This window comes from Actinoplanes solisilvae, assembly GCF_003999975.1.
In the GTDB taxonomy this organism is placed as follows: domain Bacteria; phylum Actinomycetota; class Actinomycetes; order Mycobacteriales; family Micromonosporaceae; genus Actinoplanes; species Actinoplanes solisilvae.
Window position 1 is genome coordinate 1 of the sequence record NZ_RJAC01000031.1, and the last position, 56,377, is coordinate 56,377.

Genomic DNA, 56,377 nt, shown 5'->3' on the forward strand with positions numbered 1-56,377 from the left:
CGCCAAGCCCATGCCTTCTTCCAGCACCGCACCGACAGCCAGAACCTGACCACCGCCGCGCCCTGGACCTCACCCTGGCTGCCGCCGGGTTACGGACAAAACTTCTGGCCAGGCGCTTAGAACCCGCCTCAGTAGCGCGGGCCTCTTTGCGCGACACCCGGCGCCAGGTCGACGAGCTGGTGGCCGCCCTGGGCGCGGAACCCGTGCTGGCCGAGCGGTTGTGGCTGTTGATCGACGGCCTGTACGGCGGCACGAGCGCCGGCCCGGTGGTCGCGGTCGACTGGGGCGCGGGAGCTGGTCGGCGGCGCCACCCCTATGTAGGGTGCGTACATGGGTGAGCCGCGGATCACGGCGTCGGTGCTGAAAGTCCTCGCGGGGCTGCTCGCCGAGCCGGGCGCGCAACGCTACGGGCTCGAGCTGATGCAGCAGACCGGCCTGCCCAGCGGCACGCTCTATCCGATCCTGGCCCGCTTCGAGCGGGCCGGCTGGGTCGAGTCGTCGTGGGAACAGATCGACCCGGCCGCCGAGGGCCGTCCGAGCCGGCGCTATTACGTGCTCACCGCCGAGGGCGCCGCCGTCGCCCAGCGAGAGGTCGCCCTCATGCGACGGCAGATGGCCCCGGGCCCGGCCGGCCGCGTGCGGGAGGCGTGATGAGACCGCACGACCGGCTCGCCCGGGCGGCCGTCTCGGTGGCCGCCCGGCGCTGGCCGGCCGACCTCGGGCCGCTTCTGCGCGACGAATGGCTGGCCGAGCTCGCCGCCATCACCGGGCCACGGTCGGCCTACCGGAAGCTGACCTTCGCGGGCTCGCTCATGGTCTCCCCCGCGGTCGACGAGCCCTCGTGGCCCGAGCGGGCGCAAACCCTCGGCCGAGCGGCAGCGGCCGCGGCCGGCGTCACCCTGCTGGCCGCGGTGTCGACCAACATCGCGCGCGGCTCGACTCCCGCCCTGCTCCTGGCCGGCGTCGCCGGGCTGGCCGCGCTCGGCCGCCGGGTGCGCGGGTCGGTCGTGCTGCTCGGGGTCGCGCTGTTCGCGTTCCTGCTGGCCGGCAACCCCGTGCCGGTGATGCCGTTCATGGGCGCGGCCGACCTCGCCCCGGCCGTTCTGACCTGGGTGGCCGGGCTCGCCCTGGTGCTGAGGCTGGCCCGTCGGCGTTGGGCCGTTGTCGCAGGGGGCCTGGCCACGCTGGAACTCGCGACGATCGCGGGCTCGGCGCACGCGGCCGCCGCGCTCGGCGTCCCTGCCTGGACAGCGCCCGCCTGGTTCCCGCTCTCGCTGCTGCCCGGCGGCACGGTGTCCTTCGGCCCGCACTTCCCCGATGGTGCCGCGGTCTTCGGTGGCTTGAGCGCGTCGGGCCCGGCCTTTCACGCCTCCGAGATCCTGCTGGCCAACGCCGCGGTCATGACCGGCCCGCTGCTGCTCTGCACGGCGTTCGTGCTGGCCCGGGCCCTCGGCAGTCCGAGCCGGGCGCGCCCGATGACCGAGTGGAGCCGTACGGTCGTCGGCCTGGCGGCAGCCCTCGCCGCCCTCGCCGTCACCCCGCTGCTTCCGGTCGCGAGCACGGACGCCGATGCCGTACTGCACCGCCTGATCGACAACACGACAGCGTTCGGATTCGGCTTCGCCGAGCATCCGGTCGGGCTCGGCGCGGTCGCGCTCCTGGCCGCCGTGCTGGCCATGCGGGCCGTCGCCGCCCCCGAATAACGAAGTCGCCACAGCCCTTCCTGACAGCTCACACCCTATGTAGTGTTCCGAGCATGGGTAACCGACGGATCTGGGGACTCGCCGCTGCGGCGGCCACGGCCACAGCGCTGGCGGCCTTCTGGAAACCGCCCGGCGCCCGCCTGACCGACCTCTCCGTCTATCTGGGCGCGGTCTCCGGCCTGGCCGACGGCGCCGGCCTCTACGACTTCACCCGAGGCGCCGCGCCTTTCACCTACCCACCTTTCGCCGCGCTGCTCTTCACCCCGCTGACCTGGCTCCCCGTCGGCCTGGTCCAGATCGGCTGGACCCTCGCCACCCTGAGCACCGTCGCCGCCCTGGCGATCCTGGTGACCCGGCACCGCCCGGATATCCCAGCCGCCGTCGCCGCCGTGGCCCTGGTCCTCTCCGCGCCCGTCTCCTCCGACGTCAAGTACGGCCAGGTCAGCATCTTCCTGGCCGCCCTGGTCCTGGCCGACTTCCTGGCCCTGCGCCGCACCCCTTGGCACGGCGTCCTGATCGGCCTGGCCGCCGCCGTCAAACTGACCCCGCTGATCTTCATCCCGCTGCTCTGGTGCACCGCCCGCAAACCCGCCGCCGCCCGTGCCCTCGCGACCTTCGCCGGCTGCGCCCTGATCGCCGTCCTGGCCCTGCCCGGCGATTCCTGGACGTTCTGGACCGACAAGGTCTTCGAGGTCACCCGCCTCGGCCACATCACCGGCGCGGGCAACCAGTCCTTGAACGGCGCTCTCCTGCGCCTCGAAGTCAACGCCCACGCCCGTACGGTCCTGGTCCTGGCCGTCGGCGGCACGATCGCCGTCGCCGCCCTTCGCAGAGCCGCCCGCCACCCCGACCCCCTGACCGCCGTCATCGTCCTGGGCGCCGCGAGCGTGGTGCTCAGCCCCGTCTCCTGGACCCACCACCAGATCTGGCTGGTCCTGGCCGCCCTGCTCCCCGTCGACGGCCGCCCCTGGGCCCGCACAGCCTGGCCCGCAACGGTTCTGGCCGTCATGCTCCTGCCGGCAACCGCCCTGTTCAGCGAGTCCCGCCTGCTCCTGGCCATCGCCGCGGCCGCGCTGCTCCCCCTCGCGACCGCCGGCACGGTCCGCCTCGAAAGGACACTCAGGCCGTCTGCGATGATCACCCGCCCGAGACAGGACGAGTGTTGAGGACCCTGCTTCTGCTGTGGCTGGCCCTGACGACAGCCGCGTTCACCGCCGCCGCCGGCGCCCGCCTCGGATGGACGTACGCGCCCGATCTGCCCACCGAGTCCCAAGTCCGCTCGATCATGACCGCCGCATTCCCCGGCGCGTCCTTCACCGAGGACATCCGCACCGATTTCCTGGCCGGCTCCGAGCACCCCGCTCCCGGCGCGGTCCTCCTCGGCGACGACGAATACGGCCCCGGCTCCATCGAAATCGAGATCCACACCCCCGTCGCCGACCTCGTCCCGGTCGCCCGGCGACTGGAATCGGTCGGGTGGCGCACGGGCGCGACCGACGGCGACCGGCTCACGGCCGCCCACGACGACTGGCGGCTGACCGTCCACCCCACGTACGAAATCAACTCGCCCCTCGTCGTGGTGGAACGCGCCGAGCCCTGGCCGGCGCAGGTCCTGTCCGTCGCCTTCTGGCTCGCCGGGGGTCTGCTCGCCTGGGCAGTCGCGCGCCGATTCGCGAGGAAACCCGGTGTCCTCGGCCTGGTCCTGCTGACCCCGCACACCGTGATCGTCACGATCCTGCTCGTCGCCGACATCGCGGAGATCAGCGGCACCGGCATGTTCACGATGCTGTGGGAACCGCTGATGACCCCCTACATCCGCGTGCCGGCGTTGATCGGCCTCGCGGTACTCGCCGTCAGGTGGAAGCCGGACGCTGCGCCGGGATCCGCACCCCGGACACCTCGGCCGGTGGCCGGATCGCGGTGACCGTCGCGAAGCCCTCGGCCAGCAGCGCCATGTCGGTTCCCGGGACCAGTTCGTCGCCGCTGCGCTCGATGCTCGTGCGCACGAAGCCCTCCCCCGCCTCGGCCACCGCGAGCTGCGCCTGCCCGAACCAGGCCAGCGTCGCCTCCCGCAGCGGCGCCACCTCGCCACGGTCGGGCACGTTGAGGTTGAGCACCGTGCGGTCGGGCGCCGCGATCAGCGCGCCGAGCAGCATCACGGCCGCCGAAGCCGCGGTCTCCCAGTGCAGGTCCTCGTCGGCCGGCACCACGATCGCGTTGCCACCCGTAGCGGGCGACCCGGCCGACGTGGGGTTGAGCACATCCAGCGACACCGCCAGCCCGCGGATCCCGTTGTTGGCCGCGGTCAGCGCCGCCCCGACCGTCCCCGAGTGCAGCACCGCCCGTCCGGCGTTGGCGCCCCGGTTGATGCCCGAGACCACGAGGTCCGGCGGCGGCCCGAAGACCCCGAGAGAGGCCAAGACCACGATGTACGCCGGTGAGGCCGCCACCGCGTACGCCGTCAGGCCCGCCAGGTCGTACGGGGAAACCACGATCTGCCCGTCGTCGGCCACCGCCGTCAGCGCCGCGCTCATCCCGCTCTGTTCCTCACGGGGTGCGGCCACCACCACCTCGTGATCGCGCGCCACCGCGAGGGCCAGCGCCCGGATCCCCGGCGCCGCCACCCCGTCGTCGTTCGTGATCAGGATGCGAGGCCTCATATCTTGGTCAGGCGCAGGTAGCGCCGTCCGACCGCATGTCGGGCACCGCGTGGCTCGACGCGCAGCCGCACCGTCGCTCCCGGTCCAAGGTGGACGGGCAGGGGGTCGCTGCCGGTCCAGTCGAGGCGGGCGCGCACGGTGTGCGGGCCGGGCGGCAGGGCCAGCGACAGTTCCCGCCCGCAGCGCACGACGCCTTTCACCGCGCCGTCGACGACGATCTGGTACGCCCGGGCCCGGTCGATCCAGTGCCCCGACGGCCTTTCGACGGTGAGCGTGGCGATGACGGTCATACCCGTGATGCTCCCACCGCGCCGCCCGCCCCGCAGCGGCAATCAGTCGTCGAGCAGCTCACGAACGGCCTTCTCGCCCGGCTTGCCGACCACTTTCCCTGCCTCGTACGCCGCAGTCGCACCGGTCACCTCCCTCGCCGCGATCAGGACCTCGTCGGGCTGGACGGCGAGCAGAGCCGGGTGAACTCCGGGTTCCGGGCTGTCCCCGCGTTCGCTGCGGGTGCCGTGCCAGATCGCCCGGTGCCACGGCCGGGCGGGCGGCCCCCAGCGGGCGGGCGACATCGGCCCGAACAAGACCACTGAGGGCGTACGGAATGAGGTGGCGAGGTGGGCGACGCCGGTGTCCCCGCTGACGACGAGCCGGGCGTGCGCCACGAGCCCGGCGAGTTCGCCCAACCCGGTGTCCGGCGTCGCGTCGCCGCTCAGACCGGCGCGCTCGGCCACCCGTACGGTCAGATCTCTCTCGGCGGCGGAACCGGTGATCAGCACGTGATGGCCCGCCGCGCGCAACGCCCGGGCGACGGCCGCATAGCGATCGACGGGCCAGCGACGCGATGGTGACTTGGCGCCCGGGTGGATGATCGTCGCGCCGGGCGCGGCGGAGTTCGGCGCCGTCAGCGACAGATCGGACTCGTCGGCCGCGACGCCGTAGTGACGGACGAGCCGGCACCAGCGCTGCACCTCGTGCTCCTCCTCGATCCAGGGCGGACCGTCCTGATGCCCCGCGTCCGCGCAGGTAAACGCCCACATCTCAGCCGGACGGGTGCCTGCCAGCCGCCGGTGCGACTCGGGCCCGCCGCCGTGGAGGTTGACGGCGAGCCGGGCTCGGGGCAGCGGCCCGACCCGCTCGACGCCGCCGATGAGCTCGATCAGCGGGGTCAGCCAGTCCGGCGCGGCCAGGGCCAGGGTCTCTCCCGGGAAGGCGGCGCGGAGCCCGCGCAGGGCGGGCACCGCGGTCGCCAGGTCGCCCACCCCGAGGTCGCGGAGGACGAGGATCACGGGTACGAGGTCTCGGTCTCGGCGGCTATGACGAGCTCGCGGATCGCGCAGCCGCGCGGCTGGCCGAGCGCGAACATGATGGCGCCGGCGACGTTGGCCGGGTCGTTGAGGATCGCGTCCGGCCCCGGCTTGTACTGCTCGTCGCGCTCGTCGAAGAACTTCGTTCGCATCCCGCCCGGAATGACCAGGGTGACGTTGACCTGTCCGGCCAGCTCGGCCGAGAGCGCCCGGGTGAAACCGACCACCCCGAACTTGGCCGCGCAGTAGGCGGTGGCGTCGCTGACCGCCTTGACCCCGAGTGTGGAGGCGACGGTGACGATGCCGCCGTGCGACTGCTTCAGCGCCGGGATCGCGGCCCGGATGACCGCGGCGGTGGCGAGCAGGTCGATGGTGACGATCCGGTCCCAGGTCTCGCCGGGGAGGTCGGCCAGGGCGCCGGGAACGTCCATGCCGGCCGCGGTGACGACGCCGTCGATGCTGCCTCCGGCCTGCTCGATCGCGCGGCGCGTGGCGGCCTCGGCCGCGCGGGTGTCGGCCAGGTCGCACTCGATCCAGGCGACGCCGTCGGCGGGGGCCTGACGGTCGATGACGAACGGGCGGCCGCCGGCCTTGACCACGGCATCGGCGACGGCGGCGCCGAGCCCGCTCGAACCGCCGGTGATGATGACTGCGTCCATGCTTGGTGCCTCTCAGATGGTGGCGGCGCGGGCCGCGGCGATGGTGCCGGTGGTGGAGCGGCCGTCGAGGTAGGGCACGAAGACGGTCCGTCCGCCCCAGCGCTCGACCAGCTCGGATTCGGGGACGGAGTCGTAGTCGCCGCCCTTGACCCAGACGTCGGGCCGCAGCCAGGTGAGGACGGCCTCGGGGCTGGATTCGCCGAAGACGACGACGGCGTCGACGCAGTCGAGCGCGGCGAGCAGCCGGGCCCGGTCGGTCTCGGGGTTCAGCGGGCGTTCAAGGCCCTTGAGCCCGCGTACGGAGTCGTCGCTGTTGAGGCAGACGATCAGGCAGTCGCCGAGCTTACGGGCCGCGCGCAGGGTCGCGAGATGACCGACGTGCAACAGGTCGAAGCAGCCGCCGGTGGCCACCACCGTCCCGCCCCGCGCGCGCACCTCGGCCGCGAGCCGCCCGGCCTGGCCGGCGCCGATGCGTTCCGGCGCCACCGGTTCGGGCTCGCGGTGCGCCTTCAGCGCCACGGTCACGCCGCCGTTTCCCACGTACGCCGACGCGGCCGCGACCGCCCGCTGCACGGCCTCGGAGACGAGATCGCCCCGGGCGAGCGCGAGCGCGGCGGTCGCCGCGAACCGGTCCCCGGCGCCGCAGGTGTCCCCGGCGGCGATAGCGGGGGCCGGCACGACCAACGGGGCCGTGCCCGAGTGGCAGAGCACCGCGCCGTCGGCGCCGCAGGTGACGACGACCGCACCGGCCCGCCACCGCTGCCGCAGCGCCTGTCCGCCGCGCTGGGCCACCGCGAGGGTCGAGCCGTTGCCCGCGTCGCCCGACAGTTTGCGCACCTCGGCGAGGTTCGGGGTGACCAGGCGGGCGTTGGGCACCGGCGGTGGCCCGTTCGGGTGCGGGTCCCAGACGACGGCCGCGCGGCTCTCGCCGATCGCGCGGCGCAGCTCGGGATGCCGGGCGACGCCGCGGCCGTAGTCGCTGACCAGGATCGCCCCGGCGTCGCGCAGCAACTCCAGCACGGCCGGGGGTGCGTCGCCGGGCCGTTCCGGGTCGCCGCCGCGGTCGAGGCGCAGCAGCACCTGGCCGTGCGCGCGCAGCCGCACCTTCTCGGGGGTCGCGCCGGGCAGCGGCAGGGCGAAGACCGCCACCCCGGCCTCGGTGAGCAGTTCGCTGAGCCGGGCGCCACCCGCGTCGTCGGCGAGGGCGGTGACCAGCGCGACCTCCTGGCCCGACTGCGCGGCCAGCAGGGCGGCCAGGCCCGCGCCGCCCGGCCGTTCCCCGACGTGCTCCTCGTCGAGCACCGGTGCGGGGGCGTCCGGGGCGATGCGGCGTACGGTGCCGTCGACGTCCTTGTCGAGCAGGGTGTCCCCGACGATGACCAGCCTCATACGCCGACCTCCATCTCGAGCTCGACGAAAGGGACGGTCAACGCCCGGTCGAGGTATTCGCACATCAGGTGGACCGAGATCAGGTGCAGCTCCTGGACGACCTGGCTGTCCGGCGACGGGCACCGCAGCGCCTCGTCGCTGGCGTCGGCGAGCGGGCCGGACTGCCCGGTCATCGCCCACGTCCGCATCCCGCACTCCTTGGCGGCCCGCACCGCGGCGAGCAGGTTGGGGCTACTGCCGCTGGTGGACAGGGTCAGCAGCACGTCGCCGGGACGGCCGTGGGCGCGCACCTGCCGGGCGAAGATCTCCTCGAAGCCGTAGTCGTTGCCGATCGCGGTGACCGCCGACGAGTCCGGGGTGAGCGCGATCGCCGACAGCGGACGGCGCTCGTCGCGCAGCCGGCCGACCAGTTCCGCCGCGAGATGCTGGGCCTCGGCCGCGCTGCCGCCGTTGCCCGCCACCAGCAGGCGTCCACCCTGGCCCAGGTGCCAGGCGAGGTCGGCGCCCCAGCGGGCAAGACGGCCGGAACACGCGCGAAAGGGGATGAGCGCCACGGCCAGCGCGGTCAGGTGCGCGTCGGTGGGGGTCAGGTCGGGGGTTTCCATCAGGCGACTGCCTCCCGGGAGGATTCGACGGTGACCCCGGCGATGCTCGCGTAGACGTCGGCGAGCCGGTCGGCGATGCGGGGCCAGGAATAGGAGTGCACGGCGCGGTCGACGGCCGCGGCCGAGTAGGAGAGGCGGCGTACGTCGTCGGCGGCCAGTCGGCGCAGCGCCACCGCGAGGCGGGCCGGGTCGCGGGCGGGCACCAGGTCGCCGGTCACGCCCTCGACCACGGTGTCGGCGAGGCCGCCGACCGCGGACGCGACGACCGGGACGCCGCAGGCCATCGCCTCGATGACGGTCAGGCCGAAGGGCTCGTACCAGGGGGTCGCCGCGACGATGTCGGCCGAGCGGTACCAGAGCGGCATCTCGTGCGACGGGACCGCCCCGGCCAGCTCGACCCGGTCGGCCACCCCGCACCGGACGGCAACCCGGCGCAGCTTGGACGCGAGGTCGCCGTCGAGCGGGCCGCCGACCACCACCAGCTCGGCGTTCGGCACGGCGGGCAGGGCGCGTACGAGATCCTCGACGCCCTTGCGCTCGACCAGCCGCGCCACGGTGAGGATGCGGGTCAGCCTCCCGTCGCGGGGCACGGCCGGACCGTCGGGGCGGAACCGCTCGACGTTCACGCCGGAGGGGACCAGCCGCATGCTCGAACGGGGCACGCCGAGGCGCAGCAGCTCGCGCACCTCGTCGCGGCACTGCACGATCACCCGGTCGACGGCCCGGCCCAGCTCGCGCTCGTAGGCGACCCGGCGCGGCGGGCTGGTGTCGGCCAGACCCTGATGGCGGCGCTTGACCGAGCCGAGAGCGTGATAGGTCTGCAGCACCGGCACGTCGCAGCGGCGCCCGGCGGTGACCGCGGCCAGCCCGCTCATCCAGAAATGGGCGTGGGCCACGTCGGGACGCCACTCGGTGCGCCAGTCGTCGGCCAGCCACTCGGCGAAGGCACCCATGAACGGCAGCAGCTCGTCCTTGGGCAGCACGGTCGCCGGCCCGGCCGGCACGTGCACGACATCGAGACGCTCCCCCATCGGCGTCACCGTGGGCAGGTCGTCGCTGTCGCGGCGGGTGTAGACGCGCACCTGGTGGCCGGCCGCCGCCAGCGCCCCGGCCAGTTCGGCGACGTGGGCGTTCTGGCCGCCCGCGTCGACGCCGCCGAGAGCCGCGAGCGGGCTGGCGTGTTCCGAGATCATCGCGACGCGCATGTTTCCTCCTCGAGCAGGCGGTCCCAGTCCGCGAGGAACCGGTCCAGGCCGTAACGGGCGAGGGCGACCTGGCGGGCCCGGGCGCCGAGCTGAGCGGCCGCGGCGTCGTCCTCCATCAGCCAGTGCGCGGCCTCGACGAGCGTGGCGACGCGGGTGTCGAGCACCCCGGCGTCCGGTGGCACGGCGACGACCGCCTCGGTGGTGGCCAGCCCGATGACGGGCATGCCCATCTGCATGGCCTCGATCAGGCTGAGCCCGAGCGAGGTCCAGCGGCACAGGTGCAGGTACGCCCGGCGGCGCGCGACCTGGGCGTGCATCTCGTGCTGCGGCGGGTCGTCGAACGGGGTGATCCGCCGGCCGCGCAAACCCTCGACGCCCATGCCGAAGACGTCCAGCGGCGCGACCTCGGCGAATCTCGGGAACAGGTCGGTGCCGGTGACACGCCGGCGGCGTACGGGCTCATTGGTCACCACGGCGAGGTGGTCCAGCTCGCCGGTCCAGCGTGCCCTGGGCTCGACGATGCCGTGCTCCACGACGGTCGTGCGGGTGCCGCCGGTGTCCCAGAACAGGTCGTTGAAGTGGGTCACGTGCGCGACGACCAGGTCGTCCCGGTCGGCCATCGGGTGCCGGCCGCCGTCCTTGGGGGTGTTGTGCTCCACATAGACGACCGGCACACCCGGCGGTACGAGATCGAGCTCCTCGGGGCGCTGCACGATCGCGACGTCGGCGTCGGCGATCCGGTCCAGCGGGAGCTCCTCGACCGAAGCGGGCCAATCGAAGGTGCGGGCCCGGCCTCGGCCCCACGCGTCGCGGGCGTCGTTGACGGGGATCAGGTAGCGGTGCTTGCCCTGGACGAAAGAGGTGGTCCAGGAGCCGTGCACGTGCCACAGGAGGATGTTCACGCGGCGGCCTCGGCAATCTCGGCGGGTATGGCAAGCCGTGCCACGGCGGCGACCACCTCCGCCGGTTCGATGGTGGACAGGCAGGGGTGGCCGTCGACCGGGCAGGTCGTGGCGCGGGTGTCACGGCAGGGCGCGGCCGGGTCGCCGAGACGTACGGCGGGCACGCGGTAGGGGCCCCACTGTCCGTAGGGGACGGTGGGAGCGAAAAGGCTGATCACGGGGGTGCCGACGGCGGCGGCCAGGTGGGCCGGGCCGGTGTTGCCGACGACTACGCAGGCAGCGCCGGAGAGGATGGTGGCGAGCTCGGCCATGCTGGTGCGGCCGACGGTCCCTTTAGCGGCGTGGGCGTCGTCGCCGCTGACGTAGGCGGCCAGCAGCCGCTCCCCCGGTCCCGCGGTGACGAGGACGCGGTGCCCGGCGGCCTTGAGCGCGGCGACGACCCGGTGCAGCGTCTCGGGCGGGCAGGATCGGGCCTCGCAACTGGCACCGGGATGCACCACGATGTAACCGTCTTTCGCCGTGGCGGCCGTGGCGGCGGTGGCGGCCGTGGCGACGACCCGGAGCGCGCCGTCGTCCGCCCGGGGCAGCCCGAAGCCGGCCGCGGCCGCGACGCTGCGCGCCCGCTCGGGTTCGGGCAGGCCGTCGGGGACACCGCGGTGCCGCACGTCGAGCAGCGAACCGGGATAGTCCTCGCTGATCGCGGTGATCCGGCCGATCCCGGCCGTGCGCAGCAGCAGGGCCAGGGGCAGCGCCGACTGGTGGTACGAGGTGAAGACGACGGCCTCGCTCGCGCCGGTGGCCCGCAGCCGTTCGGTGAGGGCGGCCAGGTCGTCCGGATCGACCGGGCCGGGCCGTGGGTCGATCCAGGGCAGCCGCCACTCGACGATCTCGTCGACGCCGGGCAGCAGCTCGGCCGCGTGCCGTCCCCGCGGGCCGCAGAGCAGCACGACCCGCTCGGCGCCCGCGGCGACCGCCCGGATCGCAGGCCCGGTGACCAGCACGTCCCCGGCGGAATCGGACCGCACGACCAGGACGGTTCGCGCTCTCGCGGGACGCGGCGCCGGGGTCACCAGTTCTTCGCGCCGCAGGATCAGCTCGACGGCCGCGGTCAGATCGGCGGCGACGGCCGGGGCGGCAGCGATCTCACCCGGCAGCGTGATCGGAGCCGGCACGAGGATCCCGGCGGCGCCGGCGGCCAGCGCGGCCTGCATGTCGCGGCCGATGTCGCCGACCACCACGCAGCGGCCCGGGGTCGTGCCGAGGGCCTCGGCGGCTGCCGTGACCAGGCCCGGGGCGGGCTTGCGGCAGCGGCAACGGGCGTCGTCGTCGTGGGGGCAGATCTGCCAGTCGTCGAACGGGCCGAGCAACTCCTCGACACGGAGGTTGACGGCCTTGAGCTCAGCGTCGGTGAACCGGCCACGGGCGAGGCCCGACTGGTTGGTGACCACGCCCAGCCGCATTCCGGCCGCGCGCAGCCGGTCGAGCGCCGCCCGAGCACCGGGCATCGCCTCCACCAGCGAGGGATCGCCGTTGTAGGGAACGTCCACGACCAACGTGCCGTCCCGGTCGAACAGGACAGCGTCGAACAGCTCGCTCATGGGCGGGCCACCGCCTCCGAGCCCGGCGAGTACGCATCCACGCGCCGGCCCGCGTTCAAGGCCGGCCGGACCGCCCGCCACCTCCACCAGCCGCGCAGCCAGTGCAGGGTCGCCGCGGCCGGGATGCAAGCGCTGGTCGCCAGCATCGTCGCGACCTCGCGCGGGTCGCGCGGGCCGGGCGCGACGCGGGCGACCGCGAACTCGGCGGTCCCGGCCGTCCAGATCATCGCGGCCGCCGCGGCGAGCCGGGGCCGGCGGGCGGCGGTGGCCGCGAACGCGGTCAGCCCGGCGACCGTGATCGCTGCATGTCGGTGACGGCGACCGGGCGGAATGTCGAGCGACTCGCGCCAGCCCGGCCCGTAGAGGCGGCGCAACAGCGCATCGTCGGCGTTGCCTCGCTGGGTGCGCAGGCTGACCCACCGGCTCTCGACCCGCACCGGATGCGTGACCCGGCGCTGCCCGCGCCGCAGCGTCCAGCCGTCGCGACGAACGCGGTAGGCAAGCTCGGCGTCCTCCCGGAACGCCCGCGGCAGACGCTCGTCGAAGCCGCCGCAGCGCTCCAGCGCCTCCCGGCGGTACGCCATGTCGGCGGTGATCCAGGCGCCGTCGGCGAGCCCCGCGGTCACCCGCTCCCAGTCGGTGGGCCGCCGCCCGGACGGCGGCGGCACGCGCAGCACACCCTGCACCCCTCCGACGTTTTCGCCCACTCGCGCCAAATCCCCGGCGAGGCGTTCGGCCCAGTCCGGGTCAGGCAGCACGTCATCGTCGAGAAACGCGACCCACTCGCCCCGCGCCACCCGCCACCCGGCATTACGCGCGGCCGCCGGCCCCTTGGCCGGTCCACGCACGACGGTCGCGGCCACCCGCAACGGTGGCTCCGGCACCGGCCGGTCATCCACCACCAGCAGCTCGAACCCGTGCTCAGCCAGCCCCGGAGCCACCGCCACGACCAGCTCACCCAGGCTCTCCCGGCCGAGCGTAGGAACCACGACAGTCACCGCGACGCCCCGATCGCCGTCGGTCGCGTCAGCCGCCGTCACACCCCGGACCTTTCCGCCCGAGGCACCACGACCCGGGCCGGCAGCCGCTGTCATGCTCCGAACGCCTTTGCCCGGTGGACGGCGAACGGGCCGATCGCCAGCAGGTCGACCGGGGCCGAGCCGAACAACTCCATGGCTTCGCGGGGCGTGTCGACCATCGGGCGGCCGGCCGTGTTCAGCGACGTGTTGACGACGACCGGCAGGCCGGTGAGGTGCTCGAACTCGGCGAGCATCTCGGCCACCAGCGGCTCGGTCTCGGTGTGGACGGTCTGCACGCGGGCCGTGCCGTCGACGTGCGTGACCGCCGGGATGCGGTCCCTCCACCCGGGCTTCACGCGATGCACGAAAAGCATGAACGGGCTGGGAAAGACGCCCTCGAAGATGTCGTCGAACATCTCCGCGCGGACCATCGGCGCGATCGGACGGAACTGCTCGCGGCCCTTCACGTCGTTCATCCGGGTCTGGGTGTCGGGGTCCCCCGGATGCGCCAGCAGCGACCGGTGCCCGAGCGCGCGGGGCCCGAATTCGCTGCGCCCCTGATACCAGGCGACGATCCCGTTGCCCGCCAGCACGCGGGCCGCCTCGGCCGCGATCGACGAAGGCCGGCTGTAGGGCAGCGCCGCCCTGACCAGCTCGGCCTCCAGCTCATCGTCGGTCCACCCCCGCCCCAGCGCCGCCGATCCGAACGGCACGTTGCGCCCGGCGACGGCCAGCGCCGCGCCCAGAGCCGTACCCGAATCCCCGGCCGCCGGCTGCACCCACACCCGCTCGAACGGCCCCTCGGCCGCGATCCGCGCGTTCGCCACGCAGTTCAGCGCGGTCCCGCCGGCCATCGTCAGCGTCGTGAGCCCACCCGACGCGTCATGCGTCCAGCGCGCCAGGTCAAGGAGCACCTCCTCCAGCCGCGTCTGCACGCTCGATGCCAAATCAGCATGGATCTCGGTCATTTCACCGTCGGCCGTGCGGGCTTTGGCCAACGCGTCCCAGTCGATGCGCTCCACCACGAACCCGCCGTCGCCGGTCGCCCGCACGAGCTCGCGCAGCAGACCGAGGAACTTCGGCTTCCCGTACGACGCCAGCGCCATCACCTTGTACTCGTCGCTGGAGTGCAGGAAGCCCAGGTGCCGGGTCAGGTCCTCGTAGAGCAACCCCAGCGAGTGAGGCAACTGCTGGCTCTTCGCGATCTCGAGCTGCCCGCCGCGATAGGCGCCGGCCAGGTGGCTGGCGACCTCCCCGCGCCCGTCGAGCACGAGCACCGCGCTGTCCTCGGCCACCGACAACCCGGCCGACGCGGCGTGCGCGACGTGGTGCGGCACGAATCGGACCTGCTCGGGGTCGAGCCCCGGCAGCGCGGCGGCCAGGAACTGCGGTGCCCGCCGGGCGTAGTCGACCCGCAGGTGGTCCCACGGGTCGTCGAGGCCGAGGCTCCCCGCGTCGCGACTGAGTCCCGGGTCGAAGGAGTAGGCGACCACGTCGAGGTCGCCGGGGCGCAGCCCGCCCTGCTCCAGGCACCAGGCGGCGGCCATCTCGGGCAGCTCCCAGGCCGCGAACGGAACCGGCCGCTTGCCGTGCTTGCGGCGGCTGAACCGCTCCTCTTCCGCGGCGGCCACAATCTGTCCGTCGACGACCAGCGCGGCGGACGGATCATGGAAGATCGCATTGATTCCCAGCACTCGCATGGCGGCCCGGATACCCGTGGTTCGCACTCCTATTCACAAGATCCTCGACTTCTCCTAAACAATCTTGAACCCCTCCCCACCTGCACTGATAGGCACAGCGAAGCGAGTTTGAATTCTTTGCGCCAGGGCAAACGCCCGAGCATGTTCAAGGTGGAGCAATACGTGGCAGGCGTCTGGGGACCGGGCAATTCGGGCCGTACGGCAACCGTTTTTGATCCGGCGGACGACACTCCGGTGACGACGATTCCGGTCTCCGGCGACCAGGACGTCGCGGCGGCCGTGCGAGCGGCCCGGTCGGCTGCCCCGGGCCGGGCCGCGACCGCACCGTCAGCTCGTGCGACGGCCCTGCACGCGGCCGCCACCGCGGTGGAGGCGGCCGCGGACGAGCTGGCCGCGATGATGACCGCCGAGATGGGCAAACCGGTCGACGGCGCCCGGGAGTCGATCCTGGCCGGTGTCGGCACCCTGCGGCAGTACGCCGAACTCGGCCCCACCCACCGCGGGCGCGCGCTGGCCGGCAACGACGACGCGATCGACCTCATGGCCTACGGCCCGCGCGGGGTGGTCGCCGTCATCACGCCCTGGAACGATCCGGTCGCGGTGTCGTGCGGGCTGCTCGGCGCGGCCCTGGTCACCGGCAACACGGTCGTCTACAAGCCGAGCGAGCGTACGCCGGCGACCGGCTGGCACCTCACCCGATTGCTCGCGCCGCATTTCCCGCACGGCGTCCTCAATCTGCTCAACGGCGACGGTCCCGTCGGAGCGGCCCTCGCGGCCTCCGCCGTCGACGTGGTCGCCCAGGTGGGTTCGACCGCCACCGGCCGCTCGATCGCCGCCGCGTGCGCCCGCACCGGTGCGAAGGCCCTGCTCGAGAACGGCGGCAGCGATCCCCTGATCGTCGACTCCGGGGTCGACCCGTCGTGGGCGGCGTCGCAGGCCGCGCTGGGCGCCTTCGTCAACTCGGGCCAGATCTGCGTGGCGGTCGAACGCGTCTACGTCCACCGTGCTGTCGCCGCCGAGTTCCTCGACCACCTGGCCCGGGCGGCCGACGAGTGGGCGCCGAAGATCGGCCCGCTGGTCGACCGCCGCCTGCGCGACGCCGTGGACGAGCAGGTGCAGCAGGCGATCAAGGCGGGTGCCCGGGCCGTACGCGGAGGGGCAGCCCCCACCGGCCCCGGCGCCTACTACCCGCCGACGGTCCTGGCCGACTGCACCGACGACATGCCGGTCGTCCGCGAGGAGACGTTCGGCCCGGTCGCGCCCGTCATCACGGTCGGCTCGTTCGACGAGGCCCTGACGCGAGCGGCCGACTCGCCGTACGGCCTGGCCGCGACCGTGCTGACCCCGTCGATGAGCAACGCCCAGCGTGCCTGGCGGCAGCTTCCGGCGGGCACCGTCAAAATCAACGCCGTCTTCGGTGGCGCCCCCGGCGGAGCGGCGCACCCCCGCGGCGGCAGCGGCCAAGGCTTCGGTTACGGCCCCGAACTCCTCGACGAGATGACCGCGGTCCGAGCCGTCCACCTGGAGGCCCCTCCCGGCGGCTGGTGACCGGCTCGCCCGGCGGGCCCGCTGCGGTCATTCGAGACGCCGCAGGTCTGCTTCCACCTGACGCGGCAACGGTCGCCGGTTCCGCAGGGCCCACGCGGATTGGCTCAGCGCGTCGAACGCGCCGCGCGGATTCTCCCGCAGAGCGCCGGCGAGCAGGCCGGCGACCACTCCCGGCGGCCGGCGCAGCATGGCCGTCAGCACCCTGTTGCGGACCTCGGTGCGCACGCGGGCTTCGTTGTCCCGGCCCGAAGGCAGCGGCAGATGCCGCACGACCAGATCCTCCACGTACGACAGTTCGTGCCCCGACGCGGCCAGGTCCATCGCCAGCAGCGCCTCTTCGCCGTAGACGAACAACCGCGGCTGGAACCCGCCGACCGCCAGAAAGGCGTCCCGCCGCACGACGATCGCGCACGCGAGGAAACCCAGCACGGACGGGCCCGCCGCCCCGGGCGGCGTGCCCAGCGGCGAGGCGGCCATCGCCGTCGACACCGGGTCCTCCCGCCCCTCGGCCCCCACGACGACCCGGGCCGTCAGCAAGGCCGCCGCCGGGTGCTGGTCGAGCAGGGCAGCGGCGCGAGCCAGCGATCCGGGTTCCCAGTAGGAATCGTCGTCCGCGAGGGCCACGTACGGCGTAAGCGCCTTTCGCACCCCGACGTTGCGCGCGGCGGCACCCCGGTTCTCCGGCAGACGCACCACATCGACCCCGTCGAACGTCGGCGGCGCCTCGTCCGACGCGTTGTCGACCAGGATCACCAGCGCCCGATGGTGCGGCACCGTCTCCCGCAGGCGGTCACTCCGATTGCGGGTGGCGATCACGACCGTCACGCGGTCGGTCTCGAGGCGGGCTCCGTGGACCTCGGGCGTCAAGGTCACGGTGTCTGGCAATACCCGGCCCGTCCGGCCGCAAGCCCCCTCAACGGGTGAGTCGGCCCTTGAGCTCCTTTTCGAAGAAATCGAAGAACCCGTCAGGATCCGGTCCGGCGTTCATGAGGGCGATATGGTCGTAACCCGCCTTCTGGTACTCGGCGACCTTTTTCACGTACGGCTCGGGATCGGGCCCGGCGACGAATTGCTCGGCGACGTCCTCGGGCCGTACGGTCGCCGACGCGGCCTCGAAGTTCACCGGATTGGGCAGCTCGGCCATCACCTTCCAGCCGGTCACCGCCCACCGCGAGGTCTCGTGCGCGGCCTTGATCGCCGCGTCCTTCGACGGTGCCCACGCCACCGACGCCTCGGCGTACTTCGGCCCCTGACCGCCCGCGTTCGTGAACGTCTCGACCAGGTCGGCACGCGGCTCCGTCGCGAAGAGGCCCGTGCCGTGCGTCGCCGCCAGCTCGGCGGCCTTTTTGCCGCCGGCCGCCACCGCGACCACCGGCAGTTTCTCGGGCAGATCGAAGACCTGCGCGTCCTCGAGCCGCAGGTGCTTTCCCTCGTACGACCGGTAGCCGCCCCGCCAGAGCAGATTGATGATGTCGAGCGCCTCGGCCAGCCGCTCGTGCCGGCCCCGCACGCTGGGGAAGCCCTGGCCGACGACGTGCTCGTTGAGCCGCTCCCCCGCGCCGATGCCGAGCGTGAACCGGTCGTCCGAGATGATCGCGAGGGTCGCCGCGGCCTGCGCGACGATCGCCGGGTGGTAGCGGACGCTCGGGCAGGTGACGCCGGTGGCGATGCCGATCCGGTCGGTCTTGACGGCGATCGCGCTGAGCACGTTCCACGCGAACGGCGAGTGGCCCTGCACGTCGAGCCACGGATGGTAGTGGTCGCTGATCTCCACGAAGTCGAATCCGGCCTGCTCGGCGCGGATCGCCTGGCGGATCAGCTCCTTGGGTCCGAAGGCCTCGGCGGCCAGTTTGTATCCGAGTCTCATACGGGGTGAGCTTCCCCGCCCCGAGCGGCGCAAACCCCGCGAGCCGGCCCCCGAACGGGGACCGGCTCGATCTTCGGGTAGGGTCGCCAGGCTCCCCTGGGTGGGCGGGGGAGGCGGCGGCTCACCGCTACGAAGCGGCTTGTTTTGCCTGTTCACGCACGTCCTGCGCGTCGGAGCGGGCGGTGTCCTTGGTCGTCTGCACGGCCTCTTGCGCGGTCTGCTTGACCTGACCGACGGCCTCCTGCGCGCTGCCGGCGAGGTCGTCCTTCATCTCCCCGGCCATGTCCTTCACCTTGTCGGTGAGGTCGCCGCTGTGGTCTTTGAGCTGCTGCCCGGCCCGCCGCTCAGCGTCGGTCACGGGGATCAGCGTCGAGGCGAGCAGGCCCACGCCGAACGCGATGATGCCGGCGGCCAGGGGGTTGCCCTGGGTTTGCGAGGCGACCGCCTGCGGCGCGCTGCGGACGGCGTCCGCCGCTTGGTGGGCTTTCTCGGTCGCCACGTCACCGACCTGCGAGGCCTTGTCGCTGACGGCACCGCCGACCTGAGAGGCCTTGTCACCGACCGCGCTGCCGACCTGGGAGGCCTTGTCACCGACCTGCGAGGCCCGGTCACCGGCCGCGTGCTTGGCATGGTCGCTGCTGCCCATGACCTTCTCCTTCACCGACGTCCACCGTCGCTGCGCGGCCTTCGCCGGACTTGTCTTCTCGGCCAGCATGTCGACGTCGCGTGTCAGCGACGCCCGCGTACTCTCGATCTGCTGCTTCAGCCGGTCGGGTTCCTGAGCCATTGGGCGTCCTCCTTGAGGGTGTCGACGGTGCGGTGGGGTACGGGGTCGACGGTCTTGAGCTGCTTGCGGCCGTTCATGTAGAGCACGGCACCGACCGCGGCCCACAGAACCGCGACGATCAGGGCCGCCCAGCCGGGCGGGATGACCTCGGAGAGCGCGAAGACCACGGCGAAGCTGAGCAGGACGACGGCGAGGTAGCCGGCGAACGCGGCGCCGCCGAGCATGCCGCCCGCCTTACCGGCCTTGGCCGCTTCCTGCTTGAGCTCGACCTTGGCCAGCTCGACCTCCTGCCGGAAGAGCGTGGAGAGGTCGTTGCTGATGTTGCCGATCAGATCGCCGATGGAGGTCTCGGAGACCTCGTCGGCGTCGTGCCGCTGCGGCGCGGTCATCGCTGACGCTCCGGGTTCTCGACCACGAACTCCTCACGGACGGCCGGCGTACCGGTGCCGGTGGAGGAGTATTCGGTGGCCGTGGCGGGGTATTCGGCGCCGGCGGGATAGGCGGTGCCGGCGGGGTACTCGGTGCCGTTGGCGAGGGCGGGGGTCGCATAGCCGGGCGCGGTCGCATAGGGATCCGCGACGGCGGGTGTCTGCGGCCGCGAGACGTACGAGTCGCTTTCCGGCTTCTCGGTTCCCGCGTCGGGGTCGGCCTTGGCCACGCTCTTGCCGAGCCGGCCGACGACGAAGCCGGCGGCGAGCGCCGTGGCCAGGAAAGCGCCGGGACGGCGACGGGCGAAGTCCTGCACCTCGCGCAGGACACCCTCGGGACCGTTGCGGTCGAGGTAGTCCGCGATCTGCCGGCCGCCCTCGGCCACCCGGGTGACCACGGCCGCCGCGGGGGAGTCGCCGCGGTCGCCGCGCATCTCGTCGAGCTGGTCGGCGGTGTCCCTGATCTGGCTCACCAGCCGGTCGTTCTGGGTGCGCGCCTGGTCGCTGACCCGTCCGCGCACGTCCGATACGAGGTTACCGGCCTGCGACTTGGCCTCCTGGCCGACGCGAACCGCCTGCTCCTTGGCCGTGTCCTTGACGTCGACGGCCGCGTCGCGGGAAGCCTGCCCGGTCTGGGCCGCGACCTCCTTGGCCTTCTGCTTGGCGCCACTGTCCGAACCGGACTCCGACGGGGTGCCGTAGGTCTCGGCCGGGTACGTCTGCGTGGGATAGTTCGGCTGCGCCGGCTCGTCGACGGCATATGCGTCGGTCGGCCCGCGACCGCCTGATGGCACGCTGCTCATGAATTTCCTCCGAGGGGGATTCGTCGTTGCGCCCTCGATCGAATTCATTACCCTCGCCACCATCCCCCATACATAGTTTCCGCAGTGCAAATAAAAGCCGAAGCGCCGCATGATCCGTTTTTGTTCGGGTACCCGCCTCGCCCGCTCAATATGCTCGACACCGCCGCACACCCGTCCCGAGCTGGCCTGTTACCCTGCCCAACCGTGACTGAGCTCAGCCGTACGCGGATCATCGCGGGCCGCCCGTTCGATTTCTCGCGTCGCGTCGCGGTGATGGCGATCGTCAACCGCACCCCTGATTCCTTCCATGACCGGGGCAGCACCTTCGCGCTGGAAAATGCCCTGGAAGCGGTAAGTGCGGCGGCCGACGCGGGCGCCGACTGGATCGACGTCGGCGGGGTCCCGTTCGCGCCCGGTCCCGAGGTCAGCGCGGCCGAGGAACTCGACCGGGTGCTCCCCGTGGTCGAGTTCGCCAAAGCCCGTACGGCCGTCTCGGTCGACACGTTCCGCCCCGAGGTCGCCGCCGAGGTGATCAAGGCAGGTGCCGGGGTCGTCAACGACACGTCGGGTCTGCGTGACCCGGCGATGGCCGAGGTGGTCGCCGGCACCGACGCCCAGCTCGTGATCACGCACAGCCTGGCCGCGCCGCGCACGCTGTGGCCGAGCCCGCACTACGACGACGTGACCGCCGAGGTGGCCGAATTCCTGCGCGCCCGGGTCGAGGTCGCGCTCGACCGGGGCGTACGGCCCGACCAGATCATCATCGATCCGGGCCACGACCTGAACAAGAGCACGCTGCACTCGCTGGAGCTGACCCGCCGCCTGGACGAGATCGCCGCGATCGGCTACCCGATGCTGGCCGCCGTGAGCAACAAGGACTTCATCGGCGAGACCCTGGACGCGAAGCAGCCAGAACGGCTGGCCGGCACCCTCGCCGCCGTGGTCTTCAGCATCCTGCACGGCGCGCGCATCGTCCGCGTCCACGACGTCCGGGCGACAGTCGACGCCGTACGCATGACCGAGGCGATGCTGGGCTGGCGGGAGCCCGCCTACACCCGGCACAACATCTGACTACTTCTCGAGGCCCTCGAAGGTGCCGAGCAGGTCGGCCGCCCACGGTTGCGCGGGCACGGCGGCGGGGCCGATCACGCGCATCGCGCCCAGGCAGGTCAGCAGCATGCCGATGGCGAAGAAGTCGCGCGCCTCCTCGTTCGTGGCGCCGGTCAGTTCCCGTACGACGTCGTAGAGCTTGCCGAAGCAGGCGCGGACCGGGTCGCCGATCGCCGGGTCACCGCTGGCCGCGAAGCCGTGCAGCAACATGGTGATCAGTTCGGGCCGGCCGAGCAGTCCCCCGTACGCGTCGCCGAGGCTCTCCAGGGTGGGGTCGCGCTCGGCCGCGGCGCGCCAGGTCGCCTCGATCGCGTCGCCGGCGCGCTCGACGGCGGCGATGAAGAGCTCCTGCTTCGTGCGGAACAGCCTGATCACGTACGGCTGGGAGACGCCGGCCAGACGGGCGATCTGGTCGGTCGTGGTGCCGGCGTAGCCGCTCTCGCTGAACGCGGTGACCGCCGCCTGGACGAGTTGTTCCTGGCGTTCTTCGGCGGTCAGACGGGTTCGGCTCACGGTTGACATGTTATCAGTCGATAACTAACGTGGCGAAGTAAGTTATCAGTGAATAACAACTTAGGGGGAACCTGATGACTGCCGTTCTCGAGGCGCCCGGCGCGGCGCCGCGGCGCGTCAACCGCCCGCTGGCCGCCGTGCTCGCCGCCGTCGGCATCCCGACGTTCATGGTCACGCTCGACAACCTGGTGGTGAGCACGGCGCTGCCGGTGATCCGCACCGATCTGGGCGCGTCGCTGGCCGACCTCCAGTGGTTCGTGAACGCCTACACGCTGCCGTTCGCCGCCTTCCTGCTCACCGCGGCCGCGCTCGGCGACCGCATCGGCCGCCGCCGCATGTTCATCGCCGGCCTCGTCGTCTTCACGCTCGCCTCGGCCGCCGCCGCGCTGGCCGCCGAGTCGTGGCAACTCACCGCGGCCCGGGCCGTCCAGGGCCTCGGCGGCGCCGCGGTCGCACCCCTGGCTCTGACTCTGCTGGCCGAGGCCGTTCCCGACCGATTGCGTACGGCGGCCGTCGGCATCTGGGGCGGCATCAGCGGCCTGGGTGTGGCCGTCGGCCCGGTCGTCGGCGGCGCGGTCGTCGAGGGCCTCGACTGGCACTGGATCTTCTGGCTGAACGTTCCCGTCGGCGTCCTCGCCGTGGTCCTGGCCGTGACCGTGCTAGGCGAGTCCCGCGGGGGTCCCCGCCGCCTCGACCCGCTCGGCCTGCTGCTCTCGGCGGCCGGGATGCTGCTGGTCATCTGGGGCATCGTCGACGGCCCTGATCGCGGCTGGTCCTCGGGCCGCGTGCTGACCATGCTGATCGGCGGCGGCGTCCTGCTGGCCGCGTTCCTGGCCTGGCAGACCCGCAACCCGTCGCCCATGCTGCCGCTGCGCCTGTTCCGTTCGCGCGGCTTCAGCCTGGTCAACGCGGTCACCCTGACGTTCTCGGCCGGCGCGTTCGGCTCGGTCTTCCTGCTGGCCCAGTTCTTCCAGGTCGTGCAGGGTCTGAGCCCGCTCGACGCCGGCCTGCGCACCCTGCCGTGGACCGCCGCCCCGATGATCGTGGCCCCGCTGGCCGGCCTGTTCGGCGACCGCATCGGCCAACGCACCCTGATCTTCACCGGGCAGCTCTTCCTGGCCGCCGGCATCCTCTGGATCGGCCTCGCCACCGGCACCGACGTCACGTACGGCAACCTGGTGGTCGCGTTCCTGCTGGCCGGCATCGGCATGGGCCTGACCTTCGCCCCGATCAGCACGGTCGCCCTGGCCAGCGTCTCCGACCAGGACCGCGGCGTCGCCTCCGGCGTGAACAACACGATCCGCGAGGCCGGCGTGGCCGCGGGCGTCGCCGTCCTGGCCTCGATCTTCAGCTCCCACGGCGGCTACAGCACCCTGCAGTCCTTCGTCGACGGCCTGCGCCCCGCCGTGATCGTCGGCGCCCTGATCGTCGCGGCCGGCGCCGTACTCGCCCTCTGGCTCCCCCGCCGCAGAACCACCTGAGCGACGTCGCGCGCGCCGGGTGTCCTTCGGGGCCCGGCGCGCGCCCATGTCCCGGTCAGCCCCGAGGCTCGCGGGAGCGGTCCGGTCCGGTCGGATCCGCCGCGGGCGAACGCACGGGGCAGCCCCTGCGGCGAACGCGGACGGGCTGCGGGCGAGTGGCACACCGCGATAGAGCCATCACCACCGCCGGCGCCCGACAGGAGACCGGGCCCGGCAGGCCCTGGAGATGGCGATCATGGCCGGCGGGCCCGCTGACCGGGTCGTGCGCTGAAGCCGGCCGGCTCGACGAGTCATCAGCGCACTGACGGGAGCGCCGCGGAGGCCAGCACGGCCAGCTTGTCGGCGTCGGTCGAGCCGGGGTCGGGGTGGTAGGCGACCAGCATCATGCCGTCGGTGTCGCTGATGTGCAGCTTCTCGCGGCGCAGGGTCAGGTGGCCCACCTGGGGGTGGTTGAACGGCACGGCGGCGGCGCCCCGGTGGCGCACGTCGTGCCGAGCCCAGAGCCGCCGGAACAGGGGGCTGGCCAGGGAGAGCTCCCCGACCAGCTCGATCAGGCGCGGATCGTCGGTGTCGGCGCCGACCGACTCGCGCAAGTGGGCGACCATCGCCGCCGCCCCGGCCCGCCAGTCGTCGAGCAGGGCCTGCTCGGCGGGGTCGAGGAGCACGTCCCGCAGCCGGTTGGCCCCGGCCATCAGGCGCGGTGACAGGGCTGTGGCCAGCGGGTTCGCGACGAGGACGTCCATGTATCGGCCCTCGACGAAGGCCGGCAGCGGCAACGCGGCCACGAACGCGGCGGTGCTGGGCGGCACCACCTCGCGGGGGCGCGCCCGGGGACGGCGGGGCTTGTCGGCGGCGAGGCCGAGCAGGTAACCCCGCGCGTCGTCGTCGAGGCGCAGCACGCGGGCCAGCGACTCGAGCACCTGCGCCGACGGGTGCCGGTCGCGGCCGCGTTCGAGCCGCAGGTAGTAGTCGGCGCTGATGCCGGCCAGCATCGCGACCTCCTCGCGGCGCAGGCCGGGCACCCGCCGCACCCCCACCACGGGCACGCCCGCCTCCTCGGGGGTGACGAGTTCACGCCGCGCGCGCAGAAAGGCCCCGAGGGCGTTCGACTCCATGCGCTCAACGGTAGGACGCCGGAAGCGCCTCAGCCTGGGTCCTGCCGGACCCCCGTCTGAGCGGGACTCTGCCTGAAGCCCGGTAAGAACAGCATCGTGGTTGGCATGACCACTGTTCTTGTCACCGGCGGGTCCGGTTTCATCGCGAGCCACACCATCCAGCAGCTCCTCGACCAGGGCTACGACGTTCGCACGACGGCGCGAAAAGCGGGCCGGCTGAAGGTACGCGAGTTCGAGGCCGATCTGCTCGGCGACAACGGCTGGGCCGACGCCGTCAAGGGCGCCGACTACGTGCTGCACGTCGCCTCGCCCGTGCGGCCCGGCCCTGTCGACAACGAGGACGACCTGATCGTCCCGGCCCGCGAGGGCACCCTGCGCGTGCTGCGCGCCGCCCGCGACGCCGGTGTGAAGCGGGTCGTGCTGACCTCGGCCTTCCACGCGGTCGGCTGGGGCCACCCGCACGACGACCACGTCTTCACCGAGCAGGACTGGACCGTCCTCGACGGGCCGGGCACCGACGCGTACGGCCGCAGCAAGACCCTCGCCGAGCAGGCGGCCTGGGCGTACGCGCGGGAAAGCGGCCTGGAACTCACCACGATCCTGCCGGTCGCCGTCATGGGGCCGTTCGAGAACCGGCAGGTGTCCGGGGCCAACCACATCGTCCAGCAGATCCTCAGCGGCCGGATGCCCGGCTACCCGAACCTGTGGGTGCCGATCGTCGACGTCCGCGACGTGGCCGACGCCCACATCCGGGCCATGACCTCGGACAACGCCGCCGGCCAGCGCTTCCTTCTCTCGAGCGGCCCGGCCATGTCCCTGGAGCAGATCGGCGCCGTCCTGCACGACCGGCTCGGCGCTGACGTGCCGACCGGCACGATCCCGGACGAAGCCATGGGCGCCGATCCCGACCTCGGCTACGCCCGCAAACTCTCCAGCGAGAAGGCCCGCCGCCTGCTCGGCTGGCACGCGCGCCCGGCCGCGGAGGCGATCGTCGCCGCGGGCAAGTCCCTGATCGAGTGACGGATGTCCGCCGTGGAGGTGCGCTTTCCCCAGGCATCTCCTAGCGTCGATGGTGTGCCGGAGGAACCGAACATCGGTCGGGCACCCGTGGGGCGCCCGCCGAAAGGGCGTGCACGGGTCGGACGCGCGGTGGGCAAGGCACAACTCCCCGAGCACGCCAAGACCGAGATGTTCGAGGTCGGCGAGCACGGGCCGCCGCCGGTCTTCGTCGACCCGTCCGGGGGCCGCCGGCGGTGGATCAGGCGTACGGCGTACGCGGTCGGGTTGCTCCTGGTCCTGGCTCTGATCGCCGTCTGGGTGACCCAGCTCGCCGATCCGACCCGGCCGCCGGCGCCGTGCCCGAGCGCCGCCCCCGGCCGGGCCTGCTGACGGTGACCGTCTACCGAGCCACCCCGCCGCCCCGCGATCCCGGCGAGTCGACCGCCCGGCTGACTCCCGTGCGGCGCAAGCGGCGGATCCGGAGGCGCCGGGTGATGGCGGGCGGGCTCGCATTGACCGTCCTGTTGCTGCTGGCGACGGTCATCCTGGTCTCGGTCTACACCGACGCCGGGTTCAGCCCCGACGGCACCAGCCCCACCTCGACCGAGAACAAGCAGGTCCCGAAGGGGGTTCGCGAGGGCGGTCCGGTGATCGACCTGACCGGCCAGGGCGACCTGCGCACGTACGGGATGCCGGCGCGCACGATCGCGCTGACGTTCGACGACGGCCCCGATCCGGAGTGGACGCCGCACATCCTCGACGTGCTGGCCAAGCATCGCGCCCCGGCCACGTTCTTCGTCGTCGGCTCGCAGGTCGCCCGCCACCCCGAGCTGACCGAGCGAATCGCCCGCGAGGGGCACGAGCTGGGCGGTCACACGTTCACCCACCCCGACCTGGCCGAGCTGCCCGAGTGGCGCCGCGAGATGGAGAACTCGCAGACCCAGCTGGCCATCGCCCACGCCACCGGCCGTTCCACCCGCCTGATGCGCCCGCCCTATTCGTCCTTCGCCGACGCCCTCACCGACAAGGACTGGGAGACCGTACGGGCGGTGGGCGCGCAGGGCTATCTGACGGTGCTCGACACGATGGACAGCGAGGACTGGAAGCGCCCCGGCGCCGACGCGATCGTCCGCAACCTCACCCCGAAGGACAACGCCGGTCAGATCGTGCTGCTGCACGACGCGGGCGGCGACCGTTCCCAGACCGTCGCCGCGCTCGACCGGCTCATCCCGCTGCTGCAGGAGCGCGGGTTCCGTTTCACCACGATCAGCGCCGGGATCGGTGGCCGGCTCAACCCGGCCGCCGCCGACGACACGGTGTGGCGGGGCCGGGCGCTGGTGTGGACCGTGCACGTCGCCGACGCCGTACTGACCCTGCTCTGGGTTCTGTTGATCACCGCCGGCGGCCTCATCGTCGTACGCACCCTGATCCTCTTCGCCTTCGCCTGGCGGCACTCAAGACACCGGCGCTCACCCCAATGGTCGTGGGGTCTGCCGGTGACCCAGCCGGTGACGATCGTCGTGCCGGCCTACAACGAAGAGAAAACCATCGGCCCAGCCGTACGATCCCTCGCGCGCAGCGCCCATCCCGGAGTGGAGGTGCTGGTCATCGACGACGGCTCGACCGACGGCACGGCGGCCGCGGTGCAGCGGCTCGACCTGGGCAACGTCCGCGTCGTGCGCATCCCCAACGGCGGCAAGGCGCACGCGCTCAACGCCGGGGTGCGGCTGTCGCGCAACGACCTGATCGTGATGGTCGACGCCGACACGGTGGTCGAGACCGACGCGATCCACCGGCTCGTGCAGCCGTTCGCCGACCCGTTGGTGGGAGCCGTCGCGGGCAACGTCAAGGTCGGCAACCGGCGCGGGCTGATCGGCAAGTGGCAGCACATCGAGTACGTGATCGGGTTCAACCTGGACCGGCGGCTGTACGACACGTTCGGCTGCATCCCGACCATCCCCGGCGCGCTGGGCGGCTTCCGCCGCTCGGCGCTGACCGAGTCGGGCGGGCTCAGCACCGACACGCTGGCCGAGGACACCGACCTGACCATCGCGATCCACCGGGCCGGCTGGCGGGTGGTCTACCAGGAGGAGGCCCGCGCCTACACCGAGGCCCCGGCGACCCTGAAGGAATTGTGGAAGCAGCGCTACCGCTGGAGCTACGGCACGATGCAGTCGATGTGGAAACACCGGCGGGCCGTCGTCGACCGGGGCGCGTCGGGCCGGTTCGGCCGCCGCGGGCTGCTGTTCATCGCCCTGTTCAGCGTGCTGCTTCCGCTGCTCGCCCCGCTGATCGACCTGATGGCGCTCTACGGCCTGCTCTTCCTCGACCGCGAGATCACGATCATCGGCTGGCTGGCCATGCTGGTCGTGCAGGTGCTGACCGCGGTGCTGGCCTTCCGGCTCGACCGGGAACCGCTGCGCCCGCTGTGGACCCTGCCGTTGCAGCAGATCGTCTACCGTCAGGTCATGTACCTGGTGCTGCTGCACTCGGCACTGGCCGCCGTCACCGGCCGGCGGCTCAAATGGCAGACGATCCACCGCACGGGCGACCTCAGCTCGGCGCCCGTTCCCGGACGTTGACCTTCGTCGTTGGACCGGCGCGGATAGCCTCGACGTCGTTCGGGTAGAGGAGGTGGCATGCCTGCGCCAGGAGAGATTTTCGGTGGTCGATACCGGCTGGACGAGCGGATCGCGGCCGGTGGCATGGGCCAGGTCTGGCGGGCCACCGACACGGTGCTCGGCCGGGCCGTGGCGGTCAAGACGCTGCACGCCGACCGGGCGGGCGACCCCGGCTTCCAGGAACGGTTCCGGCACGAAGCGCGGTCGATGGCCGCACTGCACCACCCGGGCGTGGCCGACGTGTACGACTTCGGCGAGACCGAGGGCGGCACCGACGCCTACCTGGTGATGGCCCGCATCGACGGCGAGCCGCTCAACGAGCGCATCGCCGAGCGGGGACGGCTGACCGCGGCCGAGACGATGTCGGTGGTGGCCCAGGCAGCCCGCGCGCTCGAGGCCGCGCACGAGGCGGGCATCGTGCACCGCGACGTGAAACCCAGCAACCTGATCATCAAGCCCGATGGGACCGTCGTTCTGGTCGACTTCGGCGTGGCCCGCTCAGCCGACTCGTCGACGCTGACCGGGGCCCGCGAGGTCGTCGGCACGGCCCTCTACATCGCCCCCGAGCAGGTGTCGAAGGAGGAGACCGGGCCGCCCGCCGACCTCTACGCGCTGGGCGTGGTCGCCTACCACTGCCTGGCCGGGCAGCCGCCGTTCACCGGCGACAACCCGATCGCGATCGCGATGCAGCACCTCAACGGCGTGCCACCCGACCTGCCGCCGGACGTTCCGGCCGCCGTACGGGCCGTGGTGCTGCGGGCCATGGAGAAGAACCCGGCCGACCGCTTCCCGACCGCCGCCGCGATGGCCGAGGCCGCCGACCGGGCCGTGTCGGGCGGCGACACCACGGCGATCCTGGCCGCGCCCCGCTACGGGGCGGGCGGCGGTGCCACCCCTGGAACGCTGCCCGACCCGGCTCGACGCCGCACCACCCTCTGGATGGTGACCGCGGGCGTGGCCGTGGTGCTCCTCGCCGCCGCGGTGACGGCGGGCGTCCTGCTGAACGATCAGGGTGACGGCACCCCCGGCGTCGTCGCGCCGTCGTCGACGGTGCAGAGCTCGGCCGGCACCGGCGACGCCCCGAAGACCACCTCCACGACGACCCGCCGCCCCACGCGCACCCCGACCACCCGCCCGACCGTGCGCCCGAACCCTAACCCGCAGCCGAACCAGCCGTCGAGCTCCGGGTCGGAGCAGCCGGGCGATCCCGATCCGGGCGGCTCGGAGTCCGGGGAACCGGAGGAGCCGGAAGAGCCGGAGAACCCCGGCGGCTCGGCCAACCCGGGCGGCGGCAACGAGGAGGGCGGCGGCGTCGTCGCCCCGTAGCGCGGCCTCGGCGCCATCGTTTCGCTCAGCGAGGTTCGTGCCCGCCGAGCGCACGAACGTGAGCGGGATCGCGGGCAACACGACGACGAGAAGCGGCAGGCCAGGCCGGTAGGAGGGCCACCCACTGGCGGCCCTCCTACGTCGGTGGTGGTCAGCCGATGTGGATCCAGACGTCGTCGAGGGCGCCGTGGTACTGGTCGTTGTTCGGGCCTACGCCCTTGCCGCCCAGGCTGAAGGGCTGGTCCGACTCGATCGCCAGGGTCTCGGGGATCGCGGTGGTCGTCTTCACCTCGCCGTCGACCAGGACGGCCAGCGTCGGGCCGGTGCGGCGGCACTCGAGGGCGTGCCACTGGTCGTCGGCGACCGAGGTGCGGCTGCGGGCCACGTACGAGGCCTTCGCGTCGGACAGCACGCAGCTCGGCTTGCCCGTGACCCCGTCCACCTGCAGCTTGTACTGCCCGCCGTCGGTCGCGTATCCCTTCTGCAGGATGTTCTGCCCGTCCGGGCCCTTCGTGCCGGCCGGGGCGGTCGCGAGGCGGATGCTCGCGCCGTACCGCAGGGGTGCGATTCCGGGGTTGAGATCGGGCGTTTCCGAGGCCTGCAGCACGAGTCGCGCGCAGGTCGGGCCGTCACAGCGGCGCGGGAAGGTCAGCGCCTGCCCGGCGCCGTGCGGCTCCATCGACACCTTCGCGTCGTGGCGCAGGATCGCCCGCAGCAGGTGCTTGTGGCCCGAGCCGTCGTCGAAGGTGCCGTCGGCGATGGTCGAGTCGAAGTTGTACGACGCCACGGGGCCGTTCGCGGGTGCGTTCTCGGTGCGCGGGGTCACCCCGGAGAACGCCACGTACCGCTTGCGGGAGACCGAGCTGACCGTGGTGAAGTCGCCGACCGCGCTGATCGAGCCGAGTTGCGCGCTGGCCGCGATCTGGCGGGTGCCGGCCACGCCGTTGGCCTGCGGCGCCCAGTCGAGCAGGTTGCCCTGGCTGTCGATCGCGGCCAGCTTGCCGCGCGGCACCGAACCGTCGGTGCAGACGCCCTTGACGCCGTTGTTCGTCGTCGTGCAGGCCTTGTCGAAGTGCCCTCCGACGTACGTCGTGCCGTCGAGCACGGCGATCGCCTGCGCGTCGCCGTCGAAGACGCGTGTCCACCGGGTGGCTCCGGCCGGGGTGTAGGCGACCGCGCGCCCACCCTGCCCACCGAGCGCGACGTAGACACCCGAGTTGTCGGCCGTGACCGCGAAGACCTGAGACACAGGCTTGGGTACGAAACCAGGTTCGACCGCGCCCGTCGCGGGGTCCACGGCCGACAGGCGCAGGGTCGAGCTGACCTTGTTCGTACGATGGAAACGCCCGCCGAGGTAGACCCGCTGGGATGTCACGGCGACGGCGTTGACCACGTCGTCGGTCGTCGGCGCCCACGGGTCGAGTGCACCGGTGCTCAGCGAGAAGGCGGCCAGGTTGCTGCGGGGCGCGCCGTCGACGGCGGTGATCCGCCCGCCGACGTAGAGCCGTCCGTTCCCGGCGGCGAGCGCGTTGGGCTGACCGAGGACGGTGTGCCGCATCGGGGTCAGTTCGCCGCTGGTGGCGTTGAACCCGGCGATCGCGTCGCGGGTCGTGCCGTTCACGGTGTCGAAGTCGCCGGCGGCGTAGACGACGTCTCCGGCGACGGCGATCGCGCGGACGTTCGCGTCGGCGGCGGGTTTCCAGTCGAGCAGCGCCCCGGTGCGGGCGTCGAAGGCGGCGAGGCGGGACCGGGCGTGGTTCCTGCCGGACACGATCGCGGTGGTGAAGTTGCCGCCGACGTAGACGGTCGATCCGCGGTAGGCGACGGTGTAGACCGGGCCGTTGAACGACGGCGACGACGTCGGCTGGGACGTGACCACCTCGGCGATCGCGACGCCGCCCGCCGCGACCGCGACTCCGGCCACGACAACACTCAGGCTACGGCGGAACACACTTTTTCGGATGTTGGGCACATTGCTCGTTAACTACGCTGTCCCGGGCGGGTTGCGCGCCGATCAGGTGGCAAATAGGACCGAAAGGGCGACAGTCATCATCAACTGTCGATGCATGGTTATGCTGAGCCGGTGCCGCGCCGTCGCCTCATCGCCCTCCCGCTGTTCTTGATCAGCGGCGTTCTGCTCGCCGGCTGCGAGATCGAACTGGCGCCGGGGGCGATCCCGGCCCCGATCAGCATCGCGCCCACCCCGTCGGAGTCGGCGGGGGTGCCGAAGTACGTCTGCTCCCAGACCTACAAGATCCTGACCGAGGGCGCTGTGCAGCTGGCCCAGCAGGCGGCCGGGTCCGGGGACGAGACGACGGCCGCGATGAAACAGACGCTCACCGGAATGGCCGCTCAGGTCGACGAAGAGCTGACCCGGGCGACCGATCCTGGGCTACGGGCTGCGCTGCTGGCCATCAGTGCCGATCTCACCGAGGGCGCTGAGCAGCCGAAGGATTATCTCACCGGCGGCTTCGAGACTGTCGGCCAGAGGCTGGACGGCCACTGTGAGTAGCGCTCCCCCGGAGCACCATCCCTAACCCCCACCCGCCTCGGGGATTGGAGAGGAAGTTACTCCTTGTCAAGCCTGAGCGGGCGGTTGTCCACAGGTCAGAGCGCGCGAGCTGTCCACGGAGAAACAGCACGTGGGCAGGCTGCCCACAGATTCACGCCTGACCGGCCGGGTCGCCCGAAAGCCGCGTCAACGGCTCGAGGTGGCCGCGCAACGAGATCAGCGCCCGCGTGATCCGATCGAAGTCCTCGACCTGGAAACCGTTCGTGTTCCCCGGCTTCAGAAACGTCAGCGCCACCCCCACCAGCGCCCCCGCCAGTGATCGCGCCTCGTCGTCCTCGGCCGCGACCCCCAGCCGTTCGGCGATCACCTCGGCCAGCAGGTCGATCGCCGCCACCGTCTGCTGCAGTTGACGGGCCTGCAGTTCGGGTACCTCCCGGAAGAGCCGCTGCCGCCGCCGTTCGCTGGCCCACTCGTCCTCGGTGAGCCGCTCGAAGACCTGCCGCATGCTCAGCAGCACCGCCTCGATCACCGGCGTCGACGGCGGCTGGGCCCGGATCGCGGCCACGACCAGCGGGTCGTAGTCGTCGGTCAGCACGACGTCTTCCTTGGTCGGGAAGTACCGGAAGAACGTGCTCGGCGACACCTCGGCCGCCTCGGCGATCTGTTCGACGGTCGTGGCCGCGTACCCCTGCTCGACGAACATCCGCATCGCCGCGTCCCTGATGGCCGCCCGCGTCTTCGCCTTCTTCCGTTCGCGCAGCCCCGCGGACGCGTCAGTGGTCATAGCACCGATTCTGCCAGCACCTCCGACTGCGGCTCGGCGGCCCGCCGGGGCATGACGATCAGCGCGATCACGACCCCCACCAGCGCGAGTGCTCCCGCCACGAGCAAAGACCGGCTCATCCCGTACGCGAAAGCCTCTCGAACGGTCGAGAGGAGGCTCGCATCACCGAGCCGGCCCGCGACTGCCACCCCCGACGTGACACTGTCCCCTGCGGCTGAAGGCACCCGCGATCGGTAGGCCGAGTTGAGCACGGTGCCGAGCACAGCGACCCCGATCGCCCCGCCGACCTGCCGCATGGCCTGCAACAACGCGTTCCCGACGCCGCTGCTGGCCGGGGTCAGCGCCCCGATCGCCGCGTTCAGCGCCGGCGGCAGGGTCAGCCCCAGCCCGACGCCGGTCACCGTGATCCACACCGCGATGTACCCGTACGACGTGCCGGCTCCGGTCCGTGCGCCCAGCAGCGACGCGACCGCGATCAGCCCGAGCCCGCCCGCGATCACCACCCGGGCACCGAGCCGCTGGGCCAGCTTCTCGCCGAACCGCGCCCCCACGATGAGCCCGCCGATGACCGGCAGCAGCCGCAGCCCCGACCCGAACGCGTCCTGACCGCCGACCGCCGAGAAGAGCTGCGGCAGCGAGAACAGCAACCCGAGCATCGCGAAACTGGCGACGGTCGCGAGCACAGCCCCGCCGGTGAACGCCCGGTTGCGGAACAACGCCAGGTCGACCAGCGGATGTGCCGCCCGTCGCTGCCACCACACGAACCCCGCGAGCAGCCCCAGCCCGGCCGCGACGGTGGCCAGCGATCGCCCGTCCGACCAGCCCCGCTCCCCCGCTTCGATGATCCCGTACGTGACCCCGGCGAGCCCGCCGGCCGACAGCAGGACACCGGCGACGTCGAGCGGCGAGCGCGTGCCGCGCGACTCGGGCAGCCACAACGCCAGCGCGGCCACGCCCGCGATCACGACCGGCACGTTGATCAGGAAGACCGAGCCCCACCAGAAGTTGTCCAGCAGCCAGCCGCCCAGCAGCGGCCCGAGCGGAATCCCGAGCGCGCTCGCCGTCACCCAGATCGACATGGCCCGCGACCGCTCCCCCGCCTCGAAGAGCACGGTCAGCACCGCCCCCGACAGCGGCATGATCACGGCGGCGCCCAGGCCGAGCACCGCGCGGGCGGCGATCAGCTGCCCCGACGTCTGCGCGTAGGCGCACGCGACCGACGCCGCGCCGAACAGCAGCAGCGCCCCGATCAGCATCTTCTTGCGCCCGAGCCGGTCGCCGAGCAGCCCGGCCGGCAGCAGCGCGGCGGCGAGAACCAGCAGGTAGGCCGTGGTGAACCACTGCAGGTCCCCGGTCGAGGCGCCGAGATCGCGGGCCAGGGTGGGCAGCGCGACGCTGAGCACGGTCGTGTCGAGACCGACCGCGAGCGTGCTCAGCGCCATCGCGGCGAGCGCGTACCAGCGCGAAGTGGAAGTAACCATGTTTTGACAGTAGCTGTCATTTACTAGTGACTGTCAAGTCTTAGGATGGTCACGTGATCGACCGTTACGGCCTCCCCGGCCTCGCCGACGTCCACACCCACTTCCTTCCCCCGCGCATGCAGCGCCGCGTCTGGGCCCACTTCGACCAGGCCGGCCCGCTGATCGGGCGACCGTGGCCGATCACCTACCGCGGCACCGAGCAGGAACGCCTCGACGCGCTGCGCGACCTGGGCGTCACGATGTTCAGCGCGCTCGCCTACGCGCACCGCCCCGGCATGGCGGCCGACCTCAACACGTGGACGCTCGACTTCGCACGCCGCTCCCCCGGCTGCTTGCCGAGCGCCACCTTCTATCCCGAGCCGGGCGTTCTCGCGTACGCCCAAGAAGCCATTGACCGCGGGGCCCGCATCTGGAAGATCCACGTGCAGGTCGGCGGTTTCGACCCTCGAGCCGACGAGATCGACCCGGTGTGGGGCCTGCTCAGCGACGCCGGCGCCCCCGTGGTCGTGCACGCCGGCTCCGGTCCCGTGCCCGCCGCGTTCACCGGCCCCGGCCCGCTCGGCGAGGTCATCGCCCGCCACCCGCGCCTCTCCGTGATCGTCGCGCACACCGGCACACCCGAATACGACGGCTTCCTCGCTCTGGCCGAACGCTACAAGAACGTCCGCCTCGACACGACAATGACGTTCACCGATTTCACCGAGCAGACCGCCCCTTTCCCGCGCGATCTACTGCCCCGGCTGCGCGATCTCGGCCTCGCCGGCAAAGTCCTGCTCGGCAGCGACTTCCCCAACATTCCGTATCCGTACGGTCACCAGATCGACGTATTGGCCCGCCTCGACCTCGGCGACGACTGGCTCAGGGCCGTCTGCTGGGAAAATGCGCACTCCCTGTTCCCGCCGCGCGGGTGAAGTTGCGCCGAACACGTGCGCGGACGTGCCACGATCACGTAGGCACGCGCCGCCGCCCGTCCGGGGAAAGGAGCCGGTCAGATGAAGAAGGCCATCGGCTGGATAGTGCTCATCCTGCTCATCTTCTACATCGGCACGAATCCCGGGCCGGCGTCCGACATCGCGCAGGGCATCGGCGACGGCATCGCCGAGATCTTCCGCAACATCGGCGTCTTCCTGCGCGAACTGTCCGATTGAAAATCCTCTGCGCCGGCCTGGCCACGGTCGACCTGCTCTACCGCGTCGACCAGATCCCCGCCGCCGACGAGAAAGCACAGGCGAGTTCGATGGAGGTCGCGGCGGGCGGCCCCGCGGCCAACGCCGCCATCACCGCCGCCACCCTGGGCGCAGAGGTCACCCTGGTCACCGCGATCGGCAGCCACCCGCTGGCCACCTTGATCCTCCAGGACCTTCAAGCCCATGACGTACGAGTCGTGGACGCGGCACACGCCTCGTCGGTGCCGCCCCCGGTCTCGACCGTTCTCGTCGCTCCTTCCGGCGCCCGCACGATCATCAGCCGCAACGCCGGAGACCACGTCTACGACCCACCCCCCATGCCGCCCGCCGACCTGACCCTGATCGACGGCCACCACCCCGCCCTGGCCGCAGCCGCCGCTTCATCGGCCCGCCGCCTCGTCATCGACGCCGGAACTTGGCGCCCGATCTTCCCGTCCCTGATCCCGTACGCCGAGGTAGTGGCCTGCTCCGAGACGTTCCGCCACCCCGCAGCCCCCACCGGCCCCGACGCTATGACCGCTGCCGCGCTGGGCTGCCCCCACGTAGCCGTAACCCACGGCCCGGCTCCCGTGACCTGGTTCTCCGGCAACACCTCAGGCGCGATCCCGGTCCCGTCGGTGACCGCCCTCGACACCGCGGGCGCCGGCGACGCCTTCCACGGCGCCCTCGCGTTTTCGCTGGCCGCGGGCTCGGCTCTGCCGACCGCGCTGACCGACGCCGTCCGCGTTGCCGCCCTCCGCGTGCAACACCCCGGCCCCCGCGCCTGGCTGCGCCACCTTCGCTGATGACAGCGCAGCCTTCGGCTGACGAGAACGTCCGGCCCTGCGACTTCTGCGGCCACCCCGTGCCGATCGAGCCGATCGACGAGCTCGCTCGCCCCGTCCGCGGCCGTCCCGACGTGACCGTCGCGTCCTAGGTGTTCAGCCGCACCAGGTCGGCGATCTCCTCGGGCAGTCCCGGCGATTCAAAGACATGACCCATTCCCGGTACGACCGCCAGGCGCGCACCCGGAATCGCGGCGGCCAGCGCCTCCCCGTGCGCCAGCGGGAAAACCGGATCCTGGTCCCCATGCACGACCGTCGTAGGAGCGGTGATCGCCGACAGCGACGCCAGCCGATCCGGCGCGAACGTCAGCCCGGCCCGACTGTGGTTACCGGCAGCGGACGGGGCGACCGCCCGCTTCCAGGCCCGCTCGAGCATCGCCCGTACGCCCGCCTCGTCGAACGGCCGCACAGCGCCGTTGAAGACACGGAAGAGTTCCACGTCGGACTCCACCCCCGGCGGCAGATCAGCGGCCACATGCGCCACGAACTCGGCCGTCGGCGGCGGCAGGTCATCCGGGTCGGCCGGCTCCCCCGCCCACGCCCGCCCCCACGCGGGCCCAGGATCATGCCCCATCGGCGAACTACCCACAATGGTCAGCGACCGCACCCGCGCGGCCGCATGCACCCCCAGCCACTGCGCGATCATCCCGCCCATGGACGCCCCGACGACATGCGCCGAAGCCAGCCCGTACGCGTCCAGGATCGCCAGGCAGTCCCCCGCCAGGTCCGCGATCGCATAGGGCCGCTCATCGAAGTCGACAACGCTCGACAGCCCCGTGTCCCGATGATCGAACCGGATCACCTGAACACCCCGCCCGACCAGCCGACCGAGAAGCACGTCCGGCCAGCCGACCGCCTGCGCCCCCGCCCCCATGATCAGCAGCACGGCCGGGTCCCCGGGATCCCCGATCCGCTCGGTCCACAGGCGCAGCGCCCCCGACTCCACGAACCGCTCCGCCGTCTCCATCATGGCCAGCACGGTAACGCCCACCCGCCGACTCCCGCCCGCATTTACCCTCCCCATACCGCATGTCAGCCGACGCCTTGATCACCCCGAGCCGGCGTACGGCAGCCCACCCCGCGAGCGTCCCCGACAAGCCCTTCGACCGTTCGCCCGGATCAGGCCGCCACGTTCCAGCACTCATCCCCGAACGTCAACAACCCCACCGAAGACCTGCGCGCCTCTTTTAGACCGAGCTGAGCAACCGAGCCGAGCAACCGAGCTGAGCAACCGAGCTGCGGACAGCGGTTCAAACCGCCACCTCTCCCGATCTTCGTCGTCGAACCCTTCACACATCGTGACAACCCTTACAAGTCGCACCAATTCGCGCCGCATTCTCAGAACCGTCCGCGATCAGCTAGACCCCTGCCGCCTGCCGCAGAGTGGTCGTTCGGGCGTCGGTCGGTTTGATCGTCGTGGTGTCTCAAGACCTTGGGGGCGCTGTCACCAACACCCCGGCCATCGCTCGGAGATCAGCCGGGATTGGTTGCGGTGGATGCTTAGGGGCCCTGTGGCGGAAGTTCATCTACGCAGTCCTCGGCTGTCGGAGATGCTGCTTCACCGTCGCCGTGACCAGGCGCTCTTCGCCGTGCCAGGCAGGAGGGCGCGCAGCGCCCGCACCGCAACCGGCACGGAGACTCCCTTGACCCACCACCCAGGCCCGCCTGGGTGACGTGCTTCCTCAGGTTGACCGAGGCGCGGCAGCCAGACCACGGCCCGTCAGGTGACCGCCCAGCTCAGGCTGCAATCAGCAGCCGGTGACCCATCCCCCAGCCGCCGGAAAGCTCGCCCGCGAGGCTGGAGGCCGGGGTGGCAGTTCATGGCAATGAGATGCCCTTTGTTTTGCCATGAACTGTCACCCCGGCCTCCAGCCGTCAACCGTAAGAAAGCCGCGGGTTTAAACGGTCCGAGCCAGCCGATCAGCCAACAGCTTCGCAAACCGAGCCGGGTCTTCCAGATCCCCACCCTCAGCCAGCAGAGCAGTGCCATAAAGCAGCTCAGCAGTCTCAGGCAACGCCGAGTCGTCGGCCCGGTTCTCATGAGCAATCCGGAGCCCCGAGACCAGCGGGTGGTTGGGGTTGAGCTCCAGGATCCGCTTGACCCGCGGCCCTTCCTGACCCATCGCCCGATACATCTTCTCCAGCGCCGGCGTGATGTCGTCAGCGTCGCTGACCAGGCAGGCAGGCGACGTCGTGAGCCGGTGGGTCAGGCGTACGTCCTTGACCTGCTCCTCGAGCTGCGTCTTGAGGAACGTCAGCAGCGGCGCGAAGTCTCCTTCGGGCTCCGGTTCTTCCTTGTCCTTCGGCAGGTCGACCGAGCCCCGGGCCACCGACTGCAGTTTCTTGCCCTCGTAGTCCGGGACCGCTTCGACCCAGATCTCGTCGACCGGGTCGGTCAGGATCAGCACTTCATAGCCTTGCGCCTGGAAGGCTTCCATGTGCGGCGAGTTCTCCACCTGCGAACGGCTCTCGCCGGTCAGGTAGTAGATCTCCTCCTGGCCTTCTTTCATGCGTTCGATGTAGGCCGCCAGCGTCGTCGGTTCGCTGCCCGCCGTCGAGCTGAAGGTCGACACGTCCAGGATCGCCTTCTGGTTGTCCTGGTCGTTGAGCAGGCCTTCCTTCAGTGCCCGCCCGAACTCCCGCCAGAACGTCGCGTACTTCTCCGCGTTGTTGTTCAGCAGGTCCTTGATCGTCGACAGGACCTTCTTGACCAGCCGGCGGCGGATCATCTGGATGTGCCGGTCCTGCTGGAGGATCTCGCGGGAGATGTTCAGCGACAGGTCGGCCGCGTCGACCACGCCCTTGACGAAGCGCAGGTAGTCGGGGATCAGTTCCCGGCTGTCGTCCATGATGAAGACGCGCTTGACGTAGAGCTGCAGACCCCGGCGGGCGTCGCGCTGGAAGAGGTCGTGGGGCGCCCGGGACGGCAGGAAGAGCAGCGCCTCGTATTCGAAGGTGCCTTCCGCCTTCATGTTGATGATCTCGAGGGGTTCGGACCAGTCGTGGCTGATGTGGCGGTAGAACTCGTGGTATTCCTCGTCGGTCACCTCGGAGCGCGGGCGCGCCCACAGGGCCTTCATGGAGTTGAGCGTGTCCTCGCCCATGGTGATCGGGAACGAGATGAAGTCCGAGTATTTCTTGACGATCTCGCGGATCTTCCACGTTTCCGTGTAGTCGTAGAGGGCGTCTTCCTCGTCCTTGGGGCGCAGGTGGACCGTGACGCTCGTGCCGACCGGCGCGTCGGGGGCGTCGTCGATCGTGAACGTGCCCTCGCCGTTCGACTCCCAGCGGGTGCCGTGGCCTTCCGTGCCGGCCTTGCGGGTCGTCAGCGTGACCTTGTCGGCGACCATGAAGGTCGAGTAGAAGCCGACGCCGAACTGGCCGATCAGCTCGGGACTCTCTTTCGCCTCGCGCAGCTTGTTCAGCAGCTCGGCGGTGCCCGATTTGGCGATGGTGCCGATCAGGTCGACGACCTCTTCGCGGGTCATGCCGATGCCGTTGTCACGGACGGTCAGGGTGCGGGCCTCGGTGTCGGCTTCGAGCTCGATGTGCAGGTCGGAGGCGTCGGCTTCGAGCCCGTCCTGCAGGGTGGCCAGGCGTAGTTTGTCGAGCGCGTCCGAGGCGTTCGAGATCAGCTCGCGCAGGAAGATGTCCTTGTTCGAATAGATCGAGTGGACCATCAACTGCAGCAGCTGCCGGGCTTCGGCCTGGAACTCCAACGTCTCCATTTGCTTGCAACTCCCAGAAAGAAATGTCGGAGCCCGATCGTATGACGAACGCCCCGCCCGGCATGAGCCGGACGGGGCGTTTCGTAGCCGACTGGGTCAGCGCTTGTCGATCGCGACGAACTCGCGCTCGGGGGCGCCGGTGTAGAGCTGGCGCGGACGGCCGATCTTGTTGGCCGGGTCGTTCATCATCTCGGTCCACTGCGCGATCCAGCCGGGCAGGCGGCCGATCGCGAAGAGCACCGTGAACATCTTGGTGGGGAAGCCCATGGCCTTGTAGATGAGGCCGGTGTAGAAGTCGACGTTCGGGTAGAGCTTGCGCGAGACGAAGTAGTCGTCGTTGAGCGCGATCTCTTCGAGCTGGAACGCGATCTCGAGCAGCGGGTCGGGCTTGTCGAGGGTCGCCAGCATTTCCTGGGCGGCCTTCTTGACGATAGCGGCGCGCGGGTCGTAGTTCTTGTAGACCCGGTGGCCGAAGCCCATCAGCTTGACGCCTTTTTCCTTGTTCTTCACCCGGGTGACGAACGCGTTGACGTCTCCGCCGTCCTTGCGGATCTGCTCGAGCATCTCGAGCACGGCCGCGTTGGCGCCGCCGTGCAGCGGGCCGGAGAGGGCGTTGATGCCGGCCGAGACCGACGCGAACAGGTTGGCCTGCGCCGAGCCGACCAGCCGCACGGACGACGTGGAGCAGTTCTGCTCGTGGTCGGCGTGCAGGATGAACAGCATGTCGAGGATCTTGGCGATCTTCGGGTCGATCTCGTAGTTCACGGTGGGCAGGCCGAAGGTCATGCGCAGGAAGTTCTCGACGTAGTCGAGGGAGTTGTCCGGGTAGGGCAGCGGGTGCCCGATGGACCTCTTGTAGGCGTACGCCGCGATGGTCGGAAGCTTCGCCATCAGCCTGATGCCGGAGATCTCGACCTGCTCGGGATCGAGCGGATCGAGGGCATCCTGGTAGAAGGTCGACAGCGCGGTGACGGCCGAGGAGAGCACGGCCATCGGGTGGGCGTCGCGCGGGAATCCGGAGAAGAAGGTGCGCATCTCCTCCTGCAGGAGCGTGTGCACCCGGATCTTGTCGGCGAAGTCCTTGAGCTGCTGGGGGGTCGGCAGCGCGTCGTGCATCAGGAGGTAGGAGACCTCGAGAAACGACGACCGCTCGGCCAGCTGCTCGATCGGGTATCCGCGGTAGCGGAGAATGCCGGCGTCACCATCGATGTAGGTGATCGTCGACGTGGTCGAGGCGGTGTTGACGAAGCCCTGGTCCAGGGTGACGAAGCCGGTCTCCTTGAGGAGGGCGCTGACGTCGATGCCGCCCGGGCCCTCGACCGCTTCGCGTACGGGCATCGACAGCTGCCCACCGGGGTGGTCGAGCTTGACATCCGTCATGTATTTCCCTCACTTCACCGGCAGATGTCCCACGAAATTTGAAGTTCACCGTAAACCCTCAACCTGAATGGGTCATCAGGCGGCACCCCGCTGAGGGATTGATCACGAAGAGTGGCGCTCTTGTATAGATAATGGTTTAGCCGAACGCGGAGGTGCGAGCCAATGCCGAATCCGAGTCCGTCTCCTGTGGTGGTCGGGGTGACCGGGACGTCCGCCGGTCTGGCCGCGGTGCGGCTGGCCGCCCGGGAGGCCGTGTCGCGCGACCGTGACCTTCGGATCGTGCACGCTTTCACCTGGTCACACCCCCGCCTCGACCACCGGTACGACCGGGCGCGGCACACCGCGTCCCAGGTCGTCGACGCGGCGGTCGCCACCGCCCAGCGTTCCACACCGGGGGTGCGGGTGACCAGTCAACTCGTCGACGGGCCGGCCGATGAGGTGCTGTTGCGCCTGGGCCGCACTGCTGAGCTTCTCGTGCTCGGCGACGACGACCTGGCTACCCTGCCGTGGCTGCCGTCGGGGTCGGTGCTGTGCCAGACGGTGGCCCGCGCCTGGTGCCCGGTGCTGGTGGCGCGCGGTCCGCGCCCGCAGGCCGGCCCCATTCTGGCCGCGATCGACGGTTCGCAGTGCTCGCTGCTCGCGCTGCGCCAGGCGGCCGAGGAGGGCGCCCGCCGCGACGTCGACGTGGTCGTCGCCCACGTCGTCGAGAGACCGGGGCTCGAGGCCGAACAGGAGGGCCGCAACATCCTGGCCGACTCGCTCGCCGCGGTGCCTGAGCTGGGCGATCACCGCGTCCGCATGCTGGCCGGGGCGGTCGCTCCCACCCTGGTGCGCATCTCCGGCAAGGCCCGGCTGACCGTGATGGGGCCGCGCGGCCACCACGACGACGGGCTGCTGGGCTCGGTGGCGCGCAATGTCCTGCACAGGGCGGCGAGCCCCACCCTGTTCGCCCACCGGCGTCCCGTGCCGCAGCAGCGTGCACCCCTTGATGCCGGAAACGCCCTGGCTCGCTAGTCATGTCCTGATTTCAGCTCAGCCGCCGGGGATAGCCACCGAACTAGAACGGTGATGACCGGGAAGTGGCGGCTGTTCGCAGCGGCTGGGCTCGCGGCGACCGTCGCGTACACGGCGAACCTGTCGCCGGTGCTCAACGCCGCCTGCCTGGTGCTGGTCGGCGCCGGCACGGTCTGGGCCTGTTTCGCCGGTCCCCGCCGTCACCGAGCCGAGCCCCGTACGGCCTGGTCTCTGCTCGGTGTTGCGGTGCTCTTCTGCCTGGCCGGAATCCTGTTGCGGCCCGTCGTGCACGACCTGCCGGGCCTGCTGCCGCTGCTGGCCGACGGCGCCACGATCACCGGGTACGCCGCCCTGGCCGCCTTTCTGTTCGCGATGCTGCGCCGGCGTCGCAGCCTGGAGTGGCACGCCGTGCTCGACGGGCTGATCGTCTGCCTGGCCGGCGCCCTCGCCGCGGGTCTGCTGCTGGCCGCGCCGGCCGCCGCCGTCTCGGACCGTCCGCTGCTGGTCTCGGTCGTCGCCGGGCTCTATCCGCTGTTCGACGTCATCCTGCTGCTCCTGCTGATCAACCTGACCTTCACGACCACGACCTGGCCGGGCGGCCTGATCGCGCTCATGTTCGCGATGTTCTCGATGTTCGTCGGCGACACCGCGTACGCCGTGGTGGGCGCGGCCGGCGTCACCTATGCCTCGCCCCTGTTCGACGCCCCGTTCCTGATCGGCTTCGTGCTGGTCGGGGTGGCCGCGCTGCATCCCTCGGTGCCGCTGCTCGGTCAGGCCTCGCGCCCGCCCGTGCAGGCCTGGTCGTGGCGGCGAATCGCGCTGCTCGTGCCGGCCTTCGCCGTCCCGTTCGGGCTGCTGGTGGCGCTGCCCGAGATGTCGCGGGGCCGGCGTGTCGGCATCGCCCTGGTCGGCGTGCTGATGGTCGCGCTCCTGCTGGTGCGGGCGGTGACCGCGGTGCGGGCGCAGGCCGCCGCCCAGCGGCGCGCCGAGCACCAGGCGATGCACGACGCGCTGACCGGGCTGCCGAACCGCTACATGATCGGCGAGGAGGTGGCCCGGATGCTGCGCCGTCTGCCGGCCGGCGACCCGCGGCGGGTCTGGGTTCTGCTGCTCGACCTCGACGGCTTCAAGCTGGTCAACGACGGGTGGGGGCACGACACCGGCGATCAGCTCCTCATCGAGGTGGGCCGCCGGTTGCGGGCCGGCGCGCCCGTCGCGGCGCCGGTGGCCGCGGTCGGTGGCGACGGGTTCATGCTGGCCACGCTGGGCGACCGCGAGCAGGCGATGACCCTGGCCGGGCTGGTCCGCGAGGTCTTCGGGCACCCGTTCGCCGTGCGCGGCGGCGAGCTGACCATCACCTGCTCGACCGGGATCGCGTCGGCCGGTGGGGAGTCGGGCCGGGTCGAGGCGCTGATGCGCGACGCGGAGACGGCCATGTACCGGGCCAAGTCCGAAGGGCCGGGCGGGTTCACCGTCTTCGACGCGGCCATGCACGACCAGGTGCGCGAGCGCATCGACCTCGAGGTGGCGCTGCGCAAGGCCCTGGAGGAGGGTCAGCTCAGCGTCGCCTACCAGCCGATCGTCGAGATGGGCTCGGGCGTGCCCGCGGGGGCCGAGGCGCTGGTGCGCTGGGCGCATCCCGAGCGGGGCGCGATCTCCCCGGCCACGTTCATCCCGATCGCCGAGGACGCGGGGCTGATCGGCGCGATCGGCGACCGGGTGCGGCAGGAGGCGCTGCGCCAGCTCGGCGCGTGGCGCGAGGCCGGCATCGTCGGCGACGACTTCTATCTCTCGGTCAACGTCTCGGGACGTCAGCTCACCGACCCGCGGCTGCCGCACGACGTGGCGTCCGAGTTGCGGCGGTACGGGGTACCGGCGCGCTGCGTCGCCGTCGAGATGACCGAGTCGGTGCTGGTCGACTCGGCCGGGGTCGCCGGGCGGGTGCTCTTCGAGCTGCGCGAGATGGGCTGCCAGGTGCTCATCGACGACTTCGGCACCGGGTTCTCGGCGCTGGGCTACCTGCGACGCTTCCCGGCCACCGGCATCAAGATCGACCGCTCGTTCGTCACGGGGCTCGGCGTCAACCCGGGAGACGACGAGATCGTACGGGCGGTGGTGGCGATGTGCCACGCGCTGGAGCTCTCGGTCATCGCCGAGGGCGTCGAGACCCGTCTGCAGCGCGACACGCTGGCCGCGGTCGGTGTGGCCAAGGGCCAGGGCTGGCTGTGGGGACCGGCCGTGCCGCCCGACGACTTCGCCCGGCACTGGCATACCAACCGAGCCGCCGCGTTGCCGGAGCGGCCCCGCCGAGACCACGCATGCTGAACACTCTGCCCTCCGGCGTTGGCATCCTCCGCGTCCCTCGGGCATTATTCGGTTCGGGTCCGCTGGTAACGCGGATCACAGTGGGTTAATGTTTGATAACGGATGGGAGACAGTATGGCGACGCTGGTGGGCTCGGACGGTTCCGTGGTCTGGATGGTCGCGGTCCTTTTCGTCCTCATGGCCGGCCTGGGCGCCGCGCTTCTCGCCGCCACCCGCATGACCCGCCGCCCCTGAACAGAGCACTCGGCCGCTTGATGTAGCAGTCTGGGTAGATGCGCTTCGCCACCTGGAACGTCAACTCGGTCAAGGCACGGCTGCCGCGCCTGCTCGAATGGCTCGACGCCACCAAGCCCGACGTGGTGTGCCTGCAGGAGACCAAGGTCAGCGCCGACGGCTTCCCGTCCGACGAGGTCCGCGAACTCGGGTACGACACCGCCGCGTACGGTCAGGGCCGCTGGAACGGGGTCGCTCTGCTCTCCCGGGCCGGGCTCGACGACGTACGGCATGGTTTCGCCGGGGAACCGGGCTACCCCGACCCGGAGGCCCGCGCGATCAGCGCGCTCATCGGCGGCATCCGCTTCTACTCGATCTACGTGCCCAACGGGCGTACGCCCGAGGACCCGCACTACGCCTACAAGCTGTCGTGGCTGGCCGCCCTGCGCACCGCGCTGGCCGCCGAGGTCGCGTCCGGGCCGCTGGTGGTGGCGGGCGACTTCAACGTGGCGCCGACCGACGACGACGTCTGGGACCCGGCGGTGTTCGTCGGCTCGACCCACGTGACCCCGCCCGAGCGGGAGGCGCTGGCCGAGATCCGCGCCGTCGGACTGCGTGACATCGTCGGCCGGCCCATGAAGGGCGACCACCCGTTCACCTATTGGGATTACCGGGCCGGGATGTTCCACCAGAACAAGGGGATGAGAATCGACCTCGTCTATGCGAGCCCTTCGGTGGCCGACCGGGTCACGGACGCGGTGGTCGACCGCGAGGCGCGCAAGGGTAAAGGTCCCAGCGACCACGCTCCGATCGTGGTCGATCTGGGGGCCGACGCCCCTTGATCACCGACCTGGGCATGTTTGCCCGGTCCACAAGCACGTAGTCTGAGATCAATGACCGAGCCGGGCGGGGAGAGACGGGAGGCACCATGACAGCGCAATCGCCGGCGTCCGCCGGCGAAAGGCTGACCGACGGGCCCGCGCCCGCCCTGCTCCGCGCCGCTCTGGACGCCGCCAGTGAGGCGGTCGTGCTGTGCGGCTCGGCCGACGACACCATTGTGCTGGTCAACGCGGCCGCCCAGGCACTGGTCCCGGGCCTCGCCGCCGGCGCCACCGCGGCCGAGGGACCGCTGCCCGGGCTGGCCGGCGAAGAGTCCTTCACCTCCCGCTACCGCGGCCGCGATTTGCAGGGCCATCGGCGCGCCCTGGGCGACGACCACTACGCGTGGTACCTGCGCGACCGCACCGAAGAGGTGGCCCGCGCCGACGCGCTGCGCGCCGAACGGGCCCGCGCCGCCTTCCTGGCCGACGCCGGACGCCGCCTGTCCTCCTCGCTGCACCAGGGCCGCTGCCTGCGCATCACGGCCGAGCTCGCCGTCGCCCACCTGGCCGACGCCGCCCTGGTCGTACTACCCGCCGAACATCGGCAGAGTCAGTGGGTACGGCTGATCGCCGGCGGCACCCTCGAGGAGGGCACGCTGCGCGAGCAGTCCCTGACCTCGGTGCCGGGCCTGGTCGAGGCACTCGGCGGCTTCCCGCCCATCCCGAGCCGGTGGCTCGACGCGTCCCAGGCGCCCGAGTGGCTGCTGCCCGGCGCGTTCGGGCCGATCGGCGCGCTGCTGGTCACTCCCCTGCCCGGCAACGCCGAACCGGCCGGCGCGCTGATCCTGGCCCGCCGTGGCACCGGTGCCACGTTCACGCCCGACGACGAGATCCTGGCCCGCGTGTTCGCGGCCCGGGCCGGCGCCGCCCTCTCGGCCGCCGGCCTCTACCGCGACCAGGTCGACACGACGGCCGTGCTGCAGGCCGACCTGCTGCCGCCCGAACTGCCCCGCCCCGAGGGCATCGAGCTGTCCGGCTCCTACCAGGCCGCCCGCGGGTCGCTGCGCATCGGCGGCGACTTCTACGACGTGTTCGGCCCCACCGACGACAGCCCCGAAACGGTCATCGCCCTCGGCGACGTCTGCGGCCAGGGCCCCGAGGCGGCGGTGCTGACCGGCAAGGTCCGCCAGACGCTGCGCGCGCTGCGCCTGGTCGACGCCGCCCCCGCCACGATGCTGCGAGTGCTCAACCGGGCGCTGCTCGAGTCCGGCCGCCGGCACCGGTTCGTCACCATGGTGGTGGGCTCGGTCAGCCGCGCCGACCACGGCCGGGTGCGCCTCGAGCTCGCGACCGGCGGCCACCCCGCGCCGCTGGTGCTGCGCGACGACGGCACGGTCGAAGAGGTGCCGGTCAGCGGCACCCTGATCGGCGCGTTCGCCCGCACGGTGGTGCGCCCGGCCGAGGTCGAGCTGGCCCCCGGCGAGCTGTGCCTGCTCTACAGCGACGGCCTGACCGAGGCCCGCGGCGGTCCGTCGGGCGACGAGCTGTTCGGTGAGGCCCGGCTGCACGACGCGCTGACCGAGTGCCGGGGTCTGCCCGGCGCGGCGACCCTCGAACGGGTGCGCCAGCTCGTCAGCGACTGGGTGCACGGCGGCATCCACGACGACATCGCCATGCTGGCCGTCCGCGCCCCGGCCCGCACGCCCCTCAGCCTGCGCAACGGCGACCGCACCACGTCCCCGTTCGCGATCGACGCCCGCCGCCCCGACCGGCGGCGACCCCGATCATGAGCGTCGCCGCCCGCCGCCCGCTCGACGACCCCGGCCTGGCCGACGAGTTCCTGCGCGTCATCGGCGACGGCGACGAGTACGCGGCCGTCGACATGGTCACGTCACTGCTCGACGACGGCGTCCCGGCCCAGCGCATCATGATCGACCTCATTGCGCGTACGCAGGCCCGGGTGGGTGACCTGTGGGCGGCGAACCAGTGGTCGGTGGCCCGCGAGCACGCCGCGACCGCGATCAGTGAACGCGCGCTGGGAGCGCTGGCGGCCCGCACGAATGTGAAACCCAGCCGGGGCCGGGTGACGATCGCGTGCGTCGACGGCGAATGGCACGCGTTGCCGACCCGCATCCTGGCCGAGATGCTGCGCCTCGACGGCTGGCGCGTCGACTTCCTCGGCGCGAACGTGCCCGGCCCGCACCTGATCACCCATCTGCACCAGACCGGCCCCGACGTGGTCGCGCTGAGCTGCATGATCGCGACCCGGTTGCCCCGCGCCCACGCGGCGATCACGGCCTGCCGCGCGGCCGGGGTGCCGGTCATCGCGGGCGGTCGCGGTTTCGGTCCCGGCGGCCGCTACGCGCAACACCTGGGCGCCGACGCCTGGGCCGCCGGCGCCGAGGAAGCCGTACGCCGTCTGGCCCGCAACTGGCCCCCGCACAACCAGGACGCCCCGCTCGCGGCCCACCTGGGCGACGACGAATACACGTACGTGGTCCGCCACCGCCCCGAATTGATCAGTACGGCGATGAAGCGGCTGGCCGAGGCCTACCCGACGATGCGCGAGTACAACCAGCGCCAACGCGACGCGACCGCCGAGGACATGGCGCACATCGTCGATTTCCTGGCGGCCGCGCTCTACGTCAGCGAGACCGCCGTCTTCACCGACTTCGTGACCTGGACCGAGGGCGTGCTGCGCGCCCGCGGCGTCCCGCCGGTGGCCCTGCGCGTCGGCCTGCAGACGATCCAGGACCAGCTGCGCGACTACCCGGCCGCCACCGCGATCCTCGCCTCCGGCGCCGCCCGCATCCCGGCCTGACTTCCGGGCTTCAAGGCTTCGGACATGTCCGAGACGGTGCAGGCGGACAAGCGACTCGCGATCGAGATGTCCGGGGCTCGGACGGGCAGCAATCGGCAAGCCACCGGAACCGGTCGCCGGATAATCGGTAGCGCCCGGCGCGGGGGGCTCCTATCGTGGGCGCATGATCTCCTGATGACGCGGCCCGTCGAGGCCGTTCACGTGCTCGGTTCCGGGTGCTCCGGCGTTTTGTCCGCCGTGGAGCCCACATCGTGCCGACACCCGGAGCAACCACGTTCTTCTTCCCCGGCTCCACCGTGCCCGGCCCCGCTGCTCAGCGGGGCTTCGAGGAGGTCTGCATGCCTGGCCAGCGCTTCACCGTTCAGCTCAATCCGGATGATCTCGCCGTGAGCGACTTCGCCGCGGCCCTGTTCCGCCCGGGCGGCGAGTCTGCCGATCGCGGCGAACGTAAGGACGCGCCCGGCGCCGAGCACCACGGCGCCCGCGACGGCAAGGAGGCCGCCCGGCAGCGGTCCGGCCGTGACCGCGCAGGTCGCGCGGCCGGCGCGGCGACGGGTCGTTCGTACGCCTTCCGGCGCAGCTGACCGACACGGTGGAAGGGGCACCCAGGCGGGTGCCCCTTCCACGTGTTCAGTCCAGAACCGCTACGGCCTCGACCTCGACCAGGTGTTCGGGCACGTCGAGCGCCGAGATGCCGAACAGCGAGGCCGGGGCCTCGATCGTGACACCGAGCTTGGCCGCGGCCCGGCCGACCCCGTCGATCAGCTCGGGCATGCGGTCCGGCGTCCAGTCGACGACGTGCATGGTCAGCTTCACCACGTCGCCGAACGTGGCCCCGGCGGCGGCCAGAGCGGTGCCCACCTGCAGATAGCACTGCTCGACCTGGGTGGCGAAGTCGCCGCCCTCCCAGGCGACCTGACCGGCGACGTGGATCATCCTGGTGCCGGTCGCCACCGAAACCTGCTTGTAGAACGGGATCTCCGGTAGTCCGGGCGGGTTGATCAGGCTGACGGCCATGCGGGTGCCTCCAGACGAGAGATGACTACCCCGACCGTACGGTGACCTGGGGTTTTATCCCAGCTCGGCGTAGACGTCGTCGAGACGGCCGTGGTACATGTCGGTGCGGGTGTTGAAGTTCGGGCCGCCGATGCGCAGCGGCAGCTCGTTGCTGATCGACAGGTTCGACGGGATGGTCGTCTGGCCGCGCTGAACGTTGTCGACCCACACGGACAGGGCCGTGCCGCTGCGCTGGCAGAGCACCTTGTGCCACTGACCGTCGGCGACCGAGGTGGCCGAGCGGGCGATGTAGACGGTCTCGGAGCCGGTGCCGACCACGACGCACTGGGCCTTGCCGTGCGTGCGGCCGACCTGCAGCTTCCACTGGCTGGAGGTGTTCGCGACGCCCTTCTGCAGGATGTTCGCCGACCCGACGATCTGGGCCTTGGTGAGCTGCATACGCGCCGACCAGCGGAACGTCTTCGTACCCGGGTTGAGGTTGGCGGTGTTGGGGGCTTCGAGCAGACCACGCGGGCAGGTGCGGGCGTTGGAGGCGCAGGCGGCCGGGAACGAGATGTAGCGGCCGCTGGGGGTGGCGGGCTCGAAGCGGATGACACCCTGATCGGCGTAGCGGGCGGTCAGGGCCGGCCCGCGCCCCGACGTGTCGGCGACCTTACCGTCGACCGCGCCCGCGTCGAAGCCCCAGCGCGCGACCAGCAGCGGGGTGGTAGGCGCGGCAGGAGCGGCAGGAGCCGCGGCCGGAGCAGCGGCCGGGGCAGCCGCCGGAGCAGCGGCCGGGGCAGCCGCCGGAGCAGCGGCCGGGGCAGCCGCCGGGGCAGCGGCCGGGGCAGCGGCAACCTGCGGGGCAGCGGCGGCGGCCGCGGTCGGGGCGGGGGCAGCCGCCGGCTGATTTGCTTCCGGGGTGGCGCCGGGGGCCGGTGCGGCGAAGGCCGGCGTCGCCGGAACGATGAGGGCCGAGGCGGCAGCGAGCGCAAGAGCGAGCTTCATGCCTAGACGATGACTTATAGACCGTTTTCTCCGCAAAGCACCCCTATCAGCGTTTCGGGCGATCCCAGAAGAGGGATACGCGCGGCAGCGACCGAATCTCGCATGGATAAATAACGAAAAATCCGGCACGAGGCTTCGCCACCCGTGAAGAGAGCAGGCGGGACGGAGGCGGCGCACAGCAGAGGGGCGGGCGGGGGCGGCGCACAGCAGAGGGGCGGGCGGGGGCGGCGCACGGCAGACGGGGCGGGACAGAGGCGGCGCACGGCAGAGGCGGGACAGAGCGGCACACAGCAGAGAGGCGGGACAGAGGCGGCGTACGGCAGAGGGGGTGGAAAGCGGAACGGCCCGCCGGTGGCGGGCCGTTCAGCGACGGTCGGTCAGAGGGCGTTGTTCTGCTCGGCGAGCATGCAGATGGCGACCAGGCGCAGCAGGTGCCAGTCGGCGGCCTGCCAGTCGGCGCAGGTCACGGGGGCCTCGCCGGGCTCGGGGAGGGTGCGGCTCATGCGGCGGGCGCCGGCGACGATGGCCCGGGCGTAACCCGCCAGGCCCTCGGCGTCGGCCTCGCGGCCGGCCGAGTCGAGGGCGTCGCGGACCGCGGCGGCGTGCTGGTCGACCAGGGCGAGCAGGCCCGGGTCGGCGAGCGCGGCGACGATTCCGTCGACGCCGACCCGCGCCATCATCTCGTCCAGCAGACCGGTCGCCGGCGAGGCCGGAACGAGCGGAGAGATCGGGGCGAAGGCGAGGTAATCGTTCGTCATGGCGAGAACGCTAAGGGCTGCCGGGCACCCATGACAGTGGGGTAACCGAACGGCACCCGAGCGTCAACGAGCGTGCTACGTCGGGAGCTGGTCCATCGCCTTGTAGATCCTTTTGTCCGATATCGGATAGGCGGTTCCCAACGATTGAGCGAAGAAGTTGATCCGCAACTCCTCGATCATCCAGCGGATCTCGCGGATCCCCTCCGCGGGCGCTCCGAGGTCGCGCAGCTCGCGCCACTCCGACTCGATCTCGTGGATCTGGCCCATCAGCTGCCGGTCACGGCCCAGGGTCGTCGGCAGCCGGTCGAGCCGATAGACGATGCCTCGCAGATAGCGCGGCAGGTGGTGCAGTTGCCGCCACCCTGTCTCGGTCACGAAGCCGGCGTGCACCAGGCCCTTGAGCTGCTGCCGGATGTCGGCCAGGGCGGGCAGCATCGACGGGTCGCGCAGCGATTTGAGGCGCTGGTCGATGTCGTACGCCGTGGCGAGCACCTGCCGCACCTGGGTGACCACGTTCGCGACGGCGTCGACCAGGTCTTGCCGCACCGCGTCGCGCAGGGAGGCGAACTCGATCGACGACCACACCGGCCCGCCCGCGTCGGTGACCAGCTTGTCGACCGCCGCGCCGGCGCAGTCGTCGAGAAGGTCGGCGATCGACCGGTACGGGTTCCCGCGCGTGAGTTCGAGCTTGGCCCGGTTGTCGAGCCGTCCCTGCAGGTAGCGGGCGGCCGGCGGCAACGTCAGGAGCAGCAGCTTGCGTGTTCCGGCGATCATGGCCGTACGCTGCTCGGCCTCGGTCTCGAAGACCTTGATCGCGATGCTGTCGCCCTCGTCGACCAGCGCGGGGAAGACGTTGACCTCGTAACCGCCCCGCACCTGGGCCACTTTGCGGGGCAGCATGCCGAAGTCGTTGGTGGTGATCCCGCGGCGCTCGATGTCGCCGGCCGCCTTCGAGATGGTCTGCTGCACCTTCGGGGCGAGCGAGCGGCGCAGCACCTCGAGGTCGCGCCCCTCCCCCACGACCTTGTCGTTCTCGTCGATCACGCGGAAGTTGACCCGCAGGTGTTCGGGCACCTGGTCGGGCCGCCACGCGTCGCGGGGCACGATCGTCCCGGTGAGCCGGCGCAGTTCACCCGCGATCGCGTCGGGCAGCGGTCCACGCCGGGCCGGAACGCGGTCGAGCACGGCCTCAGCCCAGTCCGGCACCGGTACGAAGTTCGTACGCAACGCCTTGGGCAGGGCCCGGATCAGGGCGATCACGACGTCGCGGCGGAACCCGGGCACCGACCAGCCGAAGTCCTCCGGGTCGAGCTTGTTGAGCAGCGCGATCGGCACGCGCACGGAGACGCCGTCGGCCTTCGAGTTCGGCTCGAACTCGTACGTCAGGGGCAGTTTGACCCCGCCGGCCAGCCAGGCGTCCGGGTACGCGTTCGGGTCGACGCCGTCGCGGCCGGAGTTGACCAGCATCTCGCGGGTGAAGGTCAACAGCTCGGGTTCCGTACGCCGTGCCTTCTTCCACCACGCGTCGAAGTGCCGGGCGGAGACGACGTCGGCCGGGATGCGCGCGTCGTAGAGGGCGTACACGGTCTCGTCGTCGACCGCGATGTCGCGGCGGCGGGCCCGGTTCTCGATCTCCTCGATCTGGGCCAGCAGCTTGGTGTTGTCGGCGTAGAACTTGTGGTGCGTCTCCCAGTCGCCCTCGACGAGCGCGTGCCTGATGAACAGCTCGCGCGACGCCACCGGGTCGACCTTGGAGTAGCCGACCTTGCGCCGCGGCACGATCGGCAACCCATAGAGAGTCACCTTCTCGTACGCCATCACGGCGCCCTGCTTCTTCTCCCAGTGCGGCTCGCTGTAGCTGCGTTTCACCAGGTGCGGGGCGAGTTTCTCGGCCCATTCGGGTTCGATGCGAGCGTTGACGCGGCCCCACAGCCGGCTCGTCTCGACCAGTTCGGCCGACATCACCCAGCGCGGCTGCTTCTTGAACAGCGCCGAACCGGGGAAGATCGCGAACTTCGCCCCGCGCGCGCCCAGATATTCGCGCTTGTCGGTGTCTTTGAGCCCGATGTGCGAGAGCAGCCCCGACAGCAGAGCGGTGTGCACGTGCTGGCCCTCGGCGACCTCCTCGCGATCCTCCACGAGAGACAGTCCGAGCGTACGGCTCACCTGCCGGAGTTGTGCGTAGATGTCCTGCCACTCCCGCACGCGCAGGTAGTTGAGGAACTCGGTGCGGCACAGCCGGCGGAACTGGTTGCCGCTGAGCTCCTGCTGTTTCTCGCGCAGGTATCGCCAGAGGTTGAGGTAGCTGAAGAAGTCCGATTCCTTGTCGGTGAACCGGGCGTGCTTCTCGTCGGCCTGCTGCTGCTTCTCGGCCGGGCGCTCGCGGGGGTCCTGGATGGACAGTGCGGCCGCGATCACCATGACCTCGGCCAGGCACTCCTGCCGGTCGGCCTCGATCACCATGCGGGCCAGGCGCGGGTCGACCGGGAGCTGGGCGAGCTGGCGGCCCATCGGGGTGAGCTTGCGGTCGTCGAGCGCGCCGAGCTCTTCGAGCAGCTTCACGCCGTCGGTGATGTTGCGCCGGTCGGGCGGGTCGATGAACGGGAACTTGGCGAGGTCGCCCAGGCCCAGGTTGGTCATCTGCAGGATGACGCTGGCCAGGTTGGTCCGCAGGATCTCGGGCTCGGTGAACTCGGGGCGGGCCTCGAAGTCCTCCTCGGAGTAGAGCCGGATGCAGATGCCGTCGGCGACGCGGCCGCAGCGTCCCTTGCGCTGGTTGGCGCTGGCCTGCGAGACCGGTTCGATCGGCAGGCGCTGCACCTTGAGCCGGTTGGAGTAGCGGCTGATGCGCGCGGTGCCGGGGTCGATGACGTAGCGGATGCCGGGGACGGTCAGCGAGGTCTCGGCGACGTTGGTGGCCAGCACGACACGGCGGCGGGAGTGCCGTTCGAAGACCTTGTGCTGCTCGGCGGCCGACAGCCGGCCGTAGAGCGGCACGATGTCGGTGTCGCGCAGGTTGCGTTTGCCGAGCGCGTCGGCCGTGTCGCGGATCTCGCGCTCGCCGGAGAGGAAGACCAGGATGTCGCCGTCGCCCTCGCGGCCCAGCTCGTCGACCGCTTCGGCGATGCCGTCGACCTGGTCCATGGGTTCTTCGGTCTGCACTGGTTCATGTCGGTTTTCCGCCGCGGTAAGGCTCGAGCCCTCGGTGGTCGCCACCAGCGGCCGGTAGCGGGTCTCGACGGGGAACGTGCGGCCGGAGACCTCGATCACGGGAGCGGGTTTGCCCGCGGCATCGGAGAAATGCTCGGCGAAGCGTTGTGTCTCGATCGTGGCCGACGTGATGATCAGCTTCAGGTCGGGGCGGCGGGGCAGCAGCTCGCGCAGGTAGCCGAGGATGAAGTCGATGTTGAGGCTGCGCTCGTGCGCCTCGTCGATGATCAGAGTGTCGTACCGGTAGAGGTTGCGGTCGGTCTGGATCTCGGCCAGCAGGATGCCGTCGGTCATGACCTTGACCATGGTGTCGTCGCTGACCTGGTCGGTGAAGCGGACCTTGTAACCGATGGTCGTGCCCAGCGGCCGCCCGACCTCTTCGGCGATGCGCTCGGCGACCGTGCGGGCGGCGATGCGCCGCGGCTGGGTGTGGCCGATCTGCCCGCGAACGCCCCGGCCCAGCTCCATGCAGATCTTGGGGATCTGGGTGGTCTTGCCGGAGCCGGTCTCGCCGGCGACCACGACGACCTGGTGGTCGCGGATCGCCGCGGCGATGTCGTCCTTGCGGAGGCTGACCGGCAGCGACTGCGGATAGCTGATCGGGGGCACGCTCGCGAGCCGGGCGGCCAGGCGCTCGGCGGCCCGGTCGACCTCGGCCGAGATCTCGGCGAGCGCGGCCGCGCGGGCGTCGTCGTCGCGCAGGCGCCGGGTGCCTTCGAGGCGGCGCTGCAGGCGCCGCTCGTCGCGCGGGAGCAGGTCGTTTATCCGGACGCGCAGTTCGCGGACGGCCGGTGCAGCAGGTGTTGTCGACATCGCGCGACAAGAATAGGCGGAATCGGCGGTAAACGCCTGGTGATTAACGACGCCCCGGCAACCGGAATCAGCCGCGGCCGTGACGGCCCATGCCGTCGATCGCGGTCATCTCGGCGTCGGTCAGCGTGAAGCCGTCGATATCGGCGTTGCGGGCGATGCGTTCGGGGGTCTGGGACTTCGGGATGACGACGATCTCGTGCTGCACGTGCCAGCGCAGCACCACCCGGGCCGGGTCGACGCCGTGCGCGGTGGCGATGCCGGTCAGCACCGGGTCGTACAGGTTGGTGGTCTTGAACGGCGAGTAGCCCTCGACCACGACGCCGCGATCGCGGTGCTCGGCGAGGACGCGGGCGTCGTACAGGGCCGGGCCGAACCGGATCTGGTTGACCGCCGGACGCTCGCCGGTGTCGGCGATCAGCTCGTCGATCAGATCGGCGTCGTAGTTGCTGACGCCGATCGAGCGGGTCAGGCCGGCGTCGCGGGCGGCGATCAGCGCCTGCCACAGCTGGGTCGAGCGGCCGCGGCGCGGCGGCCAGTGGATCAGCCACAGGTCGATCGCGTCGACGCCGAGGTGCTGCAGGCTCTGCTCGATCGTGGCGCGTTCCTTGCCGGCCCGGTCGGGCGGCAGCTTGGTCGTGACGAAGACCTGGTCACGCGGCACGCCGGAGTCTTTCAGGGCGCGGCCGACCTCGGCCTCGTTGCCGTAAACGGTCGCGGTGTCGAGGTGCGTGTAGCCGGCCTCGAGCGCGTCCCGGACCGCCTGGTAGGCGGTCTTGCCGTGCATCTGCCAGGTGCCGAAGCCGAGCAGGGGCATCTCGACCGGGGTGCCGTCGGCCGCCTTTCCCAGCGGCAGTGCGGGAATCGTCATGGGTCACATCCTGCCCCTGGAAACGGGTGGTGACACCCTACGTAGCGTGGGTCACACCACTACTCCGAGCTGCTGCTGGACGGGTCGCGCAGGCGGGCGGCGGCCGGGTCGTGCGCCGACGGGTCGGCGGCGGGCAGTGCGGCCAGGCCGGGCAGGCGCGAGTCCTCGATCGCGGCGCGTTCGGCGAGGGCCCGTTCCAGGGCCGCGCGGGTGGCGGCTTCCTCGTCCTCGGTGGGGTCGGGTGCGGTCATGGCTGTTCTCCTCGGCTCGGGCTTCGCGGGTGCGGGCT

Annotated in this window: 53 protein-coding genes and 1 pseudogene (1 of these 54 cut by a window edge); 24 read left to right on the forward strand and 30 right to left on the reverse strand. The window is 71.6% G+C overall.

The annotated features are described in order from the left end of the window. From EER30_RS49835 to EER30_RS47640, 6 genes and pseudogenes are all read left to right on the forward strand, one after another. Positions 1-120, forward strand: a pseudogene (locus tag EER30_RS49835) (IS630 family transposase); the annotation flags it as partial. Positions 121-146: 26 nt separating this feature from the next. Then, positions 147-338 carry a hypothetical protein gene (locus tag EER30_RS41090; RefSeq protein ID WP_205650643.1) on the forward strand — a complete coding sequence of 64 codons (192 nt, stop codon included), beginning with the start codon at positions 147-149 and terminating at the stop codon, positions 336-338. Further along, complete coding sequence (locus EER30_RS41095; RefSeq protein WP_127507325.1) at positions 331-651, forward strand: PadR family transcriptional regulator; 321 nt, start codon at positions 331-333, stop codon at positions 649-651. The genes EER30_RS41090 and EER30_RS41095 overlap by 8 nt, the downstream gene beginning before the upstream one ends. After that, positions 651-1,703 (forward strand): hypothetical protein, encoded by a 1,053-nt coding sequence (locus EER30_RS41100; protein ID WP_127507327.1) that lies wholly within the window; start codon positions 651-653, stop codon positions 1,701-1,703. The genes EER30_RS41095 and EER30_RS41100 overlap by 1 nt, the downstream gene beginning before the upstream one ends. A gap of 53 nt (positions 1,704-1,756) precedes the next feature. After that, positions 1,757-2,869, forward strand: coding sequence for a glycosyltransferase 87 family protein (locus tag EER30_RS41105; RefSeq protein ID WP_240670635.1), 1,113 nt, complete (start codon positions 1,757-1,759; stop codon positions 2,867-2,869). Next, on the forward strand, positions 2,866-3,627 hold the full coding sequence (locus EER30_RS47640) for a hypothetical protein (protein WP_164842675.1): 762 nt from the start codon (positions 2,866-2,868) through the stop codon (positions 3,625-3,627). The genes EER30_RS41105 and EER30_RS47640 overlap by 4 nt, the downstream gene beginning before the upstream one ends. On the opposite strand, the gene surE is transcribed toward EER30_RS47640, so the two are convergent. The 11 genes from surE to EER30_RS41160 are packed head-to-tail and all read right to left on the reverse strand — an operon-like array spanning position 3,557 to position 14,747. Next, positions 3,557-4,363 carry a 5'/3'-nucleotidase SurE gene (gene surE, locus EER30_RS41110; protein WP_127507329.1) on the reverse strand — a complete coding sequence of 269 codons (807 nt, stop codon included), beginning with the start codon at positions 4,361-4,363 and terminating at the stop codon, positions 3,557-3,559. The genes EER30_RS47640 and surE overlap by 71 nt on opposite strands. Next, positions 4,360-4,653: a hypothetical protein gene (locus EER30_RS41115; protein WP_127507331.1), complete on the reverse strand. Its 294-nt coding sequence runs from the start codon at positions 4,651-4,653 to the stop codon at positions 4,360-4,362. Before EER30_RS41115 ends, surE begins: the two co-directional genes overlap by 4 nt. 42 nt (positions 4,654-4,695) lie before the next feature. Next, positions 4,696-5,652, reverse strand: coding sequence for a glycosyltransferase family 9 protein (locus tag EER30_RS41120; RefSeq protein WP_127507333.1), 957 nt, complete (start codon positions 5,650-5,652; stop codon positions 4,696-4,698). After that, positions 5,649-6,329 (reverse strand): SDR family oxidoreductase, encoded by a 681-nt coding sequence (locus tag EER30_RS41125; protein ID WP_127507335.1) that lies wholly within the window; start codon positions 6,327-6,329, stop codon positions 5,649-5,651. Before EER30_RS41125 ends, EER30_RS41120 begins: the two co-directional genes overlap by 4 nt. 12 nt (positions 6,330-6,341) lie before the next feature. Next, complete coding sequence (locus EER30_RS41130; protein WP_127507337.1) at positions 6,342-7,718, reverse strand: PfkB family carbohydrate kinase; 1,377 nt, start codon at positions 7,716-7,718, stop codon at positions 6,342-6,344. Next, the gene (locus EER30_RS41135) at positions 7,715-8,323 is read right to left on the reverse strand and encodes a D-sedoheptulose-7-phosphate isomerase (protein ID WP_127507339.1); all 609 of its coding nucleotides are present in this window, start codon (positions 8,321-8,323) and stop codon (positions 7,715-7,717) included. The genes EER30_RS41130 and EER30_RS41135 overlap by 4 nt, the downstream gene beginning before the upstream one ends. Next, entirely contained in the window at positions 8,323-9,528 is a 1,206-nt protein-coding gene (locus tag EER30_RS41140) for a glycosyltransferase (RefSeq protein WP_127507341.1), read from the reverse strand. The genes EER30_RS41135 and EER30_RS41140 overlap by 1 nt, the downstream gene beginning before the upstream one ends. Then, positions 9,513-10,430: a glycosyltransferase gene (locus EER30_RS41145; protein WP_127507343.1), complete on the reverse strand. Its 918-nt coding sequence runs from the start codon at positions 10,428-10,430 to the stop codon at positions 9,513-9,515. The genes EER30_RS41140 and EER30_RS41145 overlap by 16 nt, the downstream gene beginning before the upstream one ends. Continuing rightward, on the reverse strand, positions 10,427-12,028 hold the full coding sequence (locus EER30_RS41150) for an HAD-IIIA family hydrolase (RefSeq protein WP_127507345.1): 1,602 nt from the start codon (positions 12,026-12,028) through the stop codon (positions 10,427-10,429). The genes EER30_RS41145 and EER30_RS41150 overlap by 4 nt, the downstream gene beginning before the upstream one ends. Beyond that, the gene (locus EER30_RS41155) at positions 12,025-13,068 is read right to left on the reverse strand and encodes a glycosyltransferase family 2 protein (protein ID WP_240670636.1); all 1,044 of its coding nucleotides are present in this window, start codon (positions 13,066-13,068) and stop codon (positions 12,025-12,027) included. Before EER30_RS41155 ends, EER30_RS41150 begins: the two co-directional genes overlap by 4 nt. Positions 13,069-13,118: 50 nt before the next feature. Further along, positions 13,119-14,747, reverse strand: a complete 1,629-nt coding sequence (locus tag EER30_RS41160; RefSeq protein ID WP_127507349.1) for a carbamoyltransferase family protein — start codon at positions 14,745-14,747, stop codon at positions 13,119-13,121. A gap of 141 nt (positions 14,748-14,888) precedes the next feature. Here EER30_RS41160 and EER30_RS41165 point away from each other — a divergent pair, with 141 nt between their 5' ends. Continuing rightward, positions 14,889-16,295, forward strand: a complete 1,407-nt coding sequence (locus EER30_RS41165) for an aldehyde dehydrogenase family protein (RefSeq protein ID WP_127507351.1) — start codon at positions 14,889-14,891, stop codon at positions 16,293-16,295. 27 nt (positions 16,296-16,322) lie between these two features. On the opposite strand, the gene EER30_RS41170 is transcribed toward EER30_RS41165, so the two are convergent. The 5 genes from EER30_RS41170 to EER30_RS41190 form a co-directional block, all read right to left on the reverse strand. Further along, entirely contained in the window at positions 16,323-17,168 is an 846-nt protein-coding gene (locus tag EER30_RS41170; RefSeq protein ID WP_240670637.1) for a glycosyltransferase family 2 protein, read from the reverse strand. Positions 17,169-17,208: 40 nt separating this feature from the next. Further along, entirely contained in the window at positions 17,209-18,162 is a 954-nt protein-coding gene (locus EER30_RS41175) for a TIGR03557 family F420-dependent LLM class oxidoreductase (RefSeq protein WP_127507353.1), read from the reverse strand. Positions 18,163-18,289: 127 nt separating this feature from the next. Beyond that, entirely contained in the window at positions 18,290-18,949 is a 660-nt protein-coding gene (locus EER30_RS41180) for a DUF3618 domain-containing protein (RefSeq protein WP_127507355.1), read from the reverse strand. Continuing rightward, positions 18,925-19,338: a phage holin family protein gene (locus EER30_RS41185; protein WP_127507357.1), complete on the reverse strand. Its 414-nt coding sequence runs from the start codon at positions 19,336-19,338 to the stop codon at positions 18,925-18,927. Before EER30_RS41185 ends, EER30_RS41180 begins: the two co-directional genes overlap by 25 nt. Next, on the reverse strand, positions 19,335-20,180 hold the full coding sequence (locus EER30_RS41190) for a hypothetical protein (RefSeq protein ID WP_205650644.1): 846 nt from the start codon (positions 20,178-20,180) through the stop codon (positions 19,335-19,337). The genes EER30_RS41185 and EER30_RS41190 overlap by 4 nt, the downstream gene beginning before the upstream one ends. A gap of 273 nt (positions 20,181-20,453) precedes the next feature. Here EER30_RS41190 and folP point away from each other — a divergent pair, with 273 nt between their 5' ends. Continuing rightward, positions 20,454-21,251, forward strand: a complete 798-nt coding sequence (gene folP / locus EER30_RS41195) for a dihydropteroate synthase (protein WP_432417594.1) — start codon at positions 20,454-20,456, stop codon at positions 21,249-21,251. Here the strand turns inward: folP and EER30_RS41200 are convergent, their stop codons facing one another. After that, positions 21,252-21,812 (reverse strand): TetR/AcrR family transcriptional regulator, encoded by a 561-nt coding sequence (locus EER30_RS41200; protein ID WP_127507361.1) that lies wholly within the window; start codon positions 21,810-21,812, stop codon positions 21,252-21,254. Positions 21,813-21,877: 65 nt separating this feature from the next. Here EER30_RS41200 and EER30_RS41205 point away from each other — a divergent pair, with 65 nt between their 5' ends. Beyond that, complete coding sequence (locus tag EER30_RS41205) at positions 21,878-23,284, forward strand: MFS transporter (protein ID WP_127507363.1); 1,407 nt, start codon at positions 21,878-21,880, stop codon at positions 23,282-23,284. A gap of 293 nt (positions 23,285-23,577) precedes the next feature. Here EER30_RS41205 and EER30_RS41210 read toward each other — a convergent pair whose 3' ends face one another. Continuing rightward, the gene (locus tag EER30_RS41210; RefSeq protein WP_127507365.1) at positions 23,578-24,399 is read right to left on the reverse strand and encodes a helix-turn-helix transcriptional regulator; all 822 of its coding nucleotides are present in this window, start codon (positions 24,397-24,399) and stop codon (positions 23,578-23,580) included. A 105-nt stretch (positions 24,400-24,504) separates the two neighbouring features. Here EER30_RS41210 and EER30_RS41215 point away from each other — a divergent pair, with 105 nt between their 5' ends. The 4 genes from EER30_RS41215 (at position 24,505) to EER30_RS41230 (ending at position 29,345) form a co-directional block, all read left to right on the forward strand. Next, positions 24,505-25,419 (forward strand): SDR family oxidoreductase, encoded by a 915-nt coding sequence (locus EER30_RS41215; RefSeq protein ID WP_127507367.1) that lies wholly within the window; start codon positions 24,505-24,507, stop codon positions 25,417-25,419. Between the two features lie 129 nt (positions 25,420-25,548). Next, entirely contained in the window at positions 25,549-25,788 is a 240-nt protein-coding gene (locus EER30_RS41220) for a hypothetical protein (protein WP_127507369.1), read from the forward strand. A gap of 2 nt (positions 25,789-25,790) precedes the next feature. Continuing rightward, entirely contained in the window at positions 25,791-27,980 is a 2,190-nt protein-coding gene (locus tag EER30_RS41225) for a bifunctional polysaccharide deacetylase/glycosyltransferase family 2 protein (RefSeq protein WP_240670639.1), read from the forward strand. A 57-nt stretch (positions 27,981-28,037) separates the two neighbouring features. Continuing rightward, complete coding sequence (locus tag EER30_RS41230) at positions 28,038-29,345, forward strand: serine/threonine-protein kinase (protein WP_127507371.1); 1,308 nt, start codon at positions 28,038-28,040, stop codon at positions 29,343-29,345. A 151-nt stretch (positions 29,346-29,496) separates the two neighbouring features. Here EER30_RS41230 and EER30_RS41235 read toward each other — a convergent pair whose 3' ends face one another. Then, positions 29,497-31,269, reverse strand: a complete 1,773-nt coding sequence (locus EER30_RS41235; RefSeq protein WP_240670640.1) for a LamG-like jellyroll fold domain-containing protein — start codon at positions 31,267-31,269, stop codon at positions 29,497-29,499. Between the two features lie 159 nt (positions 31,270-31,428). Between EER30_RS41235 and EER30_RS41240 the strand changes: the two genes are divergently transcribed. Further along, entirely contained in the window at positions 31,429-31,857 is a 429-nt protein-coding gene (locus EER30_RS41240) for a hypothetical protein (RefSeq protein WP_127507374.1), read from the forward strand. Positions 31,858-32,008: 151 nt separating this feature from the next. Here EER30_RS41240 and EER30_RS41245 read toward each other — a convergent pair whose 3' ends face one another. Together EER30_RS41245 and EER30_RS41250 are read right to left on the reverse strand one after the other, a co-directional pair. Continuing rightward, a complete protein-coding gene (locus tag EER30_RS41245) occupies positions 32,009-32,641 on the reverse strand; it encodes an acyl-CoA-like ligand-binding transcription factor (protein ID WP_127507376.1) in 633 nt (210 codons plus the stop codon). Continuing rightward, positions 32,638-34,122, reverse strand: coding sequence for a DHA2 family efflux MFS transporter permease subunit (locus EER30_RS41250; RefSeq protein ID WP_127507378.1), 1,485 nt, complete (start codon positions 34,120-34,122; stop codon positions 32,638-32,640). The genes EER30_RS41245 and EER30_RS41250 overlap by 4 nt, the downstream gene beginning before the upstream one ends. Positions 34,123-34,175: 53 nt before the next feature. Here EER30_RS41250 and EER30_RS41255 point away from each other — a divergent pair, with 53 nt between their 5' ends. The 4 genes from EER30_RS41255 to EER30_RS49525 all read left to right on the forward strand — a co-directional run bounded on the left by EER30_RS41255 (position 34,176) and on the right by EER30_RS49525 (position 36,225). After that, positions 34,176-35,033: an amidohydrolase family protein gene (locus tag EER30_RS41255; RefSeq protein ID WP_240670641.1), complete on the forward strand. Its 858-nt coding sequence runs from the start codon at positions 34,176-34,178 to the stop codon at positions 35,031-35,033. An 81-nt stretch (positions 35,034-35,114) separates the two neighbouring features. Beyond that, the gene (locus EER30_RS47645) at positions 35,115-35,270 is read left to right on the forward strand and encodes a hypothetical protein (RefSeq protein WP_164842677.1); all 156 of its coding nucleotides are present in this window, start codon (positions 35,115-35,117) and stop codon (positions 35,268-35,270) included. Beyond that, on the forward strand, positions 35,267-36,094 hold the full coding sequence (locus EER30_RS41260) for a PfkB family carbohydrate kinase (RefSeq protein ID WP_127507379.1): 828 nt from the start codon (positions 35,267-35,269) through the stop codon (positions 36,092-36,094). The genes EER30_RS47645 and EER30_RS41260 overlap by 4 nt, the downstream gene beginning before the upstream one ends. Then, on the forward strand, positions 36,094-36,225 hold the full coding sequence (locus EER30_RS49525; protein WP_255437134.1) for a hypothetical protein: 132 nt from the start codon (positions 36,094-36,096) through the stop codon (positions 36,223-36,225). The genes EER30_RS41260 and EER30_RS49525 overlap by 1 nt, the downstream gene beginning before the upstream one ends. Here EER30_RS49525 and EER30_RS41265 read toward each other — a convergent pair. From EER30_RS41265 to EER30_RS41275, 3 genes are all read right to left on the reverse strand, one after another. Continuing rightward, positions 36,222-37,103 (reverse strand): alpha/beta fold hydrolase, encoded by an 882-nt coding sequence (locus tag EER30_RS41265; RefSeq protein ID WP_127507381.1) that lies wholly within the window; start codon positions 37,101-37,103, stop codon positions 36,222-36,224. The two genes, EER30_RS49525 and EER30_RS41265, sit on opposite strands and share 4 nt — an antisense overlap. 928 nt (positions 37,104-38,031) lie before the next feature. Further along, a complete protein-coding gene (gene htpG / locus EER30_RS41270; protein WP_127507383.1) occupies positions 38,032-39,861 on the reverse strand; it encodes a molecular chaperone HtpG in 1,830 nt (609 codons plus the stop codon). A 96-nt stretch (positions 39,862-39,957) separates the two neighbouring features. Next, entirely contained in the window at positions 39,958-41,241 is a 1,284-nt protein-coding gene (locus EER30_RS41275) for a citrate synthase (RefSeq protein ID WP_127507385.1), read from the reverse strand. Positions 41,242-41,403: 162 nt separating this feature from the next. Between EER30_RS41275 and EER30_RS41280 the strand changes: the two genes are divergently transcribed. The 6 genes from EER30_RS41280 (at position 41,404) to EER30_RS41305 (ending at position 49,019) form a co-directional block, all read left to right on the forward strand. Next, positions 41,404-42,255, forward strand: a complete 852-nt coding sequence (locus EER30_RS41280; protein WP_127507387.1) for a universal stress protein — start codon at positions 41,404-41,406, stop codon at positions 42,253-42,255. A 54-nt stretch (positions 42,256-42,309) separates the two neighbouring features. Then, entirely contained in the window at positions 42,310-44,580 is a 2,271-nt protein-coding gene (locus EER30_RS41285) for a putative bifunctional diguanylate cyclase/phosphodiesterase (RefSeq protein ID WP_127507389.1), read from the forward strand. A 272-nt stretch (positions 44,581-44,852) separates the two neighbouring features. Continuing rightward, positions 44,853-45,635, forward strand: a complete 783-nt coding sequence (locus EER30_RS41290) for an exodeoxyribonuclease III (protein ID WP_127507391.1) — start codon at positions 44,853-44,855, stop codon at positions 45,633-45,635. A gap of 86 nt (positions 45,636-45,721) precedes the next feature. Continuing rightward, positions 45,722-47,404 (forward strand): PP2C family protein-serine/threonine phosphatase, encoded by a 1,683-nt coding sequence (locus tag EER30_RS41295; protein WP_127507393.1) that lies wholly within the window; start codon positions 45,722-45,724, stop codon positions 47,402-47,404. Further along, a complete protein-coding gene (locus EER30_RS41300; protein ID WP_127507395.1) occupies positions 47,401-48,435 on the forward strand; it encodes a cobalamin B12-binding domain-containing protein in 1,035 nt (344 codons plus the stop codon). The genes EER30_RS41295 and EER30_RS41300 overlap by 4 nt, the downstream gene beginning before the upstream one ends. Before the next feature lie 251 nt (positions 48,436-48,686). After that, positions 48,687-49,019: a hypothetical protein gene (locus EER30_RS41305; protein WP_240670642.1), complete on the forward strand. Its 333-nt coding sequence runs from the start codon at positions 48,687-48,689 to the stop codon at positions 49,017-49,019. Between the two features lie 46 nt (positions 49,020-49,065). Here the strand turns inward: EER30_RS41305 and EER30_RS41310 are convergent, their stop codons facing one another. The 6 genes from EER30_RS41310 to EER30_RS41335 all read right to left on the reverse strand — a co-directional run. Then, a complete protein-coding gene (locus EER30_RS41310; RefSeq protein ID WP_127507397.1) occupies positions 49,066-49,452 on the reverse strand; it encodes a RidA family protein in 387 nt (128 codons plus the stop codon). A 54-nt stretch (positions 49,453-49,506) separates the two neighbouring features. Beyond that, entirely contained in the window at positions 49,507-50,439 is a 933-nt protein-coding gene (locus EER30_RS41315) for a laminin G domain-containing protein (protein WP_127507399.1), read from the reverse strand. Positions 50,440-50,816: 377 nt separating this feature from the next. After that, a complete protein-coding gene (locus tag EER30_RS41320; RefSeq protein WP_127507400.1) occupies positions 50,817-51,197 on the reverse strand; it encodes a DUF6401 family natural product biosynthesis protein in 381 nt (126 codons plus the stop codon). Between the two features lie 75 nt (positions 51,198-51,272). After that, positions 51,273-55,220 carry an ATP-dependent RNA helicase HrpA gene (gene hrpA / locus EER30_RS41325; RefSeq protein ID WP_127507402.1) on the reverse strand — a complete coding sequence of 1,316 codons (3,948 nt, stop codon included), beginning with the start codon at positions 55,218-55,220 and terminating at the stop codon, positions 51,273-51,275. A gap of 67 nt (positions 55,221-55,287) precedes the next feature. After that, a complete protein-coding gene (locus EER30_RS41330) occupies positions 55,288-56,088 on the reverse strand; it encodes an aldo/keto reductase (RefSeq protein ID WP_240670643.1) in 801 nt (266 codons plus the stop codon). Between the two features lie 59 nt (positions 56,089-56,147). After that, on the reverse strand, positions 56,148-56,377 hold the end of the coding sequence (locus EER30_RS41335; RefSeq protein ID WP_240670644.1) for an ATP-binding protein. It continues 2,209 nt past the right edge of the window; only the last 230 of its 2,439 coding nucleotides appear in the window; its start codon lies off the right edge, out of view; it ends in the stop codon at positions 56,148-56,150.

Bases quoted from the DNA above. Each gene is read 5' to 3' on its own strand.
- EER30_RS41185 (WP_127507357.1), bottom strand. From the start codon at position 19,338: ATGACCGCGCCGCAGCGGCACGACGCCGACGAGGTCTCCGAGACCTCC.
- EER30_RS41315 (WP_127507399.1), bottom strand. From the start codon at position 50,439: ATGAAGCTCGCTCTTGCGCTCGCTGCCGCCTCGGCCCTCATCGTTCCG.
- EER30_RS41250 (WP_127507378.1), bottom strand. From the start codon at position 34,122: ATGGTTACTTCCACTTCGCGCTGGTACGCGCTCGCCGCGATGGCGCTG.
- EER30_RS41205 (WP_127507363.1), top strand. From the start codon at position 21,878: ATGACTGCCGTTCTCGAGGCGCCCGGCGCGGCGCCGCGGCGCGTCAAC.
- EER30_RS41095 (WP_127507325.1), top strand. From the start codon at position 331: ATGGGTGAGCCGCGGATCACGGCGTCGGTGCTGAAAGTCCTCGCGGGG.
- EER30_RS41160 (WP_127507349.1), bottom strand. From the start codon at position 14,747: ATGCGAGTGCTGGGAATCAATGCGATCTTCCATGATCCGTCCGCCGCG.
- EER30_RS41290 (WP_127507391.1), top strand. From the start codon at position 44,853: ATGCGCTTCGCCACCTGGAACGTCAACTCGGTCAAGGCACGGCTGCCG.
- EER30_RS41320 (WP_127507400.1), bottom strand. From the start codon at position 51,197: ATGACGAACGATTACCTCGCCTTCGCCCCGATCTCTCCGCTCGTTCCG.
- EER30_RS41130 (WP_127507337.1), bottom strand. From the start codon at position 7,718: ATGAGGCTGGTCATCGTCGGGGACACCCTGCTCGACAAGGACGTCGAC.
- folP (WP_432417594.1), top strand. From the start codon at position 20,454: ATGGCGATCGTCAACCGCACCCCTGATTCCTTCCATGACCGGGGCAGC.
- hrpA (WP_127507402.1), bottom strand. From the start codon at position 55,220: ATGTCGACAACACCTGCTGCACCGGCCGTCCGCGAACTGCGCGTCCGG.
- htpG (WP_127507383.1), bottom strand. From the start codon at position 39,861: ATGGAGACGTTGGAGTTCCAGGCCGAAGCCCGGCAGCTGCTGCAGTTG.
- EER30_RS41215 (WP_127507367.1), top strand. From the start codon at position 24,505: ATGACCACTGTTCTTGTCACCGGCGGGTCCGGTTTCATCGCGAGCCAC.
- EER30_RS41280 (WP_127507387.1), top strand. From the start codon at position 41,404: ATGCCGAATCCGAGTCCGTCTCCTGTGGTGGTCGGGGTGACCGGGACG.
- EER30_RS47645 (WP_164842677.1), top strand. From the start codon at position 35,115: ATGAAGAAGGCCATCGGCTGGATAGTGCTCATCCTGCTCATCTTCTAC.
- EER30_RS41115 (WP_127507331.1), bottom strand. From the start codon at position 4,653: ATGACCGTCATCGCCACGCTCACCGTCGAAAGGCCGTCGGGGCACTGG.
- EER30_RS41275 (WP_127507385.1), bottom strand. From the start codon at position 41,241: ATGACGGATGTCAAGCTCGACCACCCCGGTGGGCAGCTGTCGATGCCC.
- EER30_RS41165 (WP_127507351.1), top strand. From the start codon at position 14,889: ATGTTCAAGGTGGAGCAATACGTGGCAGGCGTCTGGGGACCGGGCAAT.
- EER30_RS41140 (WP_127507341.1), bottom strand. From the start codon at position 9,528: ATGCGCGTCGCGATGATCTCGGAACACGCCAGCCCGCTCGCGGCTCTC.
- EER30_RS41100 (WP_127507327.1), top strand. From the start codon at position 651: ATGAGACCGCACGACCGGCTCGCCCGGGCGGCCGTCTCGGTGGCCGCC.
- EER30_RS41150 (WP_127507345.1), bottom strand. From the start codon at position 12,028: ATGAGCGAGCTGTTCGACGCTGTCCTGTTCGACCGGGACGGCACGTTG.
- EER30_RS41330 (WP_240670643.1), bottom strand. From the start codon at position 56,088: ATGACGATTCCCGCACTGCCGCTGGGAAAGGCGGCCGACGGCACCCCG.
- EER30_RS41230 (WP_127507371.1), top strand. From the start codon at position 28,038: ATGCCTGCGCCAGGAGAGATTTTCGGTGGTCGATACCGGCTGGACGAG.
- EER30_RS41210 (WP_127507365.1), bottom strand. From the start codon at position 24,399: ATGGAGTCGAACGCCCTCGGGGCCTTTCTGCGCGCGCGGCGTGAACTC.
- EER30_RS49525 (WP_255437134.1), top strand. From the start codon at position 36,094: ATGACAGCGCAGCCTTCGGCTGACGAGAACGTCCGGCCCTGCGACTTC.
- EER30_RS41295 (WP_127507393.1), top strand. From the start codon at position 45,722: ATGACAGCGCAATCGCCGGCGTCCGCCGGCGAAAGGCTGACCGACGGG.
- surE (WP_127507329.1), bottom strand. From the start codon at position 4,363: ATGAGGCCTCGCATCCTGATCACGAACGACGACGGGGTGGCGGCGCCG.
- EER30_RS41105 (WP_240670635.1), top strand. From the start codon at position 1,757: ATGGGTAACCGACGGATCTGGGGACTCGCCGCTGCGGCGGCCACGGCC.
- EER30_RS41180 (WP_127507355.1), bottom strand. From the start codon at position 18,949: ATGGCTCAGGAACCCGACCGGCTGAAGCAGCAGATCGAGAGTACGCGG.
- EER30_RS41310 (WP_127507397.1), bottom strand. From the start codon at position 49,452: ATGGCCGTCAGCCTGATCAACCCGCCCGGACTACCGGAGATCCCGTTC.
- EER30_RS41125 (WP_127507335.1), bottom strand. From the start codon at position 6,329: ATGGACGCAGTCATCATCACCGGCGGTTCGAGCGGGCTCGGCGCCGCC.
- EER30_RS41135 (WP_127507339.1), bottom strand. From the start codon at position 8,323: ATGGAAACCCCCGACCTGACCCCCACCGACGCGCACCTGACCGCGCTG.
- EER30_RS41200 (WP_127507361.1), bottom strand. From the start codon at position 21,812: ATGTCAACCGTGAGCCGAACCCGTCTGACCGCCGAAGAACGCCAGGAA.
- EER30_RS41245 (WP_127507376.1), bottom strand. From the start codon at position 32,641: ATGACCACTGACGCGTCCGCGGGGCTGCGCGAACGGAAGAAGGCGAAG.
- EER30_RS41300 (WP_127507395.1), top strand. From the start codon at position 47,401: ATGAGCGTCGCCGCCCGCCGCCCGCTCGACGACCCCGGCCTGGCCGAC.
- EER30_RS41285 (WP_127507389.1), top strand. From the start codon at position 42,310: ATGACCGGGAAGTGGCGGCTGTTCGCAGCGGCTGGGCTCGCGGCGACC.
- EER30_RS41265 (WP_127507381.1), bottom strand. From the start codon at position 37,103: ATGATGGAGACGGCGGAGCGGTTCGTGGAGTCGGGGGCGCTGCGCCTG.
- EER30_RS41190 (WP_205650644.1), bottom strand. From the start codon at position 20,180: ATGAGCAGCGTGCCATCAGGCGGTCGCGGGCCGACCGACGCATATGCC.
- EER30_RS41175 (WP_127507353.1), bottom strand. From the start codon at position 18,162: ATGAGACTCGGATACAAACTGGCCGCCGAGGCCTTCGGACCCAAGGAG.